At 65.1% G+C, this 56,831-nt stretch carries 58 protein-coding genes and 1 pseudogene (1 of these 59 running past the window's edge); 40 read left to right on the top strand and 19 right to left on the bottom strand.

Features of this window, described 5'->3' with window-relative positions; all coding sequences use genetic code 11:
• The 16 genes from D6M19_RS28710 to D6M19_RS28635 all read left to right on the top strand — a co-directional run.
• Positions 1-225, top strand: partial view of an MlaE family ABC transporter permease gene (locus D6M19_RS28710; RefSeq protein ID WP_123028683.1) — the 3' portion only. The gene continues 645 nt to the left of window position 1, outside the view; the window shows 225 of its 870 coding nt (coding positions 646-870); its start codon lies off the left edge, out of view; the stop codon is at positions 223-225.
• A 4-nt stretch (positions 226-229) separates the two neighbouring features.
• Positions 230-1,528 carry an MCE family protein gene (locus tag D6M19_RS28705; RefSeq protein WP_123028682.1) on the top strand — a complete coding sequence of 433 codons (1,299 nt, stop codon included), beginning with the start codon at positions 230-232 and terminating at the stop codon, positions 1,526-1,528.
• Positions 1,525-2,556, top strand: coding sequence for a virulence factor Mce family protein (locus D6M19_RS28700; protein WP_123028681.1), 1,032 nt, complete (start codon positions 1,525-1,527; stop codon positions 2,554-2,556). The genes D6M19_RS28705 and D6M19_RS28700 overlap by 4 nt, the downstream gene beginning before the upstream one ends.
• The gene (locus tag D6M19_RS28695) at positions 2,553-4,148 is read left to right on the top strand and encodes a virulence factor Mce family protein (RefSeq protein WP_123028712.1); all 1,596 of its coding nucleotides are present in this window, start codon (positions 2,553-2,555) and stop codon (positions 4,146-4,148) included. Before D6M19_RS28700 ends, D6M19_RS28695 begins: the two co-directional genes overlap by 4 nt.
• Positions 4,149-4,158: 10 nt before the next feature.
• Positions 4,159-5,793, top strand: a complete 1,635-nt coding sequence (locus tag D6M19_RS28690; protein ID WP_123028680.1) for a virulence factor Mce family protein — start codon at positions 4,159-4,161, stop codon at positions 5,791-5,793.
• Positions 5,793-6,941, top strand: a complete 1,149-nt coding sequence (locus D6M19_RS28685; protein WP_123028679.1) for a virulence factor Mce family protein — start codon at positions 5,793-5,795, stop codon at positions 6,939-6,941. Before D6M19_RS28690 ends, D6M19_RS28685 begins: the two co-directional genes overlap by 1 nt.
• A gap of 3 nt (positions 6,942-6,944) precedes the next feature.
• Positions 6,945-8,492, top strand: coding sequence for a virulence factor Mce family protein (locus D6M19_RS28680; RefSeq protein ID WP_123028678.1), 1,548 nt, complete (start codon positions 6,945-6,947; stop codon positions 8,490-8,492).
• The gene (locus D6M19_RS28675) at positions 8,462-9,133 is read left to right on the top strand and encodes an Rv1363c family protein (protein ID WP_123028677.1); all 672 of its coding nucleotides are present in this window, start codon (positions 8,462-8,464) and stop codon (positions 9,131-9,133) included. Before D6M19_RS28680 ends, D6M19_RS28675 begins: the two co-directional genes overlap by 31 nt.
• A complete protein-coding gene (locus D6M19_RS28670; RefSeq protein WP_123028676.1) occupies positions 9,130-10,107 on the top strand; it encodes an RDD family protein in 978 nt (325 codons plus the stop codon). The genes D6M19_RS28675 and D6M19_RS28670 overlap by 4 nt, the downstream gene beginning before the upstream one ends.
• Positions 10,104-10,655: an Rv1363c family protein gene (locus D6M19_RS28665; protein WP_123028675.1), complete on the top strand. Its 552-nt coding sequence runs from the start codon at positions 10,104-10,106 to the stop codon at positions 10,653-10,655. Before D6M19_RS28670 ends, D6M19_RS28665 begins: the two co-directional genes overlap by 4 nt.
• Positions 10,622-11,476: a mammalian cell entry protein gene (locus tag D6M19_RS28660; RefSeq protein WP_123028674.1), complete on the top strand. Its 855-nt coding sequence runs from the start codon at positions 10,622-10,624 to the stop codon at positions 11,474-11,476. The genes D6M19_RS28665 and D6M19_RS28660 overlap by 34 nt, the downstream gene beginning before the upstream one ends.
• A gap of 10 nt (positions 11,477-11,486) precedes the next feature.
• Positions 11,487-12,173, top strand: a complete 687-nt coding sequence (locus D6M19_RS28655; RefSeq protein ID WP_123028711.1) for a YoaK family protein — start codon at positions 11,487-11,489, stop codon at positions 12,171-12,173.
• 11 nt (positions 12,174-12,184) lie between these two features.
• Positions 12,185-13,030 carry an SDR family NAD(P)-dependent oxidoreductase gene (locus D6M19_RS28650; RefSeq protein WP_123028673.1) on the top strand — a complete coding sequence of 282 codons (846 nt, stop codon included), beginning with the start codon at positions 12,185-12,187 and terminating at the stop codon, positions 13,028-13,030.
• Positions 13,023-13,787, top strand: coding sequence for a fructosamine kinase family protein (locus D6M19_RS28645; RefSeq protein ID WP_123028672.1), 765 nt, complete (start codon positions 13,023-13,025; stop codon positions 13,785-13,787). Before D6M19_RS28650 ends, D6M19_RS28645 begins: the two co-directional genes overlap by 8 nt.
• A gap of 34 nt (positions 13,788-13,821) precedes the next feature.
• Positions 13,822-16,038 (top strand): AAA family ATPase, encoded by a 2,217-nt coding sequence (locus tag D6M19_RS28640; RefSeq protein ID WP_164478742.1) that lies wholly within the window; start codon positions 13,822-13,824, stop codon positions 16,036-16,038.
• A 468-nt stretch (positions 16,039-16,506) separates the two neighbouring features.
• Entirely contained in the window at positions 16,507-18,516 is a 2,010-nt protein-coding gene (locus tag D6M19_RS28635; RefSeq protein ID WP_164478741.1) for a hypothetical protein, read from the top strand.
• Between the two features lie 10 nt (positions 18,517-18,526).
• Here D6M19_RS28635 and D6M19_RS28630 read toward each other — a convergent pair whose 3' ends face one another.
• From D6M19_RS28630 to D6M19_RS28620, 3 genes are read right to left on the bottom strand one after another with little or no spacing between them, the layout of a single operon-like run.
• Positions 18,527-20,695, bottom strand: a complete 2,169-nt coding sequence (locus D6M19_RS28630) for an acyltransferase family protein (protein WP_123028669.1) — start codon at positions 20,693-20,695, stop codon at positions 18,527-18,529.
• A gap of 50 nt (positions 20,696-20,745) precedes the next feature.
• Positions 20,746-21,591 carry an alpha/beta hydrolase gene (locus tag D6M19_RS28625; RefSeq protein WP_123028668.1) on the bottom strand — a complete coding sequence of 282 codons (846 nt, stop codon included), beginning with the start codon at positions 21,589-21,591 and terminating at the stop codon, positions 20,746-20,748.
• A gap of 5 nt (positions 21,592-21,596) precedes the next feature.
• Entirely contained in the window at positions 21,597-22,673 is a 1,077-nt protein-coding gene (locus tag D6M19_RS28620) for a phosphodiester glycosidase family protein (RefSeq protein WP_123028667.1), read from the bottom strand.
• 170 nt (positions 22,674-22,843) lie between these two features.
• Here D6M19_RS28620 and D6M19_RS28615 point away from each other — a divergent pair, with 170 nt between their 5' ends.
• The gene (locus D6M19_RS28615; RefSeq protein WP_123028666.1) at positions 22,844-23,131 is read left to right on the top strand and encodes a GlsB/YeaQ/YmgE family stress response membrane protein; all 288 of its coding nucleotides are present in this window, start codon (positions 22,844-22,846) and stop codon (positions 23,129-23,131) included.
• Here the strand turns inward: D6M19_RS28615 and D6M19_RS28610 are convergent.
• Positions 23,128-24,435 carry a PQQ-dependent sugar dehydrogenase gene (locus tag D6M19_RS28610; RefSeq protein WP_123028665.1) on the bottom strand — a complete coding sequence of 436 codons (1,308 nt, stop codon included), beginning with the start codon at positions 24,433-24,435 and terminating at the stop codon, positions 23,128-23,130. The two genes, D6M19_RS28615 and D6M19_RS28610, sit on opposite strands and share 4 nt — an antisense overlap.
• Complete coding sequence (locus D6M19_RS28605) at positions 24,413-25,135, bottom strand: pirin family protein (RefSeq protein ID WP_407665418.1); 723 nt, start codon at positions 25,133-25,135, stop codon at positions 24,413-24,415. The genes D6M19_RS28610 and D6M19_RS28605 overlap by 23 nt, the downstream gene beginning before the upstream one ends.
• Positions 25,136-25,245: 110 nt before the next feature.
• On the opposite strand from D6M19_RS28605, the gene D6M19_RS28600 reads away from it, so the two are divergent.
• Positions 25,246-26,124: a DUF559 domain-containing protein gene (locus tag D6M19_RS28600; RefSeq protein ID WP_123028710.1), complete on the top strand. Its 879-nt coding sequence runs from the start codon at positions 25,246-25,248 to the stop codon at positions 26,122-26,124.
• A 16-nt stretch (positions 26,125-26,140) separates the two neighbouring features.
• Here the strand turns inward: D6M19_RS28600 and D6M19_RS28595 are convergent, their stop codons facing one another.
• The gene (locus tag D6M19_RS28595; RefSeq protein ID WP_123028663.1) at positions 26,141-27,187 is read right to left on the bottom strand and encodes a sigma-70 family RNA polymerase sigma factor; all 1,047 of its coding nucleotides are present in this window, start codon (positions 27,185-27,187) and stop codon (positions 26,141-26,143) included.
• A gap of 35 nt (positions 27,188-27,222) precedes the next feature.
• Here D6M19_RS28595 and D6M19_RS28590 point away from each other — a divergent pair, with 35 nt between their 5' ends.
• From D6M19_RS28590 to D6M19_RS28550, 9 genes and pseudogenes are all read left to right on the top strand, one after another.
• The gene (locus D6M19_RS28590) at positions 27,223-28,065 is read left to right on the top strand and encodes an alpha/beta hydrolase (protein WP_123028662.1); all 843 of its coding nucleotides are present in this window, start codon (positions 27,223-27,225) and stop codon (positions 28,063-28,065) included.
• Positions 28,062-29,054: an alpha/beta hydrolase family protein gene (locus D6M19_RS28585; RefSeq protein WP_123028661.1), complete on the top strand. Its 993-nt coding sequence runs from the start codon at positions 28,062-28,064 to the stop codon at positions 29,052-29,054. The genes D6M19_RS28590 and D6M19_RS28585 overlap by 4 nt, the downstream gene beginning before the upstream one ends.
• 17 nt (positions 29,055-29,071) lie before the next feature.
• On the top strand, positions 29,072-29,821 hold the full coding sequence (locus tag D6M19_RS28580) for a DUF2786 domain-containing protein (protein WP_123028660.1): 750 nt from the start codon (positions 29,072-29,074) through the stop codon (positions 29,819-29,821).
• Positions 29,818-30,162, top strand: a pseudogene (locus D6M19_RS28575) (TIGR04338 family metallohydrolase); the annotation flags it as partial. The gene D6M19_RS28580 and the pseudogene D6M19_RS28575, both read left to right, overlap by 4 nt.
• Before the next feature lie 118 nt (positions 30,163-30,280).
• Entirely contained in the window at positions 30,281-30,961 is a 681-nt protein-coding gene (locus D6M19_RS34595; RefSeq protein ID WP_206428666.1) for a hypothetical protein, read from the top strand.
• A 162-nt stretch (positions 30,962-31,123) separates the two neighbouring features.
• Positions 31,124-31,729: a hypothetical protein gene (locus D6M19_RS28560; protein ID WP_123028657.1), complete on the top strand. Its 606-nt coding sequence runs from the start codon at positions 31,124-31,126 to the stop codon at positions 31,727-31,729.
• Positions 31,689-32,882 (top strand): DUF262 domain-containing protein, encoded by a 1,194-nt coding sequence (locus D6M19_RS28555; protein ID WP_164478740.1) that lies wholly within the window; start codon positions 31,689-31,691, stop codon positions 32,880-32,882. The genes D6M19_RS28560 and D6M19_RS28555 overlap by 41 nt, the downstream gene beginning before the upstream one ends.
• 47 nt (positions 32,883-32,929) lie before the next feature.
• Positions 32,930-33,142 carry a hypothetical protein gene (locus D6M19_RS34395; protein ID WP_164478739.1) on the top strand — a complete coding sequence of 71 codons (213 nt, stop codon included), beginning with the start codon at positions 32,930-32,932 and terminating at the stop codon, positions 33,140-33,142.
• 93 nt (positions 33,143-33,235) lie between these two features.
• Complete coding sequence (locus tag D6M19_RS28550; protein WP_123028655.1) at positions 33,236-35,029, top strand: IS481 family transposase; 1,794 nt, start codon at positions 33,236-33,238, stop codon at positions 35,027-35,029.
• Between the two features lie 554 nt (positions 35,030-35,583).
• Here D6M19_RS28550 and D6M19_RS34995 read toward each other — a convergent pair.
• The 4 genes from D6M19_RS34995 to D6M19_RS28530 all read right to left on the bottom strand — a co-directional run bounded on the left by D6M19_RS34995 (position 35,584) and on the right by D6M19_RS28530 (position 38,747).
• Positions 35,584-36,231, bottom strand: coding sequence for a DUF2510 domain-containing protein (locus D6M19_RS34995; RefSeq protein WP_234835094.1), 648 nt, complete (start codon positions 36,229-36,231; stop codon positions 35,584-35,586).
• 101 nt (positions 36,232-36,332) lie between these two features.
• Positions 36,333-37,013: an alpha-ketoglutarate-dependent dioxygenase AlkB gene (locus D6M19_RS28540; RefSeq protein WP_164478738.1), complete on the bottom strand. Its 681-nt coding sequence runs from the start codon at positions 37,011-37,013 to the stop codon at positions 36,333-36,335.
• Positions 37,014-37,343: 330 nt separating this feature from the next.
• Entirely contained in the window at positions 37,344-37,985 is a 642-nt protein-coding gene (locus D6M19_RS28535; RefSeq protein ID WP_164478737.1) for a DUF7002 family protein, read from the bottom strand.
• Between the two features lie 147 nt (positions 37,986-38,132).
• Positions 38,133-38,747 carry a pyridoxamine 5'-phosphate oxidase family protein gene (locus tag D6M19_RS28530; RefSeq protein ID WP_123028652.1) on the bottom strand — a complete coding sequence of 205 codons (615 nt, stop codon included), beginning with the start codon at positions 38,745-38,747 and terminating at the stop codon, positions 38,133-38,135.
• 268 nt (positions 38,748-39,015) lie between these two features.
• Here D6M19_RS28530 and D6M19_RS28525 point away from each other — a divergent pair, with 268 nt between their 5' ends.
• On the top strand, positions 39,016-39,672 hold the full coding sequence (locus D6M19_RS28525; protein WP_206428665.1) for an FMN-dependent NADH-azoreductase: 657 nt from the start codon (positions 39,016-39,018) through the stop codon (positions 39,670-39,672).
• On the opposite strand, the gene mug is transcribed toward D6M19_RS28525, so the two are convergent.
• The 4 genes from mug to D6M19_RS28505 all read right to left on the bottom strand — a co-directional run bounded on the left by mug (position 39,646) and on the right by D6M19_RS28505 (position 42,182).
• A complete protein-coding gene (gene mug / locus D6M19_RS28520) occupies positions 39,646-40,200 on the bottom strand; it encodes a G/U mismatch-specific DNA glycosylase (RefSeq protein ID WP_123028651.1) in 555 nt (184 codons plus the stop codon). The two genes, D6M19_RS28525 and mug, sit on opposite strands and share 27 nt — an antisense overlap.
• Entirely contained in the window at positions 40,197-40,469 is a 273-nt protein-coding gene (locus D6M19_RS28515) for a hypothetical protein (protein WP_164478736.1), read from the bottom strand. Before D6M19_RS28515 ends, mug begins: the two co-directional genes overlap by 4 nt.
• 36 nt (positions 40,470-40,505) lie before the next feature.
• The gene (locus D6M19_RS28510) at positions 40,506-41,441 is read right to left on the bottom strand and encodes an NmrA family NAD(P)-binding protein (RefSeq protein WP_123028649.1); all 936 of its coding nucleotides are present in this window, start codon (positions 41,439-41,441) and stop codon (positions 40,506-40,508) included.
• A 78-nt stretch (positions 41,442-41,519) separates the two neighbouring features.
• On the bottom strand, positions 41,520-42,182 hold the full coding sequence (locus D6M19_RS28505; RefSeq protein ID WP_123028648.1) for a nitroreductase family protein: 663 nt from the start codon (positions 42,180-42,182) through the stop codon (positions 41,520-41,522).
• Positions 42,183-42,769: 587 nt separating this feature from the next.
• Here D6M19_RS28505 and D6M19_RS28500 point away from each other — a divergent pair.
• The 4 genes from D6M19_RS28500 (at position 42,770) to D6M19_RS28485 (ending at position 45,455) form a co-directional block, all read left to right on the top strand.
• Entirely contained in the window at positions 42,770-43,453 is a 684-nt protein-coding gene (locus tag D6M19_RS28500) for a cysteine hydrolase family protein (protein WP_123028706.1), read from the top strand.
• A gap of 151 nt (positions 43,454-43,604) precedes the next feature.
• Positions 43,605-44,396, top strand: a complete 792-nt coding sequence (locus D6M19_RS28495) for a type 1 glutamine amidotransferase domain-containing protein (RefSeq protein ID WP_123028647.1) — start codon at positions 43,605-43,607, stop codon at positions 44,394-44,396.
• Positions 44,397-44,400: 4 nt separating this feature from the next.
• Complete coding sequence (locus D6M19_RS28490; protein WP_123028646.1) at positions 44,401-44,799, top strand: nuclear transport factor 2 family protein; 399 nt, start codon at positions 44,401-44,403, stop codon at positions 44,797-44,799.
• A 260-nt stretch (positions 44,800-45,059) separates the two neighbouring features.
• Entirely contained in the window at positions 45,060-45,455 is a 396-nt protein-coding gene (locus D6M19_RS28485; protein ID WP_164478735.1) for a DUF4437 domain-containing protein, read from the top strand.
• Positions 45,456-45,530: 75 nt separating this feature from the next.
• On the opposite strand, the gene D6M19_RS28480 is transcribed toward D6M19_RS28485, so the two are convergent.
• From D6M19_RS28480 to D6M19_RS28470, 3 genes are all read right to left on the bottom strand, one after another.
• On the bottom strand, positions 45,531-46,043 hold the full coding sequence (locus D6M19_RS28480) for a methylated-DNA--[protein]-cysteine S-methyltransferase (protein WP_123028644.1): 513 nt from the start codon (positions 46,041-46,043) through the stop codon (positions 45,531-45,533).
• A gap of 126 nt (positions 46,044-46,169) precedes the next feature.
• Positions 46,170-46,499 (bottom strand): thioredoxin, encoded by a 330-nt coding sequence (gene trxA, locus D6M19_RS28475; RefSeq protein ID WP_123028643.1) that lies wholly within the window; start codon positions 46,497-46,499, stop codon positions 46,170-46,172.
• Positions 46,500-46,732: 233 nt separating this feature from the next.
• Positions 46,733-47,575, bottom strand: a complete 843-nt coding sequence (locus D6M19_RS28470; RefSeq protein ID WP_206428664.1) for a helix-turn-helix transcriptional regulator — start codon at positions 47,573-47,575, stop codon at positions 46,733-46,735.
• 83 nt (positions 47,576-47,658) lie between these two features.
• On the opposite strand from D6M19_RS28470, the gene D6M19_RS28465 reads away from it, so the two are divergent.
• The 5 genes from D6M19_RS28465 to D6M19_RS35345 all read left to right on the top strand — a co-directional run bounded on the left by D6M19_RS28465 (position 47,659) and on the right by D6M19_RS35345 (position 51,342).
• Positions 47,659-48,267, top strand: a complete 609-nt coding sequence (locus tag D6M19_RS28465) for a TetR/AcrR family transcriptional regulator (protein ID WP_123028642.1) — start codon at positions 47,659-47,661, stop codon at positions 48,265-48,267.
• 175 nt (positions 48,268-48,442) lie between these two features.
• On the top strand, positions 48,443-49,342 hold the full coding sequence (locus tag D6M19_RS28460) for an alpha/beta fold hydrolase (RefSeq protein ID WP_123028641.1): 900 nt from the start codon (positions 48,443-48,445) through the stop codon (positions 49,340-49,342).
• A gap of 77 nt (positions 49,343-49,419) precedes the next feature.
• Positions 49,420-50,199: an isocitrate lyase/PEP mutase family protein gene (locus D6M19_RS28455; protein WP_123028640.1), complete on the top strand. Its 780-nt coding sequence runs from the start codon at positions 49,420-49,422 to the stop codon at positions 50,197-50,199.
• Positions 50,196-51,041: an SDR family NAD(P)-dependent oxidoreductase gene (locus D6M19_RS28450; protein WP_164478734.1), complete on the top strand. Its 846-nt coding sequence runs from the start codon at positions 50,196-50,198 to the stop codon at positions 51,039-51,041. The genes D6M19_RS28455 and D6M19_RS28450 overlap by 4 nt, the downstream gene beginning before the upstream one ends.
• A 73-nt stretch (positions 51,042-51,114) precedes the next feature.
• Positions 51,115-51,342 (top strand): DUF1272 domain-containing protein, encoded by a 228-nt coding sequence (locus D6M19_RS35345; protein ID WP_123028639.1) that lies wholly within the window; start codon positions 51,115-51,117, stop codon positions 51,340-51,342.
• A gap of 55 nt (positions 51,343-51,397) precedes the next feature.
• On the opposite strand, the gene D6M19_RS28440 is transcribed toward D6M19_RS35345, so the two are convergent.
• Complete coding sequence (locus D6M19_RS28440) at positions 51,398-52,507, bottom strand: alkene reductase (protein ID WP_123028638.1); 1,110 nt, start codon at positions 52,505-52,507, stop codon at positions 51,398-51,400.
• 542 nt (positions 52,508-53,049) lie between these two features.
• Between D6M19_RS28440 and D6M19_RS28435 the strand changes: the two genes are divergently transcribed.
• The 3 genes from D6M19_RS28435 to D6M19_RS28425 all read left to right on the top strand — a co-directional run bounded on the left by D6M19_RS28435 (position 53,050) and on the right by D6M19_RS28425 (position 55,878).
• Positions 53,050-54,279, top strand: a complete 1,230-nt coding sequence (locus tag D6M19_RS28435; RefSeq protein ID WP_164478733.1) for an MFS transporter — start codon at positions 53,050-53,052, stop codon at positions 54,277-54,279.
• Positions 54,280-54,352: 73 nt separating this feature from the next.
• Complete coding sequence (locus D6M19_RS28430; RefSeq protein WP_123028636.1) at positions 54,353-55,381, top strand: saccharopine dehydrogenase family protein; 1,029 nt, start codon at positions 54,353-54,355, stop codon at positions 55,379-55,381.
• A 98-nt stretch (positions 55,382-55,479) separates the two neighbouring features.
• Entirely contained in the window at positions 55,480-55,878 is a 399-nt protein-coding gene (locus tag D6M19_RS28425) for a DUF4437 domain-containing protein (RefSeq protein ID WP_123028635.1), read from the top strand.
• A gap of 199 nt (positions 55,879-56,077) precedes the next feature.
• Here D6M19_RS28425 and D6M19_RS28420 read toward each other — a convergent pair whose 3' ends face one another.
• Positions 56,078-56,680: a hypothetical protein gene (locus tag D6M19_RS28420; protein WP_123028634.1), complete on the bottom strand. Its 603-nt coding sequence runs from the start codon at positions 56,678-56,680 to the stop codon at positions 56,078-56,080.
• Positions 56,681-56,831: the final 151 nt, after the last annotated feature.

The raw sequence follows: 56,831 nt of genomic DNA, 5'->3' as shown, positions 1-56,831 counted from the left end.
CGCCCCGATGACGTGTTCTGGTCCTTCGTGCAGGCGATCATCATCTCGGTGATCGTCATGCTCAACCACTGCTACTACGGCTACTACGCCAGCGGCGGACCGGTCGGCGTCGGCGAGGCCGTCGGCCGGTCGATGCGTACCTCGCTGACCGCCATCGTGATCGTTGTCCTGTTCGCATCGTTGGCGCTTTACGGCACCGACCCGAACTTCAACCTCACGGTGTAGCGGCATGACAGCCCCGGTCAACGCATCCCGCACACCGCCGTACAAGCTCGCAGGCGTTGTGCTGTCCGTGTTGATGATCGCCGTGACCGCGCTGGTGTACTTCCAGTTCCGCGGCGACTTCCTGCCGCGCGAGCAGCTGACGATGATGTCGCAACGGGCGGGTCTTTCGATGGACCCCGGCGCGAAGGTCACCTACAACGGTGTCGAGATCGGCCGGGTGGCCAGTGTCGACGAGGTCACCGTCGGCGACCAGCCGCGCGCCAAGATCACGATGGACGTGAACCCGAAGTACATGCACCTGATCCCGGCGAACGTGGACGCCAAGATCAACGCCACCACGGTGTTCGGCAACAAGTACATCTCCTTCACATCGCCGAAAGATCCGTCTTCACAACGCATCACGAGCGCCGACGTCATCGATGCGACCAACGTGACCACCGAGTTCAACACGCTGTTCGAGACGATCACGTCGGTGTCGGAGAAGGTCGACCCGATCAAGCTGAACCAGACCCTCACCGCGACCGCTCAGGCGCTGCAGGGGCTCGGCGACCGGTTCGGCCAGTCGGTCATCAACGGCAACGAGATCCTCGCCGACCTGAACCCGAAGATGCCGCAGCTGCGGCGGACCAACCAGCTTCTTGCCGACCTCGGTGACGTGTATGCCAACGCCGCCCCCGATCTGTTCGACGGTCTGGAGAATGCGGCCACCACGGCGCGCACGCTCAACGAACAGCAGGGCAACATCGACCAGGCGTTGATGGCCTCGATCGGATTCGGCAACACCGGGGCCGAGATCTTCGAGAAGGGCGGCCCGTACCTGATCCGCGGCGCCGAGGACCTGATCCCCACGTCAGCGCTGCTCGATGAGTACAGCCCCGCGTTGTTCTGCACGATTCGCAACTATCACGACGTCCAACCGAAGTTCGCCGCGGTCCTCGGCGGCAACGGCTACTCGCTGAACACGCATTCGGAGATCCTGTTCCCCGGCAACGCCTACGTCTATCCCGACAACCTGCCCCGGGTGAACGCGCACGGCGGACCCGAGGGCAGGCCGGGCTGCTGGCAGCCCATCACCCGTGATCTGTGGCCCAACCCGTACCTGGTGATGGACACCGGCGCATCGATTGCGCCGTACAACCACATCGAGCTCGCCTCGCCGTTCGGTTGCGCAGGCCTGCCGCCCTGCCTGCTTCCCCTCGTCATTCCCGGCCCAGCGCCAATCCTCGCCCCGGTGCCGCTCATCTTCCCCGGAAGCGAGTACATCTGGGGCCGTCAGCTCGGGGAGTTCACGATCAACCCATGAAAATCACCGGGACAGCCATCAAGCTCGGCGCCTTTGCACTGGTGCTGCTGCTGTTCACCGCGATCATCATCGTGGTGTTCGGTCAGATGCGGTTCGACCGCACGACGGGCTATACGGCTCTTTTCAGCAATGCCAGTGGTCTGCGCGCCGGTCAGTTCGTCCGCGCGTCGGGCGTTGAGGTGGGCAAGGTTTCCAAGGTCGAGCTGCAGGACGGCGGGCGGGTGGCAGAGGTCCACTTCGATGTCGAGCGGGACCTCCAGCTGTTCCAGGGCACGACTGCGTCGATTCGTTACCTGAACCTGATCGGCGATCGCTACATGGAGCTCAAGCGCGGCGACAGCGACCAGCGGCTGCCCGCAGGTTCGACCATCCCGATGGAGCGCACCGAGCCCGCGCTCGACCTCGATGCGTTGGTCGGCGGCTTCCGTCCGTTGTTCCGTGCGCTGGACCCCGACAAGATCAACAACATCGCGCAGTCGATCATCACGATCTTCCAGGGCCAGGGCGGCACCATCAACGACATCCTGGACCAGACGGGTCAGCTCACGTCGGCGCTGGCCGACCGGGATCAGGCCATCGGAGAGGTGATCCGCAACCTGAACACGGTGCTGGACACCACCGTCAAACACCAGAAGCAGTTCGACGAAACGGTCGTCGACTTCGAGAAACTGATCACCGGCTTGAAGAACCGCGCCGACCCGATCGCCAGTTCGGTCGCCGACATCAGCGACGCCGCGGGCACCGTCGGCGATCTACTCGCCGACAACCGTCCGCTGCTGAAGGACACCATCGGCAATCTGGAGGTCATCCAGCAGCCGCTCGTCGACCAGAAGGACGAGTTGAACGACACCCTGACCAGGCTTCCGACGGCACTGAAGATCATCGGCCGGGCAGGCGGCGTCTACGGTGACTTCTTCAACTTCTACGCCTGCGACGTCACGCTCAAGCTTCCCGGCTTGCAGCCGGGCGGACCGGTGCGATCGGTCAAGGTCTGGTCGCAGCCGACGGGTCGGTGCACGCCGCAATGAGAGTCTTAGAGGGTTCGAACCGCGTCCGCAACGGGTTGATTGGCATCCTCATCCTGGTCCTCGTGATCGGGGTGGGGCAGAGCTTCGCCAGCGTCCCGGTGCTGTTCGCCCAGCCGATGTACTACGCGCAGTTCACCGATACCGGCGGGTTGAGCGGCGGCGACAAGGTGCGCATCGCGGGCGTCGACGTCGGCCAGGTGCGCTCGTTCGCGATCGAGGGCGACAAGGTCAAGATCGGCTACACCCTCGACGGGACGCAGATCGGCACCGAAAGCCGGGCGGCCATCCGCACCGACACGATCCTTGGCCGCAAGAACCTGGAGATCGAGCCGCGCGGGACCGAGGCATTGGGCGCCAATGGTGTTCTGCCGCTTGGTCAAACCACGACGCCCTACCAGATCTACGACGCGTTCTTCGACGTGACGAAGGCCGCCTCCGGGTGGGACACCGAGACGGTGAAGCGTTCGCTGAACGTGCTCTCGGAGACGATCGACCAGACCTACCCCCACCTGAGTGCCGCCCTCGACGGTGTCGCCCGGTTCTCCGACACCATCGGCAAGCGTGATGAGGACGTCCGCAAGCTACTGGCCAACGCCAACAAGATCGCGGGCGTACTCGGTAACCGCAGCGAGCAGGTCAATGCGCTGCTGACGAACGCGCAGACCCTGCTGGCCGCCGTCAACGAGCGCAGCTACGCGGTGAGCATGCTGCTGGAGCGGGTCGGTCAGTTCTCGGCGCAGGTGGCCGGATTCGTCAACGACAACCCGAATCTCAACCACGTGCTGGAACAGCTGAGAACGATCAGCGACATCCTCAAGGACCGCAAGTTCGACCTCGTCGACGTGCTGTCCACGTTGAGCAAGTTCACCGCGTCCCTGGCCGAGGCGATCGCGTCCGGACCCTTCTTCAAGGTGCTGCTTGTCAACCTGCTGCCGCCGTGGCTGCTGCAGCCGTTCATCGACGCAGCGTTCAAGAAGCGCGGCATCGACCCGGAGAAGTTCTGGGGTGACGCGGGCCTGCCGTCATGGCGGTTCCCAGATCCGAACGGCGCCCGCTTCCCCAACGGTGCTCCTGCGCCGGGTCCCGAAGTTCTGGAAGGCACCCCGGCGAATCCTGGCCCCGCCGTGGTCGCCGGTCACCCGTGCTCGTACACCCCGACGCCGGAGAACCTGCCGCGCCCCAACGATCCGCTGCCGTGCTCGCACCTGTCCACCGGCCCGTTCGGGCCGAACCCGTACTCGAACCCGCCCGGCACCGACTACACCTTGCCCGACGTGTTGACCTCACCGCCGAACCCCAACGGCCCCGGCTTCACCCCCGGTGTTCCCGCCGCAGCCGTTCCCGGTCAGTTGCCGCCGGATATGCCAGGGGTGCCCGCGGCGCTGCCGCCGGCCCCGCCGGGCGCGCGCACCGTGCCGGTCGGGCCGCTGCCACCCGAAGGACCTGATTTCACGCCGGGTATCGCTCCACTGCCGCCAGCGCTCGACGGGCCTCCGCCGCCGCCGGGACCGGGGCCAGCGCCAGGGCCTGCCGATGTGCCTCTGCTGCCTGGCAATCCGCCGTTCCTTCCACCGGGTTCGCAGAACGGGTAGGGGCGAAGCGATGTCGACTATTTTCAACGTGCGAAACATGAAGCTGCCGAACGTATCTCGGACAGCTGTGATCATCGGCGCGGTTGTCGCTGTGCTCGCGCTCGTCGCGGGCATCGTCGGGTGGCAGCTCTACAAGAAGCTCACCACCAACACCGTCGTCGCCTACTTCTCGGACACGCTGGCGCTGTACCCCGGTGACAAGATCCAGATCATGGGCGTCAAGGTCGGCTCGATCGACTCCATCGAACCGGCCGGCGACAAGATGAAGGTCACCTTCCATTACGAGAACAAGTACAAGGTGCCTGCCAACGCGACGGCGTCGATCCTGAACCCGAGCCTGGTCGCGTCGCGCACCATCCAGCTTTCGCCGCCCTACACCGGCGGGCCCGAGTTGGAGAACAACGCCACCATCCCGCTGGACCGCACGCAAGTGCCCGTCGAGTACGACGAGTTGCGTGACTCGATCAACCGGATCCTCACCGATCTGGGCCCGACGAAGGAGCAACCGAAGGGCCCGTTCGGTGACGTCATCGAGTCCTTCTCCGACGGGCTGGCAGGCAAGGGCGAGGAGATCAACAAGACGCTCACCGGCCTGTCCGAGGCGGTCACCACGCTCAACGAGGGCCGCGGCGACTTCTTCGCGGTGATCAAGAGTTTGGCGCTGTTCGTCAACGCACTGCACAAGAGCGACCAGCAGTTCGTGGCGTTGAACAACGACCTCGCCCAGTTCACGAATTCGTTCACCAACACCGACAACGAACTCGCGACGGCGCTGCACGATCTGAACAATCTGCTGACGACGACCCGCAAGTTCATCGGTGAGAACGGCCAGGTGCTCGCCCACGACGTCGACAACCTCGCCGAGGTGACCAACGCGATCCTGCAGCCTGAGCCGCTGGACGGTCTGGAAACCGGTCTGCACGTGTTCCCGAACCTCGGCGCGAACCTGATGAACATCACCTCGCCGAACTCCGGCGGCATCGTTGGTCTGCCGGCGGTCGCCAGCTTCGCCAACCCGATGCAGTTCATCTGCAGCTCGATCCAGGCAGGCAGCCGGATGGGCTATCAGGAGTCCGCCGAACTGTGCGCGCAATACCTGGCGCCGATCCTGGATGCGATCAAATTCAACTTCCCGCCGATCGGGATCAACCAGTTCGTCGGCGCCATGACGCTTCCCAAGCAGATCTCCTACTCCGAGCCGCGGCTGCAACCACAGCCGGGTTACAAGGACACCACCGTGCCGGGGATCTGGTCGCGAGACACCTTGTTCTCGCACGGCAACCACGAGCCGGGCTGGGTCGCCGCGCCGGGCATGCAGGGTATCGAGGTGCAGCCGCACACCGAACGAAATCTCACGCCGGAGTGCCTCGCCGAGCTGCTGGGCGGCCCCGACTGCGTGATCCCAGGCGCGCCACCGGCATTCGGCGTCAACGACGGCAGGCTGCCCGGGCCGCCGAACGCCTACAACGAGAACCAGCCGCTGCCACCGCCGTGGTATCCGCAGCCGGGACCCGTGCCGGGTCCGTCGCCGGGTGTCATCCCTGGCGATCCGCTCGGCGCCATCGCGCCCGCACCCGCGGCCGCTCCGGCAGCCGCACCGGCGCCGGCTGGCCCGCCGCTGCCCGCTGAAGCTGGAGGGGGCTAATGACCGCGCGTAAATGGAGCCGGATCGCGATCCGCGCCGTGGCGCTGTTGGGGATCGCGGTGGTGCTGACCTCCTGCGGCGGTTGGCGCGGCATCGCGAACGTGCCGTTGCCGGGCGGTCCTGGCACCGGATCGAAGAAGACGACGATCTACGTGCAGATGCCGGACACGTTGGCGCTCAACGTCAACAGCCGCGTCCGCGTGGCCGATGTGTATGTCGGCCGGGTGCGCTCGATCGAGTTGAAGAACTGGGTCGCGACCCTGACGCTTGACCTGCAGCCCGACGTGAAGCTGCCCGCGAACACGTTGGCCAAGATCGGGCAGACCAGCCTCCTCGGCTCGCAGCACGTACAGCTCGACCCGCCGCCGGATCCAACGGGCGAGTTGAAGAACGGCGACACCATTCCGCTGAAGAACGCCTCGGCGTTCCCGACTACGGAGCGGGTGCTGGCCAGTATCGCCACGATTCTGAGCGGCGGCGGCATTCCGAACCTGGAGGTCATCCAGACCGAGGTCAACAACCTGCTCACCGGGCGCGCCGATCAGATCCGTGAATTCCTCGGCCGGCTGGACACGTTCACCGACAACTTGAATCAGCAGCGCAACGACATCACCCGGGCGATCGATTCGACCAACAGGTTGCTGACGATCGTGGCCGACCGGAACAACACCCTGGACCGGGTGTTGACCGAATTCCCGCCGCTGATCAAGCATTTCGCCGACACAAGGGATCTGTTCGCCGACGCCGTCGTGTCGCTGGGCCGGATCAGCAAGGCTGCCGACGCGGCGCTCGCACCGACGAGCGCCAACCTGCACACCAACCTGCAGAATCTGCAGCGTCCGCTCAAGCAACTCGGCAAGGCGTCGCCGTATCTCCTCGGGGCGCTCAAGCTGCTCCTCACCGCACCGTTCAGCATCGAGAACGTGCCGAAGGTGGTGCGCGGCGACTACATCAACGTGTCGCTCAACGTCGACCTGACGCTGAGCGCCCTCGACAACGGCATCCTGACCGGAACCGGTGTCTCGGGCATGCTGCGCGCACTCGAGCAATCGTGGGGCCGCGACCCGGAAACGATGATCCCCGATGTGCGCTTCACGCCGAACCCGCACGACGCGCCGGGCGGACCACTTGTGGAAAGGGGTGAATGACCAGTGCTGACACGGTTCATCAAGATTCAGTTGGTGCTGTTCACGATCCTCACCATCATCGCCTTGGTCGTGCTGGGCTGGTATTACCTGCGGGTGCCCAGCCTGGCAGGCGTCGGGCAGTACAAGCTCTACGCCGACCTGCCGCGTTCCGGCGGGCTGTACTCGACGGCCAACGTCACCTACCGGGGCACTCAGATCGGCAAGGTCACCGCCGTCGAGCCGACTGAGAACGGCGTCCTGGCGACGATGAGCATCGACAACAAGTTCAAGATCCCCAAAGACGCAACCGCCAACGTCCATTCGGTGTCGGCGATCGGTGAGCAGTACCTCGACCTGGTGTCGACCGGCAACCCCGGTCAGTACTTCAGCAACGGGCAGACGATCACCGCCGGGACGGTGCCCAGCGAGGTCGGCCCTGCGTTGGACGCTGCCAACCGCGGCCTTGCGGTGCTGCCGAAAGAGAAGATCGACGGGCTGCTCACCGAGACGTCGAAGGCGGTGGGCGGATTGGGCCCCGGGTTGCAACGCCTGGTCGACGGGACGACCAACCTCGCCCAGGGCTTCCAGGAGAACCTGCCGCAGATCAACGACATCATCGACAACTCGGCGCCGATCCTGGACAGCCAGGTGCAGTCCGGCGATGCCATCCAGCAGTGGTCACGCAACCTGAATATCCTTGCCGCGCAGTCAGCTTCGGAGGATCAGGCGCTGCGCAGTGGTTTGCAGCAGGCGGCTCCGACGCTGGATCAGGTGGCGGCCACGTTCAGCGACGTCCGCGAATCTCTGCCGCAGACGTTGGCGAATCTGGAAGTCGTCATCGACATGCTGAAGCGCTATAACAAGGGTCTCGAGCAGGCGCTTGTGATCCTGCCTCAGGGCGCCTCGGTGGCGCAGGCGGGAACGATCTTCGAGAACGAGGGCCTGCTGCACTTCGGGCTGTCCATCAACCAGCCGCCACCGTGTCTGACCGGCTTTCTGCCCGCGTCGGAGTGGCGGTCACCGGCGGACACCAGCATGGCGCCGCTGCCGTCGGGGACCTACTGCAAGATCCCAAAAGAGGCCAACAACGTGGTCCGCGGTGCCAGGAACTATCCGTGTGCCGACGTGCCGGGCAAGCGCGCGGCGACCCCGAAGGAATGCCGTGGCAACGAGCCCTACATTCCGCTCGGCACCAACCCGTGGTACGGCGATCCGAACCAGATCGTGAACTGCCCGGCGCCCGCGGCGCGCTGCGACCAGCCGGTCAAACCCGGCTTCGTGATACCCGCGCCGTCGGTGAACAACGGAATGAACCCGTTGCCCGCCGATCAGCTACCCCCCGGCGGGTCACCCCAACCGGTCAGCGACCCGCTGACCCCGCCGAATGCGGGCAGCGTCCAGTGCAGTGGACAACAGCCCAACCCGTGCACGTACACTCCGGCACCAGGGAGTGCGGTCTACAGCCCGTCAAGCGGGGAGGTCGTTGGGCCCGACGGCGTGAAGTACTCCGTCAGCAATTCGAATAACCCAGGAGACGACGGATGGAAGGAGATGCTGGCACCAGCCAGCTGAACCCCACCGATGCTGAGGACGCGCCAGACGATTCGGTTGCGGTAACCGAACCAGAGCAGACAAGCCAAGCCACTGACGAGCGCTCGCGCGAGGAGCAGACCGGCACCGAGGTAGCCGAGGAAACGGGCGACGACCGCCGTTCGCCTCGGCTGGGCCGGGGCTGGCTGGCCGGAATCTGCGCGGCATTGGTGGCGCTGACCGCTGCCGCCGTGGTCGGGGGTGTCCTGTTGATCCGCGACAACCGCGGTATCGAAGAGGTCAACCGCAACGACGCGGCCGCCCTGGCGGCCGCCAAGGACTGCGTGACGGCGCTGCAGGCACCGGACACCGCGGCGATGTCGGCGGCGCAGATGAAGATCATGGAATGCTCCACCGGCGCGTTCGGGGTGCAGGCGTCCTCATACGGCGGAATCCTGGTCGAGGCCTACAAGGCGGCCAATGTCCAGGTTCAGGTGTCCGACATGCGCGCGGCCGTGGAGCGGCACGACCCCAACGGGTCGGTGGACGTGTTGGTGGCGGTGCGGATCAAGGTGACCAACTCCGACGTCAAGGATCAGGAGTCGGGCTACCGGCTTCGGGTGACGATGACACCCGACCAGGGCCGCTATCGGATCGACAAGATGGAACAGGTCACGTCGTGACTGCTGTTCTCGACGCAACCGCGAACGCGACGGCCGACGGCACGTCGGCGACGCAGCGGCTGGCGTCGTGGCAGGCCCGTGCAGGCGCCCTTGGTCTGGACGTGTTCCTCGGGATCGGCGTGCTCGCCGTGCTGGTGCCCCTGGTGCTGACGGCGCCGGAGCGCGGCTGGCTCTGGTGGGTTTACATGGCGGTGGCCGCCGTCACCGTCCTGCTGATGCTGGCCAATCGGTGGCTGCTGCCTGCCGTCACAGGGTGGAGCCTGGGTCGGGCGCTGCTCGGCATCAGGGTCGTGCTGCGAGGCGATGGTGCAGAGGTCGGCTTCACGCGGCTGCTGCTGCGCGACCTCGCCCACCTGCTTGACACTTGCGCTCTCTTAGTCGGGTGGCTGTGGCCGCTGTGGGATTCACGCAACCGCACATTCGCCGATCTGTTGGTGCGCACCGAGGTTCGCCGGGTGGACCCACCCGCTCGGGACATGCGCCGGTTCGCGGCGAAGATACTCGTTCTTGCCGTGGTGGTGTGTGCAGCTCTTGTGGCGTTGAACTATCTGGTGGTCTATCGCCATGAGCGGGCCGTCGACCAGGCGCGTGCGGAGATCGCAGAGCAGGGACCGCGGATCGTCGAGCAGTTGTTGACATACAACGTCGACACGTTGAAGGACGACTTCAACCGCGCGCAGTCGCTTGCCACCGACAGCTACCGCCAGCAATTGATCACCCAGCAGGAGGCGGTACAGAAGGCGGGCGCCACCTCGAACGAGTACTGGGCGGTGAGCAGCGCTGTGCTCTCGGCGGCGCCGGACAAGGCGGCGATGCTGCTGGCCATGCAGGGTCAGCGCGGCACCGACCCGCAAAACCTGCGCTTCATCACCGCGACGGTGCGGGTGGACTTCGACAGGGCGAGCGACGGCAAGTGGAAAGTGGCGAACCTGAGCGTGCTGAAGAAGCCGCTGATGGGGCAGGCGTCGCAATGAGCCCACGGCGCAAGATCGACGCCGAGGAGCCCGAGCTCTACACGGCACCGGCTCCGAAACCCCCACGGCGGTGGGGACTTCCGCTCGTCGCAAGTATCGCCGGCGTGCTCATCGCGGCCGCGATCACGGCCAGCTCTCTGATGCTGGTATCGCATGAGTCCGACCGCAAGGTAGCGGTACAGGACGCCGATGTGCTCGGCTATGTGCGGTCCTTCATGACCACCTACACGACGCTGGATCCGTTCCAGGCCAACTACTACGGCGACCGCATCCAGTCGCAGGCAACCGGCGACTTCGCGAAGATGTTCAAGGAGAAGATCAACGAGATCCTCGTGCAGGTGGCCCGTGTCGAGCCAACCGAGGGCACCGTGGTGGAGGCCGGCGTCCAGCGCTGGAACGACGACGGCAGCGCCGATGTGCTCGTCGCGACCAAGATCTCGAGCAAGGGTCCCGACGGCAACACAATCGAGAGCGGAAACCGTTGGGTCGTAACGGCAAAGAAGGAAGGGCAGCTGTGGAAGATCAGCCAACTGATACAGGTGATCTGACCACGGATGCGGCGCAGCCACCTTCGACGTCGACGCCCCATGGTCGGCATCGCATGCCGAGCGGCAAGAAGTCGCGCACCCCTAGACCAGAGCCGGAAAAGCCAGCGGCCGAGGTCGAGCCAGCGCGACCCGGGGAGCCCGAGGAGGCGACGACGACGGAGGAGCAGGCCCCGGCCGCTTCGGAGCCGTCAGCACCCGAAGCCGTCGCAGTGGAATCCGGTGGCGACACAACCGAATCCGTCGAAGAGGCCGCAGAGCCCGCGGAGGCAGAAGCGGAAGAGGAGCCCGTCCTCGTCCCGCACCGCCCGGCCGGCAAGCGGCTGAAGCTCGCCGCGGCCGCGGCGGCCGCGCTGTTTGTCGCGGGCGCGGCGTTCCTGGGTGCGACGGCGCAACCGGTGATCGCCAACCGCGCACTCGTCGAGACGAAGCTGAACATCGCCCGCACGGCCGCGAATGCTATCACCACGCTGTGGTCGTACACCCCCGAGAACATGGACTCGCTCGGCGACCGGTCGGCCAAGTATCTCACCGGCGACTTCGCGTTCCAGTATCGCAAGTTCATCGACTCGATCGTGGCCACCAACAAGCAGGCGCAGGTCACGAACACCACCTCGGTGCTCGGCTCGGCGGTCGAATCGGTAAGTCCGACGGAGGCGTCGGCCGTGGTGTACACCAATTCGGTTGCCACCAGCCCGGTGTCGAAGAACATTCCGTCGCTGCGGTATCTGTCGTATCGACTGGAGATGAAGCGCGACCGCACCGAATGGCGCATCACCCGGATGACGACGATCACCACGCTGGACCTCACCCCTCAGGTGTAGGCCGGGCGTGATGGCCGTCACCTCTCCGGTCTCCCATCGGCTGACCGTCACCGGCCTGTTGTTGCTGACATTCGGGACCGGCATGATCGACGCGATCAGCGTGCTCGTCCTCGGCCATGTGTTCGTCGCAAACATGACCGGAAACGTGATCTTTCTCGGGTTCTGGTTCGCACCGCATACCGTCGTCGACATGACGGCCGCCGTGGTGGCGTTCGTCAGCTTTCTCGCCGGAGCGGTGATCGGCGGCCGCTTCGCGCGCCACCTCGAGCATGACACCCGTCGTTGGGTGACGTTCGCGCTCGGGCTGGAAAGCGTTGTCCTGCTGACATTGTCGATTCTGGCCGGTACGGACGTGCTCGATTACCACGACAGCACGAAGCTGATCCTGATCGCCGGGCTGGCCGTGGCCTTCGGAAGCCAGAACGCCACCGCTCGTCAGTTCGGCATCCAGGAGCTCAGCACCACGGTGCTGACGTCGACGATCGTGAGCATCGGTGTGGACAGCAGGCTGGCGGGCGGAACGGGACAGCGCGAGAAGCTGCGCTTCTCGGTCGTGTTGACGATGTGCGCGGGCGCGGTGGTCGGTGCGACGCTGTCGCGTTTCACCGTCGCACCGGTGATCGCCCTGGTGGCGGCCCTGGTGGCGGTCACGGCCGTTCTCTTCTGGTTTGGGCCGCCGGCCCCGGCCTGCGACTAAGGTTCACGGCTATGCCAACAGTTCTGGTCACCGGCGCGGCCCGGGGCATCGGTAAGGCGATCGTCGAGCATCTGGCGTCCGCCGGGTGGGATGTGATCGCGGGCGTCCGCAGCCAAGAGGACGCCACGGCGATCACGAAGGTCGACCCGCAGCGGGTGTCTGCCGTCATCCTCGACATCACCAACGCCGAGCACATCGCCAAGCTGGCGGATGCGCTGCCAAAGCGGCTGGACGCGCTGGTCAACAATGCGGGAGTCGCCATCGGCGGGCCGGTGGAGACGGTCAGCGTAGACGACTGGCGAAATGTCCTGGAAGTCAATGTCATCGGGCAGTTCGCGGTCACCCGGGCTGTGCTGCCGAGCCTGCGGGATTCAGGTGGGCGCGTTCTGTTCATTTCGAGTGTGAACGGCAGGATCGCGACGCCGATGCTCGGCCCGTACTCGGCGTCGAAGTTCGCGCTCGAGGCGGGGTGTGACGCGCTGCGGGCGGAGTTGAAGACGTGGGGAATCCCCGTCGTGCTGATCGAACCGGCGCAGACCGACACCGACATGTGGCGCAAGGCAGACGACATGGTGTTGCAGGTCGAGGCGGGTATGTCGGCGGAGCACCGCGAACTGTATGCCGGCCACATCGCCGGGATGAAGAAGTTCATGCCGACGGCCCGCAAGATGGCGTCGCCGACGACGAAGGTGGTTGCGGTCGTTGAGGAGGCGCTGACGGCTCGTCGACCCAAGGCTCGCTATGTGGTTGGGCTTCTGCCGAAGGTGCAGGCGGCTGTGGTGCCGAATCTGCCGACGGCACTGCGTGATCGGGTCATGACGATGTTGGTCGGGCTTCCGCGCCGTCCCCGTGGCTGACTTCGTCAAGACCAATAGCAGAGCGCCACTGGGCTTCTTCGCGCTGGAGGCGGCGGGGTTGCGCTGGCTGACGGTGGACGGCGGTGTGCGATGTGCACGTGTGCTTGCACATGACGAGCGGTCATTGACGCTGGAGCGGCTGCAGTCTGTGGCGCCAACTCATGGTGCGGCAGCCGATTTCGGGGCACGGCTGGCGGTGACGCACAACGCCGGGGCGCCGATGTTCGGGTCGGGTCCTGACGGCCGGGATGGCAGCGGCTACTTCGGCCCACTATCGGAGCCGTTGCCGATGTCGTTGCGGGGCCACGCGATGTGGGCAGAGTTCTACGCCGAGGAGCGGCTACGACCGATGGCCGCCCTCGCAGAAGGGCGGTTGAGTGCGGAGGCGAGGCGGTTGGTCGATGCGGTGATCGACCGGTGCCTCGCGGGCGCGTTCGACGACGATGACGGGCCTGCGCGGATCCACGGGGACCTGTGGAGCGGCAACGTGATGTGGACATCGGAGGGCGTGGTGCTGATCGACCCTGCGGCCCACGGCGGGCATCGGGAGACGGACCTGGCGATGCTGGCGTTGTTCGGGTGTCCGTATCTGAGCGAGGTGCTGACGGGATATGAGTCGGTGCGACCACTGCGCCGTGGGTGGCGGGACAGGATCGGATTGCATCAGCTGTACCCGCTGCTCGCACACGTGGTGTTGTTCGGCAGCGGCTACGGGCGCCAGGCTGAAGCCGCGGCTGCGAGCGCCCTCGCTGGCTAAGTGAGATCTGTCAACGGGTTGGGCGCGCAGCAATGTGCGGACGGCCGGATACGGCCCGTTGCTACGTCTTAGCAAGTCGATCCTAATTGGTACACACCACCGGGACTTTATATTGACGCCGCCGCAAGAATCGCATTTGCCTAAGCACCGAATACGCCAGCTGCCACGATTCCACAGCTACGTGGTGAGCCATATCACAACGGTGCTAGTGTCCCTGAGAGCAACTGAGGCGGCCACTGAAAGGACCGGTCAAATGGGCAGGCATCGCAGGGTAGGCAGCATGTCCAAGAAGTTCGCCGCCCTTGGCGCCGCCGCCGTTTCGACCACGGCGTTGACGGTAGCGGTGGTCCCTGACTCGGACGCCGACAACTCGCGCGATGAACTACTCCGGTTGCTGGCAGACATTCGGCCGTTTGGCACAGATCCGCAAGCCATCCCGGACCTCACGGGCGGCCTCGGTACGACGGTTTATGACTTTTCGCTGGACGGCGCGGCCGATCTGCTCAGCCTGACCGGCGACGACGCAGCCGCGGACACCACGCCCGGCATCAACATCATCACGACCGGGCCATTGTTTGCTCTGCTGAGTTTGTTCGGAGTGGACTACGGACGGGTTCCGGCGCTTCCGAATTCGATAGCCGACGAGATCAACGAAACCCCCTATCTCGATCCGAGCTTTCCCGGAATCGCAAGCTACCTCAAACCGGCCGAGGTCGATGCGTTGAAGCTTGCTCTGACACCGATTCTCATCGCGGCGGGGGTGAAGCCTCTTGACGTTGAGAGCACGATCAACAAAATCCTCGGTCCCGTATCTGACATCGGCGATGTTCGAGTCATCCCCGTTATCGGTGTCGGCTTGGGCGCTTTCGCCACCGGCGCCGCCTATCAGCAGGTTGTCGATGATCTCCCGAATCAACCTGGCGGCGCAGACTCCGACGTGACGGCGCCGGGACTTGGCAGCTTCACCGTTCTCCCGATGGTGCTGCTGCTCAACCCTGGCCGCGCCAACGGCGGTCCGCTGGCGCGCGCATACCCGTTGTTCCGCCTGTTCGGCATCGACACAGTCACCCCCGAAACGGAGGTGCAGTCCAGTGGTGGAACACCGATCATCATCGACGGCAAAGACACCGGCCTCGCCATTGGCGGCGCAAACCTGATTCCAATCAAGCTCGATGTGGGCATCCAGAACTTCCCGGCATCAGACTTCGCGGCATGGCCCAATCCGGTGACGCTGGCGAATAATGGTGCAGCGCTGTTGTTTCCGACTTACATCATCCGCGGGTTCGACGAAGCCGCCGTCGAGCAGTCTTTGGAGGACCAACTCGAGGCCCAGTTGCCCGGCGTCGCCCCCACCGACGACAAGAATCTGTCCTTCAACTTCTATCTCACGGTTCCGATCAACGGCGCACCGGTGCTCGAACCGACCTACCTCGTCTTCGATGCGGTCAATCTCGTCACCGGTGGCAGTTTCAACAACCCGATCGGGACAGCACTGAATCCGTTCCTGACAAGCGCGGGGAACCTTGGCTACACCGATACCGTGCGCAACGACGACGGCGAATACGTCAGGACGTTCGACGACACCGGAGTGCCGACCGCCTTCTTCTCATTCCCGGATCTCGACTGGTCGAAGGTGCCGGGCGACCTGGCCAACTCGTTGCGGGTCGGCATTGAGCAGGCGATCGACGATGGGATCGCGGGCGAGCCGGGACCGAACGCTCTCGCAGAGCTGCTCAAACTGCTTGGCCTTGACAGCTCGTCGACCTCCGGCGGCTCTGGCCTCGGTCTGTCGAGCACCAGCGATCTCAGCGACGGCCTCGTCGGCAATGCGCTTGGTTCTGCTCTGCAGACCGAGACAGTGCAGACCGCCGGCTTCGCGCCGCCTGCCGCCGGCTCCGCGCAGACCGGAACCGGGCCGACGGTGCCGCTGACGCAGAGCAGCCAAGGCAGCCAAACGCAGCCGGCCGCGGCGAACGACGTCGACGACTCGACCGCGCCGAGAAAGCGCACGGTGGCCGAGATCATCGAGCGCCTCGGCAATTCGGTGTCGACACCGAGGACGACCGCGACGGCCGGAACGAGCACCGCCCGGCCGACAGCCCTCAAGGATGCCGTCAAACAGGCGAGCGACGGCGTGAAGAAGACCGTCGACTCGGTGAACGACGGATTGAAGAACGCCGTCAGCGACGTGCAGAAGGCTGTCAACGACACCACCAAGAAGGTCAGTGACGCCGCGAAGCCGAAGGAATAGGCGCTCACAGGCAGCTTGCTGAGGTCGGCGCAGGGGCGGCCATCAACGGTTGCTGGCTAACAACGGGGATGTGTTTGCTGAACGGCGGCTAAGTAGCTGGCAAAGCCGATTAGGACGGTGTCCCGCAGATGGGACACTTGCGTCGCGGTGGATAGGCGCATACGAAATTCGAAGCCGACGCCCATGTTGACGATCCTGGCAACCATGTCGAGGACGTGCGGATCTAGCAACTTACTTCGCCGAAGAAGCGGTAGTTGCTGACGAAAAGATGATTCTCGGTTGATCAAGCGACTACCTGCGGATTTATATTGACTCCGCTGTTATTAAGTGGCTCGGTTGATGCGTTCGGCGGCCCGACAAGAAACTCTCCAGCAATTTAGTGACAGCCATCACAGGAGTGCTACTGTGCCTGAGAAGAACCTGAGATCGCTGAGGGAAGGACTGATCAGGATGTCCAAGCATCGGAAGATGAAGAAGAGGACCAAGAAGTTCGCCGCAGTGACCGCCGTTACCGCTACCACCGCCGCACTGACGGTCGGTATGGCACCACCCTCGCCCGACAAGGCCTTGACTTGGCGCGACGTCATGCTCGCCGCGGACATCGATTACATCCAGCTGATCGAGGACATGTCCAAGAGCCTGGACAACATCATCATCGCCCAGGGCAATATCGGTGAAGGGTTCGAATCATTCTGGGACCCGATCTCGTCAGCATCTGGCGGGCTGCTCCCCAGCTTCGACTCGGAGTACGACTACGACGACCTCACCACCCTCTCCGGCATTCTCGACGCGTTGTCCGAGGCATTGGCGGACGGGACGAACGTAGAAGCGGTGCCCGGAATTTCTGACGAGGCGGCCGCGACAGTCCTGGCGGGGATCCTCGCCGGGCTTGGCGTCGATACCGGGGCAGCGGACTCACTGGCGACGGTGCTCGAGTACCTCGGCGCGCTCGACGGCACCCTGGGCGGCCTCAGCGAGCTGGTCGACGCCCTGAACAGCCTCGGCCTCACCGACGACATCGACCTCTCCGAGCTGCTGGGCCTCACGGCCAATACGAGCTCGCTCACCACGACATGGAGCTGGCTCGGCCTCGACGAAACGACGTCCATCGGCAACACCTATGTCAACTTGGACGAGCTGAGCGTGTCGGAGTTGGTCGGCAGTCTCACTGCCCTGCTCGGCGCTGACACCGATCTGGGCGGCCTGCTTGGCGAGCTGGGGCTAGGCTCCGGCCTGGGAAGCCTGGATGACATTCTGGGCGCACTCGACGTCGTCTCCACACCCGATGTCACCGTGTGGATCCCCGCGGCGTCCGGCAGCTACGACCTCCCGCTGGACGGATCGGTCGGTTTCCTGGCCGCGATGCCGACCATCGCCATCGGTCCGCTCAGCAGCCTCACGGGCGATGACCTCTCCAATCTGCTCACGGAGCTCGGCATCGACGACAGCCTCGTCGACCTAAACTCCGACACCGTCATCGCCATCCCGATCTATGCCGCGGGAGTGGAGCTGCCGCTGGACCTGGCTTCCTACGGAGTCGTCGGCGCGAGTGTGCTCTTCCCGACCGCGACAGGGGTGACGTCTCTTGCCGGCACGACCGTGCAGACCCTCGACATTCCCTTGCTGTCGACCACCGTGACGAACACAAACACGTTGCAGGCGTGGTACGTCGGCACCAACGGCGTCAACTACAACAGCGGGCAATCGGTCCTGCTATTGAACGTCGGCGGCACTGTCATTCCGATCGAGTACTCGATGGGCTCGTTCAACTTTGGGACAACCGGAGTCGGCGTCACCCTGCCGTCCCTGTTCGGTGTCGGCCTGGTGCCGTCTATCCAGATCGGCGAACCGGTGGGCCAGGAATCCTCGGACGGTCTCATTGGCGCGGACGTCTTGAACGCCGTTTTGAACACCCCCACGCAGACCACCGACGTCGCATCCCTCATCGGATTGGGCGGTGTGTTCTCCACGGGCGAAGCGGCAGGGACTTCCGTGTGGAACGCGACGGCCAAGCCGGTCGGCCAGCAGTTCCAGTCCGTACTCGACGACAACGTCGGCTCGTGGGCGAATGGCCTGGCAAGTGGGTTCGAGCAGCTCACCGGTTCGGTCGCGGATGCAACGGGAGGCGATCAATCCGCAACCACCATGTCATCGACTGCATCCACTGCCAAGGTCGACGCCACCGAAGCCGAAACCGAACCCGCGATTACGACGAAGGCCACCGACCTCACGAATGTGAGCGCTCAGCTCAGCGACACGCTGACCAACGCCACCTCGCAGATCCAGTCGACCGCCAACAATGCGAAGGCAAAGACCGAGGCGGCGGTCAAATCCGCACAGTCACAGCTGAACTCGATCGCATCCAGCGGTCAGAAGGCGATCAACGACACGGTAAGCAGCGTGAAGAATGCGGTCAGCGACACCGCGAACAAGGTGACCGACGCCGCCAAGAAGGCGACGAGCAGCACCGGAAGCTAACGGCCGGGCCCTAGTTTCGCACCAGGGCCCGTTCGACGCTCTCCGTGAGCAGAGGCGCGAGCACCTGGGCGTAGTCGGTCGTGATGTGGTTGTCGTCGCGGAACACCAACGTGTTGCCGACGATGACCGGGCAGACCTCGGCCGTGCAGAACAGCTCGGACAGCTCCACGTACTGACCGCCGCCCGCCGCCGTCGCCGCCGCCTCCGCTGCAATGCCGCCGTCGTTGAGCCCGTCCGCCCGCGAGGGCGCACACGCGGACCCGTTGTCCATGTGCGCCGACACGCATGTCGGCACCGTCTCGTGCGGATCGGGCACCTGGCTCACCACCAAAACCTTTGCCCCCGTTCGGCGGAGCGTCTGCACTACAAGCGTCAACCTGTCCTGCCACGCCTGGTCGTAGCTGGTGAACCCGAAGTCCGCGCCGTACCGGCGTGACATGTCGAGCACGACGACTTGCGGCTTCTCCTTGAACAGCCGTGCCATCACCGAACCGCGCCACTGCTCACACTCCGTGAACTTGCGGCCGAGGTACGGGCTGTTTATCGGCAGATCCAGAAATGGACATAGCACCTTGCTCATCGTCTCTAGACGCCAATGCCGTTCCCGTGCAACCGGGTCCAAGGCTGGCTGCCACATCGCCGCGTGCGAATCGCCGACCAGCGCAACCGTCGTCGGCGCCCCTGCATCACCTGAGACGCAGTCCGGCTGCGCGACGTCGCGCCACGACAGCACACATCCGTTGACGAACACCTCGGGTTTCGCGATCGCGTTCAGTGCCGGCGTCAGATTCGCCGGCACCGGACCAGGCTCTGACGACTTCGCGACCGCTGCCAACACCTGATCGCGCACCGACACCGGCGGGGGAGCCGCAGCCGATGGCGCGGCCGGACCGACTGCGACAGGCGCCCCCGCCATGCCCTGGCCGACAGGAACGGGCCGCAGCATCAGCAGCACCAAGCACGCCGCAACCGCGAGGGCCGTCAGCGCCCCGCCCGCCGCGAGGCTCCGATGCGGCGAGTCTTTCAGTGACGGCGCGAACCTCACGCGGTTCTCGATCAGGTGCAACGTCGCGACCGCAAGGCCGAACGACACCACCACCATCGCCAAATCGCCCGCGAGGCCCAACGGCCGACCGAGTAGTGCAGGCCCGAGCAGCAATACCGGCCAGTGCCATAGGTACCACGAGTACGACAGCCGACCGATCGATCGCATCGTCGGCTTCGACAGGAACCGACCGACACCCAGATCCGGTGTCGCACAGCCGGCGCCGATGATCAGCGCCGTCCCCAGCACCGGCAGCAGCGCCGTCGTGCCCGGGTATGGAGACCCTTCAGCGATCTGCGTGCACGTGACGACGATGAGCGCCAACCCGCCCCAACCGACCACCGCGGCCGACGGGCCCGGCAGGTGCCGCCAAGCCCCAGCCGTCAGCGCCACCAATCCGCCGACCGCCAACTCCCACGCACGTGTCGGCAGCGAGAAGAACGCCCACGACGGCCAGTCTTCGGTCCACGCCAACGAGATCATGAACGACGCCGCGGCCAGTACCGCGAGCACCACGACGTACGGCGCCGCTGAACGCGACGTGCCGCCGCTGGTGCGACGACGGGCCGCCCGCGCCAGAAGCCAACCGGTGCCGATGATCAACGCGGGCCACAGCAGATAGAACTGCTCCTCGACGCCCAGCGACCAGTAATGCTGCAGCGGCGACGGCGGCACATCCGATGCCAGATAGTCGGTGCCCTGGATCGCGAACCGGTAGTTGCCGGCATACAGCGCGCTCGCGATGCCGTCACCGATGACGCTGCGCGCCTGCAGCGGCGGCAACAAAACGGCCGCCGCGGCACACGTCGCAATGAGAACCGTGACCGCCGCAGGCAGCAGCCGCCGTGCCCGCGCCCCGTAGAACTTGGCCAGCCCGACAGTTCCGGTGGTCGACGCTTCGCGCCACAGCAGGCCCGTGATCAGGAATCCGGAGACGACGAAGAACACGTCGACCCCGATGAATCCGCCCCCGACTCCTGGAACACCGGCATGGAAGGCCACGACGGCGATGACGGCGACCGCCCGCAGGCCCTCGATGTCCGACCGGAACTGCTCCTGCGGCAGAGCGGTCCGCCCGCCCGCAGGAGAACCGCGTCGGGAGGCAGGGCGGGGCGCAGTCGCAACTCTGTTCACTCGAGCAACGATCGTCTCACGGGACCCAGGCGTATCCGGGGATCAACGCGCTAGGTCGCCAACCAGGCCAATTCTCGGGGCAACTTCGCACGCCACGCGTCGACGTCGTGCCCGCCGATGAACGACACCCCGGACGGGGGCCTGCGCAGCGACGCGACGAACTGTTTGGTGGCGTCGTAGAACCGGTCCTCGGCTCCGCAGTCGATGCGCAACGGAATCTCGGAGAGCGCCGGGGTGCCGTATATCGAATACGCGAACCAATCCGCCGGACCGTCGAACGCGCCCTCTTGTAGCGCCAAGCTGTAGTCGGTGAACAGCGCGGGCGCGACCGCGCAGATCGCGGCCGTCCGCCTGGGCCCGAGGGCACCTCCGAGCAGTAACGAGCCGTAGCCGCCCATCGACCATCCGATGAAGCTCACCCGGGATATGTCAAGCCCCTGCGAAGGCAGCATCGGAAGCAGTTCGTTGAGCACCATCGCCCCGGAGTCCTCACCGGTGATCCGCCTGTGCCACCAACCGTTTCCGCCGTCGACGGCGACAACCGCGAACGGCGGATAACCCGCCCTGGCCAGCTGCGCGAGCCCCGCTTCGACGCCCATGCCCATCACGCCGTCCGCGGTCATGTCGCGACCGTGCAGCGCGATCACCGGGCGTAACCGCCCGTACTGACCGGGTGGTCGGGCGATCGCCCAATTCGTCTCGACGCCGCCGCGTGCTCTTGACACGAACGAGCCGGTTGAATACGTCGGCAACGTCTTGGCCGACGACGGCGACGGTTTGTCTCCCGGCGCGCCCGACGCCGTCGCGATGCCCAACTGCCACAAGGGGTCCAATGCGCACGCACCGGCGAGTCCCGCGCCCAGCCGCAAGACCGTGCGGCGCGTCAACCCGTGCATTGTCGTCAGGCGAAGGCGAGCCAGCTCGGCAGCGCGCGCTCACGCGAATCGCAGAGGACCTGCTGGGTATCGCAGCTGCCCTTGGGAACACCGGCGCCGCTCCACATGCCTCCGGTGTCACGGCGCAGCACGATGGCCGACGAGCCACCGCCGTCGAGCAGCACAGCGGTGTCGGAGCCGAGCCCGCGGAACAGGTCCTGAATCTGATCCGGTGTATAGCTTCCGCCCTGGAAGACGTACAGCTGATCGCTTGTGCGGTTGTAGGCGATCGCCGTTCGTGCTGCGCTCGGTCCGCCGTCGTTGAGTTGGCCGGTGTCGCCCGGCGCGAGCAGGCCGATACCCGCGACCGCTACGAAGCGCGCGTTCTGGTCGAGCAGCTTCTGGATCACCGGTGACGCGGAGTCATAGTCGTTGGGGCCGTTGGGCATAACGACGTAGGGCTGTCCGCCGACCGGCAGGATCATGGTGGCAAGCGACGACCAATGTTCATTGCCGCCCGACAATCCCTGCTTGCCCGCGTAGGCGACAGTGCCCGTGACGGCCGCGTTGGCCCGGCCCTGCCCGCGGGTGTTGTCGACGTAGGCGCCGAGGGGCGAACTGCATTTGGTGTCGCGCCACGACCCGCCCTTCTGGCCGCGCACGTCGAAGAAGTTGGCGTTGATCGCGATCGTCGGCTGGCCGAGCGCCTGCCACGCCTGAAGCGGCGCATAGATTTCGGACGCCTGCCACAGCCCCTCACCGGTGCGCGCCCCGCCATCGCGTTCGCACCGAGCCTGGGAGCCCTGGTGGCTGTCGACCAACAGCCGTGGCTGAATTCTGCCTGCGGCGTTCTTGATCGTCATCAAGTGTCCGCCGTTGTTCATCTCGTACCAGCCGCCGCCTGCGTTCAGCAGGGGTGCCGGGTGGCCGTCGCCGAAGTTGTAGACGAGATAGGAGCCCCTGGTGTTGGCGATCGCGCCCGCGAGCAACGTACGCCCGTCAGCCCTGGCAACCGGCGCAGCCGTCGCCGCCAGCGCAGCGCACAGCACCAACGCAGCGGCGTACGCCGCGAAGCGCCGGCAGATGTCGGCTGGTGTCGGCACGGTTGCCTCTCTAGCAAAAGTCCAGGTAACGAGACAACTCTAATCACACCAACCTCACAGTCAACTTCAGTAACAGCGCCGTCACGATTGCGTATCGGCCTGACGCGGGGTGGATTCCACCGCGGAGTGGGTAACCCCGACGGGGGCGGGACTCAATCTAAGGAGCAGACATGATCGGAACGATTCTCAGCGCATTGGTGGTGGGCTTGATCGTCGGCGCGCTCGCGCGCCTCATCATGCCGGGCAAGCAGAACATCGGCGTGATCATGACCGTGGCACTCGGCGCACTCGGCTCGTTCATCGGGGCCTGGCTGACCTACCAGCTCGGCTACAACAACGCCAACGGCGGATGGCAGATCATCCCGTTTCTCGTCGGGATCATCGTGGCGATCGTGCTGATCGCGATCTACATCGGCATCACCGGGCGCCGCGGCACCAAGACACCGACGGTCCGTTAACGACCCGGCGGGGCGAGTCGATAGATGGCGTCTGCGTAGTCGTCACTGATGTAGACCGCCCCGTCCGGTCCGACCACCGCCGCGACCGGTCGGCCCCATCGCGATCCGTCGTCGGCCTGGAAACCGCCGACGAGAGTCTGCTGATCACCGAGAGTGCCGTCGCGCCAAGGGAAGAAGGACACCTCGGGTGCGCGCGGAGGTTGCCTGTTCCACGAGCCGTGCACGCCGACCAGCGCGCCGGCCGCATAGGGCTGCGGCAGCACGCCCGTGGTGAACGCGAGCCCGAGCGGCGCCGAATGCGCGCCGAAACTCTGCTCGACGGGCGGCAGCGCAGCGCAGTCCATGCGGGACCCGTCTTCGTTCGTCGACATATCGCGGATGAACGGCAAGTCGGCCGGGCCGCCGTCGGGATTGCAGTAGGGCCAACCCAATTCGCGGTTCGGGGTCAGTCGCGCCAACGCCTCCGGCGGATGTTCGTTGACGTACTGGGTGTCGACGTTGCCGTCCGGATCGGGCGCGTTGTCGCGGTTGTTCACCGCCGTCCACAGCGAACCGTCGGGTGCGACGGCGAGGCCGGTTCCGTTGCGGACTCCCGTCGCGAACGGTTCGGCTGGACCACCGCCAGGCGGTATCCGCATGACCGTCGCTCGCGGGGGATCGGCGTCGCGGTCCTCGGCCGAGATGTTGCCGGTCGAACCGATCGAGAAGTACACCGCGCCGTCAGGCCCAACGGCGACGCTCTTGAGCGCATGAGCGTAGGCGCCGTTCAGTTCCGGGCTGCGCGCGTCGGGAAGATCGGCGGCGACGGTCCGCGGGTTGGTCGCCGCGCCGTTGACGTAGTCGTACGCATCGATCTGGTCGCTCTCGGCGATGTACAACACCGAACCCGCGAACGCCATCCCGTGCGGCTGGTCGAGACCGTCCAACAACGTCGACTGTTCCGGCGCCGCACCGGCTTTCGGCGTCAGCTTCAGGATCTGTCCGCTGGCGGGCGCCGAGACCAGCAGCGCGCCGTCCGGTGTCCACGTCTCAAGGCGCGCCTTCGGGATCCTGGCCCACACCGAGATCGTCCAGCCGTCGGGAATCAGCGCCTGCCGCGGCTCGTCGAACGGCGACTGGGTGAGGTCGCCGGGAACGTCGACCGACGCGGACACCAGATTCGCCGACCCTGGCGCCGCGGGCGATGTCGGTGACGCGGGTGCGGATGACTGCTGGGAAGGTGACTCCGACGAACACCCAGTCAGCACGGAAACGCCGACGACGGCCCCGACGAGGAGCGCGTTACGAGGCGGCCAGATCCGCATGCATCTCCCAGACGAGGATCTCGCTCGGCGCACTCGCGGTCACCCGCTGACCACCCGCGTCTGCGAACCGGGCAGCGTCGCCCTCACGCAGCGTTCCGGCGCCCTCGAGCGTCACGTCGCCGCGGGGCACGAACAGGTGCAGGAACGGCGCGTCCGGCAAGGCGACGGTGTCTCCTGGCTGCAGGCGCGCACCGTGCAGCGCCGCATTCTTGTTGTGAATGCTGATGGCCGCATCGTCGTGTAAGCCCGACGCAATAGTCACCAGCCCGCCGGCGAGTGCTCCGTCGTCGATCTCGGCCTGCTGGTATCCGGGCTGCCCGCCCGCTTCGTCGGGAACCACCCACATCTGCACGAAATGCACACGCTCGCTGACAGATCCGTTCTTCTCCGAGTGCCGAATTCCCGTCCCCGCCGACATCCGCTGCGCAAGGCCGGGGTAGATGACGCCGGTGTTTCCCATCGAATCGCGGTGCTCCAACGCGCCCTGCAGCACCCAGGTGACGATCTCCATGTCGCGGTGCGGATGGGTGTCGAACCCGGCACCCGGCGCGACGACGTCGTCGTTGTTGACGAGCAGGAGTCCGTGGTGGGTGTTCGCCGGGTCGTAATAGCCGGCGAAGGAGAACGAATGCTTGGAGTCGAGCCATTCCGTCGTGCTCGTGCCGCGGTCGGAGGCGCGGCGAATGTCGACAGACGTCACCCACCCCAGGGTAGCGAGCCGCTTTCGAGTGGCACTCGGTGAGCCGGGGCCTGTGGACAATCGCCCCCGGGCCGGCCGAATCTGTCCTTCACGCGCACGACGATGTCGCCATGAGGACATGTCCGTTCGTCGGGACGGAAGCAATAGCCAGCGGCGCTGTCAGCCCACGCACGTTGAAGAGCGGCTACGAGCGTGTTTACCGCAACGTGTACGCGCCGAAAGGTCATCTGCTCACGCCGGCCGACAAAGCCGTCGCGGCATGGATGTGGTCGGGGCGGCAGGCCACGGTGGCGGGCCTCTCAGCGGCAGCGTTGCACGGTACGCAATGGATCGACGCGAAGAGGCCGGCAGAGGTGTACCGCAAGAACGGCAAGCCGGTCGCGGGCATCCTCATCCATCGAGACGAATTGTTCGACGACGAACACCAGGTGATCAGCGGTATCGCAGTGACAACGCCGCCTCGCACCGCCTTCGACCTCGGACGTCGGCGCGGGCGAACGATGGCCGTCGTGTACTCCGACGCGCTCGCGAACGCCACCGGGTTGATGCCCGCCGCTGTTCATCCGCTCCTCGGCAGGCATCCGGGCGTCCGCGGGCTGCGGCAGCTTCGCAACGTTCTCGAGTTGATGGATGGCGGTGCCGAGTCACCGCAAGAAACGAGGACACGGTTGGTTCTCATCGATGCCTGCCTGCCGAAGCCGGAGACTCAGATCCGGGTCGGCAGGTGGCGCATCGATATGGGCTATCGAGAATTCAAAGTCGGCGTCGAGTACGACGGCGAGCAGCACTGGACGGACCCGCGTCGTCGCAATCACGACATCGACCGCCACGTCGACCTCGCGGCGCGAGGCTGGATCATCATCAGGGTCAGCGCAGACATGCTGCGGTTCCGTCGGCACGTCATCGTCGAGCGAACCTGCGCAGCACTGCTGGCAGCCGGTGCCGAATGGCCAGTTATCGCGCGGATATTGGGCGAAAGCGCGGCATAAGTGGCCACTCGCGCAGCTAGAGAGAGGTGGGCAGGCCGAAGCTCGCGAACAGTCCGTCGCCCGCGTGGAAAGCCACCACGTGCGAGATGCCGCCCTTGCGCACCTGAAGGACGTGCAGCTGGAACTCCTCGTGCAGACCCGTGTCGCGGTTGAGCATGTAGAGCGCCGCGGCGGGTTGGTCGTTCGCGGTGATCGGGATGAAACGCATGTCGCCGGGCCCCTCGGCAGGGCAGTGCGCCTTCGACAGCGCGACGATGTTCGCCGGACCCTGATACCAGCCGTCGAACGGCGGCATCTCGAAGATTGCGTCCTCGGTGAACAGCGCGACCAGCTTGTCCATGTCGTAGTCCTCGAACGCCGCGATGTAGCGCGCGAGCTTGTCCTTGGCCTCGGGCGATTCCGGAACGGCGACCTCGCCGTCCTGTGCGGGTTGGGCGGCGTCGAGCTGTGCCCGCGCGCGCTGCAGCAGGCTGTTCACCGCGGCCGTCGATGCGCCGATGGCTTCACCGACCTCGGCGGCCTTCCACTGCAACACCTCGCGGAGGATGAGCACCGCTCGCTGTCGGGCCGACAGGTGCTGGATGGCCGCCACGAACGCCAGCCGCACCGATTCGCGGGACTCGACGATCACCGACGGGTCGGCCGGGTCCTCTTTCGGCGAATCTGGCAGCGGCTCCAGCCAGGTGATCTCGCGGTGCTCGGCGATGTCGCCGGTCGGGTCCGACGCGGGCTGGCCGAGACCGGATGGCAACGGCCGACGCTGCCTACCCTCCAGCGCGGTGAGGCTGGTATTCGTCGCGATGCGGTACAGCCAGGTCCGCACCGACGACTTGCCCTCGAACCCCTTGTAGGACTTCCAGGCGCGCAGGTAGGTGTCCTGGACCAGGTCCTCGGCGTCGTGGACGGAGCCGGTCATCCGGTAGCAGTGCGCGAGAAGCTCCCGCCGATACCGCTGGGCATCGGCAAGAAACGCATCTGCGGCGGCTGTTTCGTCAGCAGGGTCCAGGCTTTCGGCGAGCACGCTCACGTCGTCGAGCTTACGCAGGGCACCGACAACTGCCACCGACCGATTTCAGCCGCGTTGGTTAGTCTGCGCTGATGGCCAGTAGCCGATCCGAACGGTCCTTCGATGGCGTCGGCGGGGTCCGCATCGTCTACGACGTGTGGGAGCCCGACGACGAGGACCCTCGCGGTGTGGTCGTGCTTTGCCACGGCTACGCCGAGCATGCCCGTCGTTACGACCACGTCGCCAAGCGCTTCGGCGAGTCCGGCTTCGCCGTCTACGCCCTTGATCAGCGCGGGCACGGCCGCTCCGGCGGCAAGCGGGTCTTCCTGCGCGACATCTCCGAGTACACCGACGACTTCCACACTCTGGTCGGCATCGCGGCGGCCGAGTATCCGGAGCTCAAACTCGTAGTGCTTGGCCACAGCATGGGCGGCGGCGTCGTGTTCACCTACGGCGTCGAGCACCCCGACGACTACGCCGCGATGGTGCTGTCGGGTCCCGCGGTCGACGCCCAGGACGGGGTGTCACCGGTGATGGTGTTCGTCGCGAAGGCGCTGGGAAAGCTGCTGCCCGGCCTGCCCGTCGAGCAGCTGCCCACCGACGCGGTATCCCGCGACCCCGACGTGGTCGCCGCCTACAACGCCGACCCGATGGTGCACCACGGCAAGCTGCCTGCGGGCATCGCGCGGGCGCTCATCGGCGTCGGCGAAACCATGCCGCAGCGCGCACCCGCGCTGACGGCGCCGCTTCTGGTCGTGCACGGCGGGCAGGACAAGCTGATCCCCGTGCAAGGCAGCAGGCACCTGATGGAGTGCGTCGGTTCGCAGGACGCGACCCTCAAGGTCTACCCCGAGCTCTACCACGAGGTGTTCAACGAACCAGAACGCGCCGAGGTGCTCGACGACGTCGCATCGTGGATCGAGGCGAGAGTTTGAAAGCGCTTGTCGCCCTGACTCTTTCCCTGATGCTGCTGCTGTCGGCCGGTTGCTCGTCGGGTGAGAAGAAGCAGCAGTGGGTCGAGGACGAGGTCAGCTTCACCGCCGACGGTCTCACCATCTACGGCACCTACCGCCATCAGAAGGACGCGGCGCCTGGTCCCGCGGCGCTGTTGATCTCCGAGAGCGGCAACACCGATCGCAACGGCGACAACATCGTCGTCGGGAAGATCGGCAATATGCGCCAGCTCGCCGAGCTGCTGTCCGACCGCGGCGAAGCGAGCCTGCGATACGACAAGGTCGGCACCGGCAAGACCGGCCTCGGGCCGTATGCGCAGCGGCCCACCGATGTCGGCAGCGCCGTCTACACCAGCGGCGCGAAGGCCGCGGCCCGGTTCCTTGCCGAGCAGCCGGGCACCGACAAGGACCGCGTCTCGGTGTACGCGCTGGGGGAGGGCACCGTGCATGCGATGGCGCTGGCGTCGGACACCTCGCCGGACGCGCCGAAAATCCACTCGTTGGGTCTGCTGCAGCCGCTGTCGGGTCGGTACCTCGACATCATCACCAACCGGGTGCGCTCCGACGCCAGCCCCGAGACGCTGAACACCTGGCTGGCCGCCGTCGACGAGGTCCGCACCAAGGGCACCGTGCCCGCCAACCTCCCCGAGGGGCTCGGCGCCATCCTCAACCCCGGCAATGCGAAGGCCATCGAGGAGGCCGACAAGATCGACCCGGTGGCGCTGGCGGCCAAGGTCCCCGCGGGTACACCCGTGCTGTTGACGTGCTCGGACACCGACCGGCAGGCGCTGTGCAACACCATGAAGCCGCTCATCGACGCGTTGGCGCACACCGCGTTGACGGTCGTCGAACTCAAGGGCGTCAACCACGTGCTGCGCGACGACCCGACCGACAGCATCGCCAACCTCGCAAAGGACGCCCCGATTTCTCCACAGCTGGTGACCGCGCTCGACGGGTTTGTCGGGAAGTAGTTTTAGTCTGTTGAGCGATGACTGACGACAGGATGCTGGCCCGCATCGCCGCGCTGCTGCGCCAGGCCGAGGGCACCGACAACGAGCACGAGGCGGAGGCGTTCATGGCCGCCGCGCAGCGGTTGGCCACCGCGACGTCGATCGATCTCGCGGTCGCGCGGTCGCATGCCGACCAACGCACCAAGGCTCAGACGCCCGTGCAGCGCACGATCACCATCGGCAATGCGGGCGCGCGCGGGCTGCGCACCTATGTGCAGCTGTTCGTGCTGATCGCCAACGCCAACGACGTCAAGTGCGACATCGCATCGAACTCGACGTTCGTCTACGCCTACGGGTTCGCCGAGGACATCGACTCCAGCCACGCGCTCTACGCCAGCCTGGTGATGCAGATGGTGCGGGCGTCGGAGGCCTACATCGGCTCGGGCAAGCACAAACCGACCCCGACCATCACGGCGCGTATCAACTTCCAGCTGGCGTTCGGCGCCCGCATCGGGAAGCGGTTGGCCGAGGCGCGCGAACAGGCGCTACGGGAAGCGACCAGGGATAGAAAGCGCCGCCCTGGCACCGCAATCGCGTTGCGGGACAAGGACCTCGAGCTGAAGGACTTCTACCGCGAGACATCCCAGGCGCGTGGCAGCTGGCGGGCCACAAGCGCAACGGCGGGCTACTCGTCGTCGGCGCGGCGGGCCGGTGACCGCGCGGGTCGGCGTGCGCGGCTCGGCAGCGGCCAGAAGATCAGCGGCGCACGCTCCGCGCTGAACCGGTGACCGCACGCGACACCCAGCGCGCCAAGGTCTACGCCGCCGAAGAGTTCGTCCGGACGTTGTTCGACCGCGCCGGCGAGCACGGCAACCGCACCGTCGCGTTCTTCGGCACCAACCTCACGCTGCCACCGGAAGCGCGGTTCGCGTCGGTGGATACCGTGCAGCGCTACGTTGACGACGTGCTCGCGCTGCAGTCCGTCCGCGAGCGGTGGCCCGGCGCAGCCCCGCTGACTGTGCGGCCGCGCCGCGGGCTCACCGCTGCGCACTACGAACGTGACGACGACGGGGCGGTGATCGCGGTGCCCGAGCGACGGACGAACTGGGCGCTTCGCGAGCTCGTGGTGTTCTTTGGACACTTCACGGCTGTGTACAGCACCATACCGGCCAAAGGCTAGTTGGTGATCCCTTCGCGACGAAAGATTTCTGCGCTGGCGCACCCACGCGCCGAGGTGACGGTCGGCGATGGATCCGTTGGCACCGGGTAGGAGAGTGCGGTCACTGCGACGGGCGGGTGAGGGCCTCGCGCAGCAGGCTCAGCGCCAGGGCGGTTGCGGTGAGGCCCTGGCCGATGTCGCGGGTGATGTAGCCGTAGCCGGTTCCGGTGGCAACGGCCGCTGCCGCGCGCACGATGCCGCTGGCACGATCCGCCGCGAGGACGGATCCGGTCGCGACTACACGATCCCGCAGGGGACCCCCATCGCACCCAAGCACTTTTGCATCCCCACCGAATTGTTCACCGCTGGATGGCATCTGGTGCTTACCCCCAACGAGCTGGTGACGTTTCTGGCGCTGTCCCACGTGGCCGATCTGCGGCTCCGGCACGACGGCAGCACCATCATGTTTCTGGCCGAACAGTTCCGCTACAGCTTGCTCGGACTCACCGATGAGGCCTACGTCTCTATCCACGAACTGGCCGAATTCTGCGGACTGATCGAAGTGACCGACCCCATACCCAACCGCAAACGCGGCCGCATCCAGCTGGGCGAAACCGGAGGTAAACCGCCTGAGCCTTACAATATTTCGGTCCCCATGTTCAGCGGCAAGCTGTCCACCGACGCACTGTTCGATCTCTCGAAGTTCAACACGCCGGCGATCGACTGCGTCATGTTCAACTGGGGTTTCGAAGCGCCTCGGTTTAAGTGACAGCTGTGGGCCGGGATTTGCCGCGCTGAGGCGCATGATCGCCATCGATGATCGGCGTTGCAGCCGAACACCAGCCCGCGCCAGGTGTTGACGCCTAGGATTCAACCCAGCACGACAGGTCCTCCCCGACGCAACGGAGGATAACAACCGAGAGAAGAGGATATGTCGGCGAAGTCCGGGTTGCACCGCTTCTGGCAGGAGTTCAACGACCTAGATGGCGACACCGAGTACTTCGTCACAGCGCGGCTCTTCGACGGCACGCCTGCCATCTGGCCAAACGCTGTCGATTATTTGAGGTGGCGGCATGAGGTCGCCAAGCGCCTAGGTGTCGACCCTGCCGCGGTGCAGCTTGTTGGTAGTGCCAGGTTGGGATATTCCCTGAACCCAGACAAGAACTTCAAGACTTTCGACGCCGAGTCTGACCTCGATATTGCGATTATCTCGCCCGAAATATTCGAATTGACATGGGTTGAAATTCGAAGCTTCATAGGGTCACGCCGGGATTTGCATGGAAAGAAGACGTATCTTCGAAAGCTGGTATTCGAAGAGTGTATTGCCCTAGATATCGTATTACCTCACCTCACTTATGGTGAACAATGGTCATACCACCGCGACGAGATAGTGTCATTATTGGGCGGCGAATTGATAGATCGCGAGATTAAATATCGGCTCTACCGTAGTCATCGCGCGCTTCGGGAGTATCAGCTCAAAGGCGTATCAACCGCGCGTGATCGAGCAATCGAAGAGGGTCTCCAACATGTCGGGTAATACTCTGAAGTTTGAAATCGAGTCCAAGACCGTTGCTGAGTTCCGTGCCATGAATGCATCCGGAGAGCTCATTCTCCGCCCGGAATATCAACGACAGGTTGTGTGGCCAGAACGCGCGAAAGTCTCCCTAATGGAGACTATTTTGCTGGGCTTCCCGATTCCGGAAATCTATCTTTCGTACGAAACCACGGCCGAGGGGGAGCAAACAGTTTCGGTCGTTGACGGGCAACAACGCTTGACCGCATTACTAGACTTCCTCGACAACAAATATGCACTTGACGAGCTGGAGGATAAAGATCTACGCGAGAACTTTGAGGGCGCGCTATTTCGCGAGCTACCAGACGATGTTCGCAAAGAATTTTTCCAGTACAGATTTCCGATACGGCGGCTGTCCAACCTAGACGACGAGTTCGTGCGGGCTGTTTTTGCGCGTGTAAACCGCGTCAATATGGTGCTCACTGCGCAAGAGTTGCGGAACGCGCTCTTACCAGGACCGTTCAACGACTTCCTGCGAGATTGCGCAACGCACGATCTGAATACCTCGTCGGGGGTATTTAGCGGCGAACGCCGTAAGAGAGGTGGAGATCTCGAGTTCTACGCCGAAATATTCGGAACCTGCTTATTCGGAGTATCAAACAAGAAGTCAGAACTCGATGAACGTTACGACAAAATTTCCCGCAGCTTTGACGACTACCACCCTCGCTCCCTAGAGTTCCTAGCCCTTCTCACTATCCTGGAACGTACTGTTAAATGGCAGGGCCAGACGCGGTGGTCCAATATCGTGGACCTCTTCACGCTGTTACACGTCTCTTGGAGCTTGCGCGAGCCCCTTTTCGGAGCCTCGGTCGAGAAGCTTCTTGTCTGTCGCTCGGCCCTTGATTTGTTCCAACGGGCCGTTTCGTCATTCAAGAGGGACGAAGGTTCCGGTCAAACCGAGGAACTAACGAAATCACTTGCCGACTTACTTAAGCTGGAAAAATCGCAGACTCATTCGATTGTTAGCGCGTACAACTCCGGAATAAGAAATTCGTCCGACCTCGGATCGCGGCGAGTCCGGTCTCGTGAACTATCTGTGGTCCTCAACACGGCCCTGAATCTTGAGCCCGCGGAAGAGGCCGAGTCGCCTACGCCCGGTTCTTCCGCCCCGACATAGCAAATGTCGGATTCCAAGCTCAAGGCGGCGACGCTGCCGCACGTGACATGCCGTGGCCGGAAACCGGGTCCGCGGCAACCCGGATGCCCGTGCGCTTCTTCCCAGCCCCTGTGGGTCGGCGATCAGCACGCGGGCAGGGCCAAGGGCGCGACAACGGCGGCACCCTGACCCCACCCGGCGGGGTGTCGGTGATCGTCGTCGAGTTCACCGCGGTCGACAACATCTTCCACGCCGGCAACCGGGGGCCAGTTAACCCCTGACTACGACCGTGACGTGTATGGGTTCAGGACATCTTTGACCGTTCGTCATCAGGACATAGTTGACCGGCAATCTGTGGCTGTGACGGTTTCGCGGTGCCGAAACAAGAGCTCCCTGAGTCAGATTCCGATTTCGCAACGCGCGTCACTGTTGAGACCCGACTGCGTGCAGTCACCGAAGTCAACGACGGCGCACCCGTCGGTGAGGTCGCCGAACGCTTCGGCGTCTCGCGGCAGACGATCACGGCGTGGCGCAAACGCTACGAGGCTGGCGGCCTGGACGCGCTAGTTGATCAGTCCCGTCGCCCGCATTCCAGCCCCGGCCGGATCGCTCCTGATGCCGAAGCGTTGATCTGCGAAGTGCGCCGACACCACCGACGGTGGGGTGCCAGACGAATCGCCTACGAAATGACGCGTGAAATTGGCAACCAGGCTCCGTCACGATCCACGACCCACCGCGTTCTGGTGCGCAACGGATTGGTGAATAGCCAAGAGCAGCAGCACAAACGAGTGTACAAGCGGTGGGCACGGGAAACGCCGATGCACTTGTGGCAGCTCGACATCGTCGGCGGCGTGTTCCTAGTCAGTGGGCGCGAACACAAGGTACTCACGGCCATCGACGACCACTCGCGGTTCGTCGTGGCGGCCACCGTGCTGTTGCTGCCGTCAGGTCCAGCGGTGTGCGACGCGTTCCTCGCCGCGATCGCCCGATGGGGTGCACCGTTTGAGGTGCTCACCGATAACGGAAAACAGTTCACCGGCAAGTTCACCAGGCCGCTACCGGTCGAGGCCCTCTTCGAGCGGATCTGCCGCGAACACGGCATCACAGCCCGGTTGACCAAGCGCCGCTCACCAACGACCACCGGCAAGATCGAGCGGTTCCATCGCACGTTGCGACGTGAATTGCTCGATGAGACAGGAGCATTCGAATCGATTAAGGCCGCCCAAGCAGCGATCGACGAATGGGTACACGCCTACAACACGGTGCGACCCCACCAATCGCTGGACATGGCCACCCCAGCAAGCCTGTTCCGCAGCCAAGCCACCCAACCCGACCCGCCCTCGGCTGCTGCCTCCGCCGGCCCCGACGAGGACTTCAGCTCCCCACCGCTGACGGCGCCACCGGCCGTCAACACAGCCCCCCTGCCGATTGAAATGGACGCGCGCGTGCCACCGTCGGGTGTGGTCGTCATCGCAGGCCTGCAGCAGATCTGGGTCGGCAAGAACTATGCGGGGCTGACGGTGACATTGTGGATTCACCTGACCTGCATCCACATCCTGCTCGCCGAGGATGTCATCAAGACTGTCCCGTCCCGGGTGACAACCGCCGACCTTCAACGCCTGTCCCTGCGAGGAGTCCGAATCGGACGATCCGACCCTGCGGGCACCGCGCCCATCGTCGTCGGCGCGAGCAGACGCCCGACACCAATCGAGCTAGAGCGCACCGCCAACCGCGACGGCATCGTCGTCGTCCGCGGCCAAGAACTGGCGCTGGGCACTGCCACCGCCGGGACCAGAGTCACGCTGCGATTCGACGCAGGCCTCATTCACGCCACCGCCGGCAACATGCTACTCAAGACACTGTCAAATCCGTTCTCCTGGGACGAGATTCGACTGATACGGGGAGCCCGTCCCGCGACGTCGGCACTTCCCGCACCACCGCCAGCTGGGCCGCAAAGTGTGCAACGTCGAGTCCCCAAAGACGGTGTCGTGATGGTCGCCGGGCAGCGACTGCGAGTCGGACGGACCCATGCCGGGACCATCGTCACCGTCGTGGTCGAAGATCACCACTTCCGAGTGCTCGATGGCATCGCCGAGCTTTCACTGCACGGCCGAACATCGACCAAACCCATCCGCAACTTCAATGCCACCCGCCACCAACAACGGTAACCATGTCCCGGTAACAAAGCGTCAATCATGTCCCGAGACCACACATGTCAACCGCCGTTAGCGGATAGGTGCAGCTCGACGGTGAGGCCGCGGCGGTATTCGTGACCGCCTCCGCGACCGAGGGCATCGAGACCCAACGTGATCTGCTCGGCGAGCACATCACCGTGCAGGTGCTCCCGGACTGAGGCGGCCGATCCGGGCGCGCCATGACAGCCAAGATCATTGAGGACATCCGAATCCACGACTGACCGTCGACTGTCCCGGCGCGCCGACCCGATCCATGCCGCACTTTAGGCACATAAAGTGCGGTATAGGTCGGTGAGGTGGCGTTTTTCCAAGCAACGTGCGGCAGGGACGTGGCCGGGCGTACGGGACGTGAGACTCGACCGTGGGTCCGCTCGGGGGCCAAGTCATGGCGGGCGGTGATGGTGAGGTGGTACGGGTCGGGGCGGCCGGTGATGAGCCAGTGGGCGTCGACGTCGAGGACCTCGGCGAGCTGGACGATTTCGACGGACTCGACAGCGATTGCCCGCCAGTTTTGCCCTTGGCCGAGTTTAGATCGGGTCAGTGTGGGTTTGTCCGTGGAGGGCGACGGTGTGGGTCCAGCGTTGCCCGTCCCACCACCGGTGGTGGAAGCGGGAGGTGGGATCGGGGTGCCAGCCTGGCCCGGGTAGTGGGGTGGGCTGCTGCGGGCTGGCCGTAGGTGAGGTCACGAAAATATCTTTGGGTAGGTCGGCGATTTGGTAGCCCATGTGGAGGATTTCTGAGAGTGCGTCCTGCTCTGTCAGTGAGTGCTGCTCGGTCATTGCGGCGGCGGCGAAGCTGCGGACATCGATGAATGTGCGGTCGCCGCTTGGCCCGGTTCGTTCGCTGAACACGGCTATCCACCGATAGCCGCGGTCGTACAGGTCGGCGGCGTCGGGGCCGGCCTCAGCTAGTGAGAAGACGCGGGTGGGGCAGTACTCGTCTATCGCTTCGACGTAGTACTGGTACCAGCCGCGAGGCAGGAGCTGAGGCGAGCCTGTGGCGTGCAGCTCGGACGCGCTGATGAGGCCGGCGCTATACAGCTCGCGCTTGGTTAGGTAGTCGATGTCGTCGTTTGGGCCGGCGGTGCGGGCCACCTCGGCGGAGATTTTTCGGCGCTTGGCTTCTGACTCAGTAGCTTTGCGCGCCAAGTAGTGAGGGTCGGCGGGGTCAGTCATGAGGGGATTGTCCTGTAGACGTGTGACAGGGGTCCATGTTGGCGGCGGCTCGGGACGGCGTAGCTCGCGGCTCAAGCGTCTCAGGTATTAGTGTCGGAAGGTTAGCGCGTGTTATTTGGGAGGCTGGGGGCAGGTTCGTCGGAGCCGGCCAACACCTGGGCCGTGCTGCTGAAGTTCAAGCTCATCCGTGCAGCCGCTGGTGTGCGCTGCTTGGGAACGCTGTGCCGCCAGTCGCGTTGGCACCGACCGCGCATGACGATGGCGTCACCGCCGGCTGGGGTCAGCGACGTGCTGCGGCCCCCATCCACCGGTCGAATCAGGAATCGACGCGTCGCGCCCAAGCTGACCACCGGCACGATCGCAGTCTGCGGTGTGTTGGCGGGACGGTCGGCATGCCAGCTGGTGCCGTCGCGGTGATCGCGGTACCAGTTCATCCAGATCCCGTCGTAGGGCACACCGAGCGCCTCAGACAGCGTGCCGGACAGCTCGACCAGGAAGGCCGGCGCGACAGTAAGGTCGCGGTATTCGTGGGTTAGTCGAGGTTCGTCGACTTCGCGGTTGTACATCCAGCGTCGCCGCTGCTCCCAGTTCAACGTCGTGAGTTGGTGTAGCACCTCGTCGTGCCCGATTACCAACCCGCGGACGTGCAGGATCGACGAGCCTTCGTCAAGGGTGATTACATCGGCGGAGTCGAAGGCCGTTGTGTCGATGGCGGGGGCGCGTAGATCGCGGTGTCGATCGAACAGTAGCCCTGGCTCGTCGGCGCGGAATTTCTCACTCATCTGTGTGTCAAAACAATCTGTGTCCCAGTATGTTTCAGGAAGTCTCGGCCTGGCAGCATCGAGGGTGGATGTCCTCACGACGACTGACCGTCGGTCAGCGCCGCGGCGCGGCATGCACCGGTGTTGACGAATATCTACAGCGTCTGGCGAGGGTCGCTTACGTGATCACGCTATGTGATCGATGAGGAGCGGCACTGTCGAAAAGTTAGGGTGACGATTCGCCGTGTGAGGTGTGCCGTACCAGCCAACCGGACGATGATGCGGCCATCTGGTCAGCGTGTAGGTGCGCCTGTAGGGACGCCACGGCAGGATTCGTCGTTCGACCGTGCCTCAGGTAGGGCTGAAGTGGCCACCTGTATGCAGGGGCGACATATCGACGATGTACTGGTCAGCGTGGGGGATGGCGCCGGTGACGGTCAGTTCGACGGGGGCGTGCGATCGTCGGCGCGGTGAGGTGCCAAGTGCGGCCGCTTCGCTGGCCCACCCGGTGTCGACCCATTGCGTGTATGGGACGAAGGTCGCCGCTCCGCGTCGTGCGGGGCGCCGGCGTGCGTTTCCGGTGTTGATCGGGCTCACCGAGACCTGCGCCTGGTACGTCGCGATTAGTCGTGCGGTGTCTATGGTGAGCACGATCTGCGGGCGGGTGCCGCAGGCACGGTGCTGTCGGTTCACCCGGGCGGGGTCGATCCAAAAGAAGACCCGTTCGTTGAGCATGGCGTACCACTGGGCTGCGGTGAGGTCGACAAGGCAGCCGCTGAGGGCCGCCTCGGGCAGGGGACGTTGGTCGCGGATCTCGACCCCGTCGGCCAGGGCGACGTGTCGTGGACGTTGTCGCTGCTGCAGTGCAGCGCGCTTGGCGTCGTCGCGAACGAAGCGCTGTAGGAGAAGGGTGGCGGGTAGCAACCCGTCCCGCTGAATCGATGGCCAGTTCGCCGCCTCAGCGAGGTGATACACGACTTGGGGTAGCTGCATAATTGTCTCCCTTGCGTCAACACTGCGGCGATCGCCATCGCGTGATGTCTCATCACGGCGGGGGATTGGTTGGGGTGGACCGCAACTCCAAGCCCCCGGCTATCAGGCAGCGCGGCCGGGCCCGTTCGACGGGCAACGCTAGCGCGCTTAGCGTGCCAATCGCCTCACTGAGGCCGGTATCGGATGCGGAGATTCGGATATCGGCGGCAGGAATGTCGTCGTTGTCGGGATGACGCCTGTCCAGTGGGTGGTACTCGGCGACGACGGTGGTCCAGTGCGTCGTTTGGCAATCCAGTTGTCCTGTTCGATAGCCAGTCTGAGCGTGAGGGTGGCCGCGATCTCCCGATCGGAGTGGGGTGGGCATTCAGCTGATCGTCCGGGCAGCATCTGGTCGGTGAAGGTGTCGAGTAGCGCCGCGGCGTGTGTAGCGTCGGCCATTGCACAGGTGCCGCGAACGACAGCGGACCGGTAGTTTGCGGAGTGGTCGAATGCCCGCTCGGCGACCACCAGCCCGTCGAGTATGAACGCGCTGAGGACGACCGGCGCACCGTCGGCCACGTGACGCAATGCTCCCGCACCCGTCGATCCGTGAAGCAACAGTTCGTCACCCACGCGGACCACGAAGGTCGGTACAGCCCAGGGGAGTCCTTCGATGACCGTCGACAGCGTCGCCACGAGGCTCTGGTCGAAAACCTCGTCGAGGACTTTTCGATCAGCGGCGCGATCTTTCTTGCGAGTCAGTGCGTCTAGTGCGTCGCTCACGGCGATACGACTCGATTACGCGGGTCTTCCATGGATGCATCCTTCATCAGTCGCGGCAGCTTACGTTGACCATCAGCAGATCAACCCTACGAGCAGTCCCCCAAGATTCGCCACTAGAACGAATCCGCCTCCGGTGGAATCGCTTTGAGCCATCCCGGGAGTCAGTGCGTGGTGTGCGAAAGATTTTGATAGTGCGGGCCGCGGGGGTCGTTGTAGCTTTGCGTTGTTCAGGATTTTCGACCAACGCTGTTCGGGGTTGGTCTTTGGGATGTCAGGTGGGTGCAGCATTACCAAGTTACTGTTTGTCCAAGGGTCACCACGCAAAACCGACTCGGGATCGATTCACGTCGCCCAGACCTATCTGGATGCCCTGACGGCAATGAATCCGGACCTTGAGGTCGACGTCCTCGAGTTGTGGGACGCTGATCTGCCGGCATTCGACGGTGACAAGGCTGCCGCGAAGATGAACGTCATCGCCGGCGAGGGCCTTGCTGGAGTTCAGCGCAGCGCTTGGGACGAAATCACCGAGATCGCAAGCCGTTTCATTGCCGCTGACCGCTATCTCATTGCCTCACCCATGTGGAATGCGGGCATCCCCTACCGGCTCAAGCAGTACATCGACCTGATTCATCAACCAGGTCTGCTGTGGTCGCTGGATCCCGAGACCGGCTATCACGGACTGTTGGAGAACAAGCACGCGACGTTGGCTCTGACGGCTGGGGTGTATTTCCCGGGAGTGAAGACGCCCGAGTTCGGCGTCGACCATCAGTCGACGTACCTACGTGTGTGGCTCAATCAGGCCGGAGTGACCGACATCGACGAACTGAGGTTTCAGCCGTCGTTGCTGACCCCCGACCCCGCTCAGAGCCTCGACGAAGCCGTCAAGAAGGCCGTCGAGTTAGCCCAGGTCCACGGTCGGCTCTAACTCGTCGCAGTGCCGCAATTCGGCGTAGGCGGTGACCAGTGCGCCGAGGGTGAAACCTCGGTTGAGACCACTGGGATTGGGCAACACCCACACCGCGGCGTCTGCGATGCCGAACGACTGTCGCCCCCAGGTGAGGTCATCGCGCGCTGACATCACTCGCACGGCTCGCTTTCCGAGAAAGGCTATCGCCTTGGGGGCGAAGCGCCGAACCGTGGCTTCGAAATCCGGCGCAGCAGAGAGAATCTCGGCGTCTGTGATGGCGACGGCTCGTGAGGTCGGCCGAGTGACGACGGCAGTGATGCCGTACCCATAGGTCAGCAGTCGACGTTCTTGATCGGGCTGCAGTCGAACATCGGTGAATCCCGCCAAGTGCAGCACCGACCAGAAGCGATTACTGGGATGGGAAAAATTGTGGCCGTCCCTGGCGGCGGTGGCTGCCGGGTTGATTCCGCAGAACACCACATTCAGGCCGGTGGTCAGTATGTCCGGTGAATATCCCCCCATGGATTCGGCGTTGGTCGCGGTCATCGACCACCGTCAGAGGAGAGATGATTCGTCGTCATCGTCTCGATCATGACGGCCTTGAACACACGCAGATAGTCCGCGGCCTGCGCGGCCGACGCGTCCGTCAGCCGCTGACCAGCACATGGGAGCATCGATCGTAGGGTGATGGTGACGGCGATCTGATGCTTGTCGACCCCCAACCGATCGAGCAGGTCGACGATCTGGGTCATCTGCTCGTGTGTGAGCGGCGTATGGCTGGCCAGGTCGGAGTGGACATCGTCAAGGGTGCTCACGTCCACCTCACCAGTTGCGCGTCCGTGCGCATCACCTCACGCGCGCTCCAGCCGGGCATCGGTGAGCGCCAGGGGGCCGTCGGTGTCGTAGAAGGCTCGGTTCGCGTCGATGGACTGCTCGATCGTCGCCGGCGCCGACCCGCCGATCGTCTCGACGAGATCGTTGAACCCCGAGAAGACCCCATCTCGAATGTCGCGGGCCACGTTGGCGTGATGCTGGACCAGCCAGTCGGGAATCCCCGCGGTCGTCAGTGCGGCGACCATCTCGGCGATCTCGACGGATTCGTAGCGCACGGGAAAGCCCAGAGTGTCTTGGGCTTTCGACGCGATCTGATGCCAGTCGAGTTCTTCGGCGCCGAACAGGTCATAACGTTGGCGGTCGTGCGCGTCGGGATCCTGCAGGACCGCGACGGCGACGCGCGCGGCATCGAGAGTGTTGATGGGGGCGAAACTGGCATCGCCAACGGGCAGACGGAGCAGACCCTCGTCGGCCGCGGCGCGGATCCAGAAGTTCTCCAGCCAGTGCATGAAGATGGTGGCGCGAAGGTGAGTGGTGACCATCGGCGTGCGGTCGAACAACCGCTCGACGAGCCAGTGCTGCAACCCGACACCGGTCATTTCTGATCTGATGCCGCGCTGCGACATCTCCACCACGGCGTGCACGCCGCTGCTGGCCGCTGCGTCGGCGAACTTGGCGGCGGCTTCGACGTACCCCGGTGCTGGGGGAAAGTTGAAGTAGGCGGCGTAGACACCCTCGGTGGCCTCGCGGATCTGTGTGTAGTTGAACATGTCCACTTCGACCACCTCGGCACCCAGGTCGCGTAGCCGTTGCGCACGCTCGTCTTGGCCGCGGGCCAGGGCGCGAACCCGCTTGCCTCGTTCGCGCAGCAGCGCGACGGCCTGACTACCGGATTGTCCGGTCGCCCCGGTGACGAGGAACAGTTCATTGCCCGACTGGTTGTCGTGGGACATGGGAGCCTTTCGCTAGATGCTGGAAGCGCTGTGAGCGGTTCGGAGTGTGGATGTCGGGGGCGGCATGCCCCCGGAGGGTCACCAGGTGTCGAGATGCAGTACGTCGTCGAGGGGTTGGCGTGTGCCGGGTTTGAAGGTCTCACCGGTGTAGTAGGCCGTGGGTATCAACGACGCGTGGTACACGTTGTCGGGATAGCCGATGACAGAACGGATCTCGGGCTCGACGGAGGTCGACAGAGAGGTCCAGGCCGTGCCGAGCCCGCGGGTGCGGGCAGCCAGCATGAAACTCCACGCTGCCGGCATGATCGATCCCCAGGTGTCGGCTTGGTTGGACGGCGTGATCTGGCCGTCGCCTTCGACCTCGATGCAGGGCAGCACCAGGACGGGCACCTCGGCGAGGTGCTCGGCCAGATAGGCGCCGCTGTCGGCGGCCCGGCTCTGTTGGGGAGCCCGGGTGGGATCGTCGGCGAAACGCACCCCCACCGCATACGGAGTGGAGGCAAGCCAATCCCATTGGCGTTTGTAGATTTCGGCGATTCTGCGTTTCTGCCCGGGGTCGGCGATCACGATGAAGCTCCAGTGTTGACGATTCGCCGACGTCGGGGCCTGCAAGGCGATGGTCAGGCATTCCCGCACCAGCTCCAGGGGAACGTCTCTGGACAGGTCGAGCCGTTTGCGCACCGACCGAGTGGTGGTCAACAGCGTATCCGTCGTCATGTCGACGACGGGATGGGTGGTCATCGGTGGCGGCCGATCGTGGAGGCCGGGGCGGCGGCGAAACGGGTGGCGTTGATTTCCCGCAAGAGAGCATCCGATCTGAGCGTGTGGCGGAAACCCGTGATGGGCGCGACAAGAGCATCGGTGACGTTATGAGCTACCCACGCCGCAGCGCTGTCAAGATCTTTAGACGTTCACTCCCAGGCCGCGGAATCGGATGCGCGTGGTCCCGCGCCCGTCCTCACTGATGTGAATTGCGCTCAACCACAGACCTTTCGGAGACCGTGCGAGCGATCTGGCGGGCGGTGACACGTCGGGGCCGTGGGTCGCTAAAGATTTCGATAGTGCCCGGTCTGGACTTGCATTAACTTGACGACAGCAGAGGCAATCGACGTAACTCACGGCACGCCTGACTGCGGTCATCACAACGTCGACATGTCGAATACACCCGAATGCGTCGGTATTCGCGGCGACGAAGCCGTTGGTGCCACCGGTTCGGTACGAGCGACGGTCCCCATGGCACGGCGACCGTCGACACCGATGACGCCACCCGTCGGCCCCTGCGCACGACCCGTCTGACGTCCACCACCCACCCGAAGGGAACACCCACCATGCTGTTCGAGCACACAGTCGACATGGAGATCGACGGCGAGCGCACCGCACTGGTCCTGGCCGACATCCAGAACGACTTCCTCACCGAAGGTGGCAAGTACTACGTCCTCATCGAGGATCTCCTGAAACGCAACAACGTCAGCGCGAATCTGGAGACGCTGTTGCAAACCGCCAAGGACAACAACTTTCCGGTCTTCATGTCCCCGCACTACTTCTTCCCGCACGATCACCACGGCTACACCAGTCTCGGTCCCATGGAAGATCTGGCGCTCAACGGGGGAATCGTCGCACGGCAAAGTGCGCTCAACTTCGAAGGCGTTCAAGGCTCGGGTGCCGACGTGCCCGACCGCTTCCGCAAGTACATGGAGGACAGCGCCACCACCATCACCTCGCGCCACGTCAGCTACGCCCCCACCAACGATCTGGTGTTGTTGCTGCGCCGGCGTGGCATCGAGAAGGTCATCATGGCCGGGCCCGTGGCAAATCTGTGCCTGGAAGATCACATGCGCAACCTCATCCAGAATGGGTTCGAAGTCGTCATGGTGCGCGACGCCGTCGCCGCCGCAGTCAACGAAGAGGGAGCCGGCTACGACGCCGCGATGATCAACTGGCGGTTCATGGCCAACGCCGTATGGACCACCGACGAAGTGGTGCGCCGCGCCAAAGCCGCAGCCGCAACCTAAGACCCGCACCAGTGCGCGACGTGTGTCACCACGACGACCCCGGCCCGCGCCCTCCCACGGGTGACCGGGTTCCTCAGACGACGTTCGACGTCCTGGCTTTCACCACCCCACGGAAGCTCACGCAGCTTCCCCAATCTCACTTGGAGTTCTCATGAGCAAAGGCACCATCCTCGTCGTCGGCTCCAATGCCACTCAACTCGAGGCCAAGACCGGCGGCACGATCACGATCGGCCAATTCCTCAATGAAACCGCAGTGCCCCTGATGGCCCTGGTGGCAGCCGGGTACGACTTCGTACTCGCCACCCCCACCGGTGAAAAGCCGCACGTGGACAAGGATTCCGACGCGCTGCTGTACTTCGCCAACGACAATGCCGCGCGCACCAGTGCCCGGGACTTCTTCAACGACAACCCGGCGATGAACGACATCCGGACGATCCGCTCGGTGATCGACACCGGATTGGATCGCTTCGTCGGCCTGTTCTTCCCCGGCGGTCACGCCCCGGTCGTGGACGTCATGCAAGACCCCGACACCCGGGAGGTCCTCCGCCACTTCCACACCCACGACAAGCCGACCGCGGCGATCTGCCACGGGCCGATGGGCATCCTCGCCGAGATGGACAATGCCCGCGACTTCCGCGCCGCCCTGATCGCCGGCGACCCCGCCAAGGCCCGCGAACTGGCCAAGGGCTGGCAATACGCGGGATACCGCATGACCGTGTTCTCACGCAGCGAGGAGGAGTTCGCCGAAGACAACGTCTTCAAGGCCAAGCTCTACTTCAACATGCCCGATGCACTGGAAGCTGCCGGCGGCACCGTCGTCACGACCGATGAGAACTTCACTCCGTACGTGGTGACCGACCGCGAACTGATCACCGCCCAAAACCCGATGTCCGACCACGAACTCGCCCGCACCTTTCTCGCAGCGCTGGACAAGTCGGCCTGACCCCATGACCGACGTCGACCGCACCCAAGACGACGCCAACAAGAAGGTCGTCACCGCCTTCTACGTGCAGGCGCATTTCGACGGCGACGTGGACGGCGCGATCGCGCGCCATGTCGGCGCCACCTACACCCAGCACACCCCTGCTGCCGAAGACGGCGTCGAGGGCCTGCGGGCCTACATCAACGGGTTTCTGGCAAGCTTTCCCCACGCCAAGGGTGAGATTCGCCGCGTCATCGCCGACGGCGACATCGTGGCCGTCCACGCCCACTGGACCGGGCTAAGCGGACCGCACGGCGACGTCACCGTCGACATCTTCCGAGTCCACGACGGCAAGCTCGTCGAGCATTGGGATGTCGCCGCCCCAATCCCCGCCGAGTCGAAGAACGGCAACACGATGTTCTGAGGTAGAGACCACCACACGGGAGTCAGCTCACCTGTCGCACGTGACCGGCTGGCTGGCGCCCTAAAAATTTCGACAGCGCCGCGCCGGGCGGCGTTTCTATCGTCGGGGAGCCGCCTGCACACCGGCTCGTCGTGCGGTGCGCACGTGTCGAACGATCATCGCTGCTCGACCGCGATCCGCGCGGCGAGAACACTTCTGAAAGGACACCGAACGTGGCCCCTGAACATGACCAAAGCTCCTCCCGCGCCGAAGGTTCGGCAGTGTTCCCACCCGGCGTCGAATCGTCGTCCTATCCCGCAGAAGCCATGACCTTCTACGACTTCGGTCAGCGCGGCGTGGACGGGGTCACTAAGATCGAAGCTGCCGACGCCTACGGCGAGATGACCTACGGAAGACACGGCACCTTTCTGAAGTTCACTCCCGGGTTCGTCAGCCCCCTCCACAGCCACAGCGCCGACTACGCTGCCGTGGTCATCAAGGGACAGATGGCCAACTACAAGCCAGGCGAGACGCCGATTCCACTGGGGCCGGGTGGCTTCTGGTACCAAAAGGGCAAGCAAGCCCACACCACAGCGTGCGTCTCCGAGACCGAAGGTCTGATCTTCCTCATCCAGGGCGAAGGCTTCGACGCCCAGATACCCCCGGTCGTCGACTAAGCCCCACGACACTCGTTGGCGTGAGTCACGCACTGCCACCTCCCCATCGGTCGTCGGTGGGCCCGTGCTGCGCGATTACCACAACGTGGGCGTAGCGGGCAGCGCTCCCTCCAGAACCAAGAGGTGCTGTTTGCGTTCGAGGCCGCCGGCGTACCCGACCAACTTCCCGTCAGCGCCGATCACCCGGTGACACGGCACCACGATCGACACCGGATTGTGGGCGTTGAGGGCACCCACTTCTCGAGCGGTGATACCCATCGAGCGCGCCAATTCGCCGTAGCTGGCGGTGGTGCCGTACGGCAGTGCGCACAGAGCGGCCCGCATGCGTTCGGCTCGCTGCGACGGCGCGGGCGCCAACGGCAGCTCAAAAGTGTGCCGCTGCCCTGAGAGGTACTCGTGCAGCTGCTCGACGACTTCTGCGAAATCGCGTGTCGTGCTGCGCTCGCCGAACACCGCCGGCTTCGGCTTCGTCCAATGTCCTGGAAAGTACACCCCCGCCAGTCCGTCGTCGTCTCGGACGACGGTGAGCGTGCCGACGTCGGTGTCGACGAACGCGTGGCGAGTGGAGCTGGTGGCTGGGGCAAACATGGTGTCTCCTACAGAAATCCAATCAGTGGGGCCGGGCGGCTGCCACGGGCGTCGAACAGTCGGCTGTCGTGGTCCTCGGGCAGTCGTCGTGGTCGACGCAACGTCGCCCGATGCAGGGGTGGTTCCTCAGTCGAGGAAGCCTGCAAGGTCGCGCAGCAGAGCGGCTTTGGGTCGGGCGCCGACGATCGTCTTCACCAGTTCGCCGCCGGAGAAGACGGCCATCGTGGGAATCGACGTCACGTGGTAGTCGGCGGCGATGTCGGGATAGTCGTCCACGTTGAGCTTGGTCACGGTGAGCTTACCGGCGTTCTCGCGGCCGATCTCGTCCAGGACCGGTGACACCATCCGGCACGGGGCGCACCATTCAGCCCAAAAGTCGACCAGCACTGGTCCGTTGGCTTCCAGAACGTCACTGGCGAACGTGTCGTAGCTGACTGTCTTGGTGGTCGTGTTCATCTGTCGTCTCTTTCGTGAAAAGGGTCCCGCCGAGCGGCGATTGGCATGTGTCTGTTGGCGCGTCATGTGGATCATCGTGTTCTGCACCTGATTTCATCTCTGTGTCGTGTGCTGCTGGTGGGTGTCCCTGGATGTCGGTCGTTACGGCGGCCGTGGGTGTGGTGCAGGGAAGACGACGGTCCGCCCGGCCGCTCCAGATGAGGTGCGTGCAGGCGCCGCGACGCCACGGGTCCTCATCGGCGGTGCACCCCCGAGGAGCGACGGAACTGCGACGGTGTCTGTCCGTAGGTCTGTTTGAAGGCGGCGCTGAAGTGGCTGTGGCTGGAGAATCCTAGGTCGATGGCAAGGTCGGTGACGTCGTCGTACTCGCCCAGTCGCTGCAGCGCCTGGGCCAAGCGCAGTTGCAGCTGATAGCGGTACATCGGGATTCCTTCGACGCGCTGAAAGACTTGGGTGAGGTACACCGGTGAGACGCCGACTTCTGTGGCGACGTCGGACAACGTCCACCGCCGCCCGAGGTCTCCACCGACGACGACCTTGGCTGCGTCGACGATCTTGCGGCTTCGTGCGGTGATGCGGCGATCATCGAGTGCGTGCCCGCGCACGGCAGCACGGACGAGCGCCATGGTGACGGTCTCGGCTTCCAGGACACCGCTGATCGCTCCGCGGTCGAGTCGGTGCCGGACGTTGGCGGCCATGGCCTGAGTGCGGGTGTCGACGCGCAGATCCGAACGATTCAGGGCGGCAACGTCACCGGGCGCGAGCAGCTCGCCGGGAACCAGCTCGACCAGCACCTCCGGACTCAGCCCGATCGACAGTGACGAGTCACCACCAGCCACCGGGTGGCTCATGCGCCATACCTGGTCTTGGTTGAGGAAGAGCACCCGACTGGAGTCGGCGACCGCCTCGTCGTGGCCCAGGTGATGGACGTAGAGCCCGTCGTAGGGAAACACGATGTGCGTCTTGTCGGTGGTCTCCTCGGCGCTCTTGGTGTGCAATCCGGGGCACAACACGTCCCAGACGGCCACCATGTCGGAGACCAGCAGGGCGTTCGACTTGAAGTCCACCATGCCCATGTCGAACCTCCGAGGCGAGGAATTTATGCCGCCATTCTGACATTTCGTATGACAGACATCATGCGACTGATAGGTTACTCATCATGCGAAATGTTTCACAGAAGCGCGCTACGCTCAAGGAACAGTCCCGTGACCGGGTCTTGGATGCAGCCGCCCGCCGTATCCGTCAGGGCGGGCTCAACGGCACCGCAATCTCCTCGGTCATGGCCGATGCCGGCCTCACCCACGGCGCGTTCTACGCGCACTTCGATTCCAAGGACGACCTCGACGTCGCCGCGTTCGGCCACGCCGTGGAGGCATGGCGTGACGAGTTCGTCCCCCTGCGACGCAAGGGCCGCTGGGACCGCAGGCTGACCTCCATCGCCAAGCGGTATCTCACCGGCGATCACCGCGACGACGTCGCCAACGGCTGCGGATTCCCCGCCCTGGTGTCAGAAGCCACCCACGCCACCCCGGCGTTCCGCGGCGCCTTCGCCGACGAGTTGCGCCGCTCGGTGGACGTCATCTGCGGCGAGGACGCCGACGACCCGAGCCACCGCAGCGACGCGCTGGCACTCATGGCGATCTGCGTTGGCGGTCTGGCGCTCTCCCGCGCAGTGGGCGACGACGACCTCTCGGAGCAGATCCTGCATGCGGCCCGGCGGGCGGCCTCTCAACTCGCCGACGCCACCACGGCGTCGGCGCAACCGTGAACCGGGACCCACAGCCGTGGCGCCGGGCGCCGTCACCTCCGGGCGCAGGCGCACGGGTGGTGCTGCGGCCGTTCACATTTCGAGGCGATCACTACCTGTCGGGAGCTAAAGATTCTGACAGTGCAGCGATGGAGCGTGCCGTAGCGTCCTGGTCGACACGCAAGGGAGACAGTCGATGAGCACGCACACGGCGAGCAGCACGGGAACGGTCCGCAACGGCAGCGTCGACACACCGTCGGGTCGCATCAGCTACACCGAGTCAGGGTTCGGGCCGGTGCTGCTGTTCATCCACGGAGTGGTGGTCAACAAACACCTGTGGCGCCACCAACTGGAGCACTTCTCCGACATCCGCAGGTGCATCGCCATCGACCTTCTGGCCCACGGGGACACCGAGATCGACGCCCACCAGGACGTCTCGGTCACCGCGAACGCGGCAATGATCACCGAAGTCCTCGACGCCCTCGGCGTCGACCGGGTCGACATCGTCGGCAACGACAGCGGCGGAGGCATCTGCCAGATCTTCGCCGCACTCAACCCGCACCGCATCCGCACGCTCACCCTGACCGACTGCGACACCAGCGACAACTGGCCACCGGCGGCATTCCAGCCGTTCGTCGACATGGCCCTCGCCGGAGGGTTGACCGACACCCTGAGCGCCATGCTCGCCGACACGTCGGTCTACCGCTCCCCGGATGCGCTGGGACCGGCGTACCAAGACCCGACCAGCGTGACCGACGCCGACATCGACACCTATCTAGCACCCTTCCTGCGGTCCGAGCAGCGGACCCGCGATCTGCAACGCTTCCTGGCCGCCTTCGACAACCACCACACGCTGGCCATCGAGACTGAGCTGCGCGCACTGGATGCACCCACGCTGATCGTGTGGGGCACCGACGACGTCTACTTCCCCATCCGCTGGGCGCACTGGCTGGCCACCACCATCCCCGGCGCCGCAGCACCCGTGGAAGTCCCCGGCGGGCGACTGTTCTTCCCCGAAGAACTTCCCCAGGCGCTCAACGAACCCCTACGCGCACACCTGCTCGCCAACGACGAACCATCCACGCCGACACCATAATTCGCTGCACGAACGCGTCCAGGGCCCGCACGACGGCCTGCAGTCGCGCAACGCCACCCACGACAAGGAGAACACCAATGCCCTCATTCGCCGACAAGGCCGCACGCTTCGCCGAACTGCACATCGCCGGGAACCCGGTACTGCTGTACAACGCGTGGGACGCCGGCAGCGCAAAGGCGATCGTCGCCGCCGGCGCGGCGGCGATCGCGACGAGCAGCTGGTCGGTGGCCGAAGCCCAAGGCTTCCACGACGGCGAAGAGCTTCCGCTCGACGTCGCCGAACAGATCATCAGTCGCATCGCCGCCGCAGTCGACGTGCCGGTCACCGCGGACTTCGAGGGCGGCTACAGCGACGACGACAGCCAACTCGCCGACAACGCCGCCCACCTGTTCAACCAAGGCGTGATCGGCATCAACTTCGAAGACCGGGTGGTCAAGGGAGCCGGACTCTACGACCTCGACCGGCAAGCCGACCGGATCGCCGCCATCCGCAGGGCCGCCGGACAGGCCAACCTCGAGGTGTTCATCAACGCCCGCACCGACCTGTTTCTCGGGCAGGGCCGCGATCCAGAGCAGACCGTGGACGAAGCCGTCGAACGCGCCAAGGCCTACGCCGCAGCCGGCGCCTCCGGGTTCTTCATCCCCGGCCTGCAGGAGGAGGACCTGATCGGCCGGATCTGCCGCGAACAGAGCCTGCCCGTCAACGTCATGGTCATGGACACCACGCCCACCCCCAGCCGACTGGCCGAGCTCGGCGTCGCACGGATCAGCTGGGGACCCCAGTCCTACCTCAACACCATGGCAGCACTGCAACGCGACGCCGGCGAGGCCATCTCGACACACCCGGTGACCCCGTGAGCGAGCGTCCCGCACAGGATCCGCGCCAGCCCCGCACGTGGTTCATCCCCGAAGCCGACAGCGGCATCGCGCTGGCGTTGAGCGCCACCGCCCTGAACCGCGGTGACAACGTCGCCGCGCTGGCACTTGACACCACACCCTTGCAGCACCTGGTCGACGCTCACGGGTCGCGGGTTCGAGTCATCGTCGCCGACGTTCGTGATCAAGCCCAGCTGGACGGCGCCGTCACCGAGACGATCACCGCGTTCGGGCGCATCGACATCGTGGCCAACACCACCTTCCACGATACCGTGGGCGCCGTGGAGGAAGTCGACCCCGCCGACGCCAAGACGGTGATCGACCTGAACGTCCTGGGAGTGCTCAACGTGCTGCGCGCCGTCCTCCCGGTGCTGCGGGCCCAACGATCAGGACACGTCCTTCAGACCTCCCCGTCCTACGACGAGATCGGCGGGCCCGGCGCGGGATTGCTCAGCGCCAGCGTGTTCGCCGTCGACGGCCTCACCGACTCACTGGCACAGGAACTACGGCCACTGGGCATCCAAGTCACCCTGATCGACACCCCACCCACGGCTGCACGGGCCACGTCCCGCCCGATACGCCGACACATCGCCGACTACGACCCAACGCTGCGGGACGCTCCCGACGCGTCGCGGCAATGGTCGGTCTCGGCGCTGACCAACACCGACGTGGCCGTGGCAGCCATCCTGGGCGTCGCCGACATCGAAGATTCCCCTCTGCGTCTGATCACCGCACACCCGCCAGCCGAGTCACGCGAGGACCGCCTCACCCGCACCCTGGTGGCATGCCCGGCGCTGCTGATGGCCCACCACAGCGACAACTGACCACCACCGAGTCAGCCCCGCCCCGCCCGGCTGACTGATCGACCGAGAAACATCGGAGGAAAGGACGACGCCCATGGCGGTCATGGAATTGCGTGCAGAATGCGAACGCTGCAGACAGCCGTTGCCCAACGGGTCACCCGACGCCCGGATCTGCACCTTCGAATGCACGTTTTGCGCCGACTGCACTGACGGCGACCTCAACGGCGTGTGCCCAAATTGCGCTGGCGACTTGGTGTTACGCCCCACCCGGCCCGCGGCGATGCTGGACAAATACCCCGCCGCCGCACCGTCGTCGGGCTAAAGACCATCCCGCAGCCCGCGGGGCGCGGGCTGCGGGATGAACACACACCGTGCGCTCAGGCGGTGACGGCGGCATCCGCGGCGTCGAACGGCAGGTAGTCGACGTAGCCGTGGGCCTGCAGCGGCGTGTAGAACGTGTCGCGGTCATAGGGGCTCAGTGGCAGACCCCTCGCGATGCGGTCGGGCAAGTCGGGGTTGGACACGAAGTGCCGGGCGAACGCGATCAGATCGGCGCCGTTGCCGGCCGAGATCGCCGCCGCTGCGGTGTCGGGCTCGAATCCACCGGCGGCGATCATCGTCCCGGTGAACGACTTTCGCAATTCCTGCGAGGCCACCGCACCGGCGTCCGCGTCGACCAGCGTGAAGCCACTAACCCGGGGTTCGATGACATGCAGGTAGGCAAGCCCGACACCGTCGAGTGCGGCCACCACATGTGCGAACAAGGCATGCGGGTCGCTGTCGTGAATGTCGTTGAAGGTGCTGCTGGGGGAGATGCGCACGGCGACTCGATCAGCTCCCCGCACCGCCGACACGGCGTCGACGACCTCCATCAACAGCCGGATCCGATTGTCGAGCGAACCCCCGTAGCGGTCGGTGCGCCGGTTGCTGCCGTCCTGAAGGAACTGGTCGAGCAGGAAGCCGTAGGCCGCGTGCAGCTCCACGCCGTCGAATCCGGCCGCGGCGGCGTTACGCGCCGCCAGACCGAACTCCTCGACCACAGCTGGTATTTCGTCCAACTCCAGTGCGCGGTGCGGCGACACCGGCGCGTAGCCCTGCTCGGTGGACACGGTGTTGGCCGGGTTGGCCCAAAAGGAGGGATCCAACGACGGACCCACCGGGGTCTGAAAACTCGTCGTCACATGGGAGCGCCGGCCGGTGTGCCAGAGCTGCGCGTAGATCACCCCGCCCTTGGCGTGCACGGCATCGGTGATCCGTTTCCATCCCGCCACTTGGTCGTCGTTCCACAGCCCCGGTGATCCATAGCCGCCGTGGCCGAGCCGCGACACCGCGATGGCCTCACTGATGATCAGACCCCCATCCGAGGCCCGTTGACCGTAGTACTCGAGCGGCAAGTCGCCGGGCACCGCGCTGGGCTGCTCGGCGCGCTGCCGTGTCATCGGGGCCATCACCACGCGATGGCCGAGAGTCAACGGTCCCAATTGCATTGGAGTGAACAGTGTCGAAGGGGAATCTGACGTCACCACTGCGAAGAATCCTCACCATGTCGGGGCTTACAGCCGATGTGTCGAGCTATGTCGAATCATCCGGTCCGCCCCCACGGACCCGTGATCCCCGACGACGCTACGGAGACCACCAGCTCACGCACTATCGAAATCTTAGGAACCCCGTCGATGTTCACCCCCGTCGTCGCCACGATGAGGATGATTTGGCGGGCAACCCATTTCGCCATTCTCGACACCGCACCCCTTCATCCATCTGCGCTAAAGATTTCGACAGCACCGTCGCCCACTACTGCCGTAACGTCCCGACTCGACGGGGGGGTCGGCCGTCGCGATCCGGCCGCAACGCCGACCAACGCCACCATCAGGCGCAGGCCACGTGGAGATCCGAACCGCACACCCATGACAGCGCGACACGACGGCATACGAGGTGGCGTGAAACACTCAAACCGGTTGTCTCACAACGGCCTCGAACGCTCACCAGCGTCAGCGCTCACCCGCAGCGGCTGTCGGGGCGCGGAGATGACGTGAGCGAACTGGACGACGACGCCACCCGCGCCGACCAACCCCGTTCTCACGCTGCACATCCGGCCGATGCGCCCAGCCCTACCACTCGACTGGCCGTCTCGGTGTTCGCAGGATATCTGGCATTCGGCGCAACGCTGCAGCTCCTCCCGCCGTGGATCGCACAACGCTTCCACGGCGGCCCGCTGGCCGTCGGAGTCGCCGTCGGCATTGCCTTCGGCGCCGCCGCGGTCTGCCGCCCACTGGCCGGACGCGCCGGCGACGCCGGCCACGCCCGCACCACCGTGGCGGGGGCAGGAATCCTCATCACCGTCGGAGCGCTCGGGCAATGGCTCGCCCCCGCACTCGGCATCGTCATGGTGGCGCGCCTGCTCATGGGGATTGGCGAAGCCGCCCTCTTCAACGGCGCACTGCCCTGGGTCCTGGCCGAGGTCCCCGCCGAGCGTCGCGGTCGGGTCGCCGGCTGGTTCGGATTGTCGATGTGGTCGGGGCTTGCCTTGGGCCCCTTGGTGACCGTCGTGACCACACAGCTCGCCGGACTAGCGGCGTCGTGGGTGGCCGTCGCCGCCCTCGGGATCCTCTCAGCGCTGGTCGCGTCAACTACCAGCCGTCAGAACCTCGATCACGTCGCGCCTGCTCCCCGTATCACCTCGTGGCGCGACGTCCTACCGCGTGGATCGGGGCTACCCGGACTGATCTTCGGGGCGGCCGCCTACGGCTACGGCACCATCTCGGCGCTGCTGGTGCTCTACCTCAACCACTCGATGTCTGCGGGTTCGTCGATCGGACTCACCGTCTTCGCCGCAGCGTTCCTGTTCGTGAGACTGGCAGGCAGCCCCGTGGCCGACCGGCTGCGCCGCAAGATACTGGCCATCGTCAACCTCATCGTCGAGGCCAGCGGACTGCTCGTCGTGGCCACCGCCCACACGCTCACCGCAGCGCTGATCGGCACGGCACTCACCGGCGCCGGCGTGGGACTGATGTTCCCGGCGATCGTGGCGCTGACCTTGAACCGGGTCAAGGGCGAGCGAGCCGGAGCCGCCGTCGGCGCGGCCAGCTCCCTCTGGGACGTCGGCATCATGATCGCCGGACCGCTCGGGGGTGCACTCACCCACCTCGGATATCCCGCGGCCTTCACCGCCGCCGCGACAATCGCGTGCGCCGCAGCCCTCCTCGCCGCCACCCTGGCAGACCCCGCGACCCCACGGGCGCCCCGAGAGTCCCGGCCGTGAGCAGCCCAGGCGCCGCTGAATCCCCCGACTGGATCAGAGCCGAACCCCACCACATCACACCAAGGAGCGCAACGTGAACCCAAAGACGACCACGGTCGCAGTCTTCGGCGCCACCGGCTACACGGGCCGGTTCGTCGTCACCGAGTTGCTGAACCGCGGAATCACACCCATCGCCATCGCGCGGGACCCGGTCGCCCTGCAGGACGCTGACTTCGGCGGCGCCGAGGTGATCCGACGCCATGCCACGGTCGACGACCCCGCATCCCTGGACAAAGCGCTCACCGGGGCCGGAGTGGTCATCAACTGCGCCGGCCCATTCGTCGACACCGCTCACCCCGTGGTGTCGGCGGCACTGCGCGCCACCTGCCACTATCTCGACGTCTGCGCCGAACAGGCCACGACCACCAGGACTCTGAACACCTTCCACAAGGCAGCTCGCCTGGCCGGAGTCGCCGTCGTACCGTCCATGGCGTTCTACGGCGGTCTGGCCGACCTGATGGCCACCGCCGCCATGGCCGGACACGACACCGCCGAATCCATCGACATCATGATCGGTCTGGACAGCTGGCACCCCACCCGCGGAACGCGAACCACCATCGACCGCAAAGCGCTAGGAAACTTGGCCATCACCGACGGTCAACAACAACCCGTGGCATCGCCCCCGGCGCGACGAACATGGGATTTCGGCAGCCCGCTTCACACCCACGACGTCGTCGAATTGCCCTTCACCGAAACCGTGCTCATCGCGCGACACGTCACCACCCAAGAACTACACAACTACGTCAGCGCCATCGCCGTCCGCGAAGTGCTCGACCCCACGACACCACCCCCGAACTCCGACGCGCCGAATGGCCCATCGCCGCAACACTTCACGATCGAGGTGATCGTCCGACGCGACGACAACGAACGCCGCGCCGTGATGCGCGGCCACGACATCTACGCCATCTCCGCCCCACTGTTGGGCGAAGCCGCCCAACGCCTGCTCGACGGAGACTTCACCCAGCCCGGGGCACACGCACCGGCGGAAGTGTTCGACGCCGACGCCATCCTGACAGCCCTCGCACAAGGGCACGCTTCGTTCAAAGTCACCTCGGATACGTAGCGAAGACCGCACCCTAGGTCGCGTACTACCTCGACTGAACGCCGCCAAGCACACCTGCCAAACCCAATTTTCGGCAACGACATACTGAAAGGCAATCAATGTCTGAAACCTCCGACACCATCGTCACCTACGCCAAAGACCTGCACTGGCAACCCGTCGGCCCGCTCGACGAAAGCGGCAAGGGAATCTTCGTGTCACGGATGTACGGCGACCTCGAAACCACCGGGCCCACTACGTTTCTCATGAAATACTCCGCCGGCGTCACCGCCCCACCACACATCCACACACACGACTACTACGCCGTCGTCGTGTCCGGACGATTTCAACACTTCCTCCACGACCAGAACGAATACGAAGTGCTCACACCCGGAAGCACCTGGTTCCAAAAAGGCAACGCCGTCCACGGTGACGCCTGCGTAGGCGACGACGACTGCATCCTCAGCATCTTCTGGCCACACGGATTCGACGTCACCTTCGTCGAGACAGCCAGTGCCTGACTTCGCCATCAACACACAGTGGCACGCTGCGTTCAACTGACAGCCGAGTCGGGGGTTCGCCGGCGAACTCGAGATGACGCTTCGCAGCGCGGAGTGGACCTGGGTACGGCGTAGGCACTGCCGCAGCTCATCTCTGCGGGTCCGGGACATCAGCTGCGCAGCGGCACCACCAAGCTGACCGAGGTCGGTAGATCATGGGCTACCGCGGCGACGCCTCGCCGGGGGCGGGCAGGACGGTGGTGGTAGCGGGCGGTGTGAGTGAGTTGTCGGCGATGACGGTGATGGCGAAAGTGCCGAGCAGTAGTACTCCGAGGGCTTGGGTGAGGAGTGCGAGGACCAGGAATCGGAATTTGGCGGTGTTGCCGGCTCGGAGGGTGCGAACGGCGTTGATGTTGAGCTTGGCTGTTTCGTTCCGGGCGTCGATGAGGTGGTAGCCCCATAGTTCGGCACTGAGCATGCGGGTCATGTCGGTGGTGCTGGCGATCCGGAATTTGCTTGCGGTGGCGCCGGCGAGGATGCCGAAGATGACTGCGGCGAGCAGACACATTAGAGCGCCGCCCAGGAGCCACACCTTCCAGGCTGCGAGGCCGACGGTGTAGTGATCACCTCTGATCACCGCGATGACGGCCAGGGAGATGGTGACCAGGGCTGTGGCGCTGGTGATGGACGCCGCGGAGCGGGCGTTGATGGTGTCACGGCGGGTGTATTCGCGGTCGAGTTCTTTGCCGATGAATTCGACCCATTCGCGACCCTGGTCGGGGTCGGTCGGATCATCCGCTGAAGGCGGCTGGGGGTCAGTCACTACGGTCGCCGTGGACGACGGTTCGCACGACGTCGAGTGCGGCCGTCCTCAGCGATGCAGGGTCTTCGCTGCGGGTGCTCAGCTCGGTTTCCCACACGATGGGTGTGGGTGGGGGCCGGCCCGGTGGCGGTGCTGGGGGTGCATCCGACGG

Origin of the sequence: Mycolicibacterium stellerae (assembly GCF_003719305.1) — a bacterium.
Taxonomy (GTDB): domain Bacteria; phylum Actinomycetota; class Actinomycetes; order Mycobacteriales; family Mycobacteriaceae; genus Mycobacterium; species Mycobacterium stellerae.
This window is presented reverse-complemented; position numbering and strand designations above follow the sequence as displayed.

Excerpts from the sequence above, each read along its gene's own strand:
- D6M19_RS28705 (WP_123028682.1), top strand. The coding sequence starts at position 230 with ATGACAGCCCCGGTCAACGCATCCCGCACACCGCCGTACAAGCTCGCA.
- D6M19_RS28700 (WP_123028681.1), top strand. The coding sequence starts at position 1,525 with ATGAAAATCACCGGGACAGCCATCAAGCTCGGCGCCTTTGCACTGGTG.
- D6M19_RS28695 (WP_123028712.1), top strand. The coding sequence starts at position 2,553 with ATGAGAGTCTTAGAGGGTTCGAACCGCGTCCGCAACGGGTTGATTGGC.
- D6M19_RS28690 (WP_123028680.1), top strand. The coding sequence starts at position 4,159 with ATGTCGACTATTTTCAACGTGCGAAACATGAAGCTGCCGAACGTATCT.
- D6M19_RS28685 (WP_123028679.1), top strand. The coding sequence starts at position 5,793 with ATGACCGCGCGTAAATGGAGCCGGATCGCGATCCGCGCCGTGGCGCTG.
- D6M19_RS28675 (WP_123028677.1), top strand. The coding sequence starts at position 8,462 with ATGGAAGGAGATGCTGGCACCAGCCAGCTGAACCCCACCGATGCTGAG.
- D6M19_RS28665 (WP_123028675.1), top strand. The coding sequence starts at position 10,104 with ATGAGCCCACGGCGCAAGATCGACGCCGAGGAGCCCGAGCTCTACACG.
- D6M19_RS28655 (WP_123028711.1), top strand. The coding sequence starts at position 11,487 with ATGGCCGTCACCTCTCCGGTCTCCCATCGGCTGACCGTCACCGGCCTG.
- D6M19_RS28650 (WP_123028673.1), top strand. The coding sequence starts at position 12,185 with ATGCCAACAGTTCTGGTCACCGGCGCGGCCCGGGGCATCGGTAAGGCG.
- D6M19_RS28635 (WP_164478741.1), top strand. The coding sequence starts at position 16,507 with ATGAAGAAGAGGACCAAGAAGTTCGCCGCAGTGACCGCCGTTACCGCT.
- D6M19_RS28625 (WP_123028668.1), bottom strand. The coding sequence starts at position 21,591 with ATGCACGGGTTGACGCGCCGCACGGTCTTGCGGCTGGGCGCGGGACTC.
- D6M19_RS28615 (WP_123028666.1), top strand. The coding sequence starts at position 22,844 with ATGATCGGAACGATTCTCAGCGCATTGGTGGTGGGCTTGATCGTCGGC.
- D6M19_RS28610 (WP_123028665.1), bottom strand. The coding sequence starts at position 24,435 with ATGCGGATCTGGCCGCCTCGTAACGCGCTCCTCGTCGGGGCCGTCGTC.
- D6M19_RS28600 (WP_123028710.1), top strand. The coding sequence starts at position 25,246 with ATGAGGACATGTCCGTTCGTCGGGACGGAAGCAATAGCCAGCGGCGCT.
- D6M19_RS28590 (WP_123028662.1), top strand. The coding sequence starts at position 27,223 with ATGGCCAGTAGCCGATCCGAACGGTCCTTCGATGGCGTCGGCGGGGTC.
- D6M19_RS28580 (WP_123028660.1), top strand. The coding sequence starts at position 29,072 with ATGACTGACGACAGGATGCTGGCCCGCATCGCCGCGCTGCTGCGCCAG.
- D6M19_RS34595 (WP_206428666.1), top strand. The coding sequence starts at position 30,281 with ATGGATCCGTTGGCACCGGGTAGGAGAGTGCGGTCACTGCGACGGGCG.
- D6M19_RS28560 (WP_123028657.1), top strand. The coding sequence starts at position 31,124 with ATGTCGGCGAAGTCCGGGTTGCACCGCTTCTGGCAGGAGTTCAACGAC.
- D6M19_RS34395 (WP_164478739.1), top strand. The coding sequence starts at position 32,930 with ATGCCGTGGCCGGAAACCGGGTCCGCGGCAACCCGGATGCCCGTGCGC.
- D6M19_RS34995 (WP_234835094.1), bottom strand. The coding sequence starts at position 36,231 with ATGACTGACCCCGCCGACCCTCACTACTTGGCGCGCAAAGCTACTGAG.
- D6M19_RS28540 (WP_164478738.1), bottom strand. The coding sequence starts at position 37,013 with ATGAGTGAGAAATTCCGCGCCGACGAGCCAGGGCTACTGTTCGATCGA.
- D6M19_RS28535 (WP_164478737.1), bottom strand. The coding sequence starts at position 37,985 with ATGCAGCTACCCCAAGTCGTGTATCACCTCGCTGAGGCGGCGAACTGG.
- D6M19_RS28525 (WP_206428665.1), top strand. The coding sequence starts at position 39,016 with ATGTCAGGTGGGTGCAGCATTACCAAGTTACTGTTTGTCCAAGGGTCA.
- mug (WP_123028651.1), bottom strand. The coding sequence starts at position 40,200 with ATGACCGCGACCAACGCCGAATCCATGGGGGGATATTCACCGGACATA.
- D6M19_RS28510 (WP_123028649.1), bottom strand. The coding sequence starts at position 41,441 with ATGTCCCACGACAACCAGTCGGGCAATGAACTGTTCCTCGTCACCGGG.
- D6M19_RS28505 (WP_123028648.1), bottom strand. The coding sequence starts at position 42,182 with ATGACCACCCATCCCGTCGTCGACATGACGACGGATACGCTGTTGACC.
- D6M19_RS28500 (WP_123028706.1), top strand. The coding sequence starts at position 42,770 with ATGCTGTTCGAGCACACAGTCGACATGGAGATCGACGGCGAGCGCACC.
- D6M19_RS28495 (WP_123028647.1), top strand. The coding sequence starts at position 43,605 with ATGAGCAAAGGCACCATCCTCGTCGTCGGCTCCAATGCCACTCAACTC.
- D6M19_RS28490 (WP_123028646.1), top strand. The coding sequence starts at position 44,401 with ATGACCGACGTCGACCGCACCCAAGACGACGCCAACAAGAAGGTCGTC.
- D6M19_RS28480 (WP_123028644.1), bottom strand. The coding sequence starts at position 46,043 with ATGTTTGCCCCAGCCACCAGCTCCACTCGCCACGCGTTCGTCGACACC.
- trxA (WP_123028643.1), bottom strand. The coding sequence starts at position 46,499 with ATGAACACGACCACCAAGACAGTCAGCTACGACACGTTCGCCAGTGAC.
- D6M19_RS28470 (WP_206428664.1), bottom strand. The coding sequence starts at position 47,575 with ATGGGCATGGTGGACTTCAAGTCGAACGCCCTGCTGGTCTCCGACATG.
- D6M19_RS28465 (WP_123028642.1), top strand. The coding sequence starts at position 47,659 with ATGCGAAATGTTTCACAGAAGCGCGCTACGCTCAAGGAACAGTCCCGT.
- D6M19_RS28460 (WP_123028641.1), top strand. The coding sequence starts at position 48,443 with ATGAGCACGCACACGGCGAGCAGCACGGGAACGGTCCGCAACGGCAGC.
- D6M19_RS28455 (WP_123028640.1), top strand. The coding sequence starts at position 49,420 with ATGCCCTCATTCGCCGACAAGGCCGCACGCTTCGCCGAACTGCACATC.
- D6M19_RS35345 (WP_123028639.1), top strand. The coding sequence starts at position 51,115 with ATGGCGGTCATGGAATTGCGTGCAGAATGCGAACGCTGCAGACAGCCG.
- D6M19_RS28440 (WP_123028638.1), bottom strand. The coding sequence starts at position 52,507 with ATGCAATTGGGACCGTTGACTCTCGGCCATCGCGTGGTGATGGCCCCG.
- D6M19_RS28425 (WP_123028635.1), top strand. The coding sequence starts at position 55,480 with ATGTCTGAAACCTCCGACACCATCGTCACCTACGCCAAAGACCTGCAC.